Source organism: Methylobacterium sp. J-076, assembly GCF_022829405.1.
Taxonomy (GTDB): domain Bacteria; phylum Pseudomonadota; class Alphaproteobacteria; order Rhizobiales; family Beijerinckiaceae; genus Methylobacterium.
The window spans coordinates 165769-222079 of sequence record NZ_JAKSXW010000130.1 but is presented as its reverse complement, the minus strand read 5'-3'; the positions used below and the strand labels follow the sequence as shown (position 1 = coordinate 222079).

Here is a 56311-nt window from a genome sequence, read left to right as displayed (position 1 = left end):
GCTCGGCGAGGACCGTGACGCCCTGCGGGCCGATATCGGCGAAACCGCCGCGGACATAGATCCGCTTGCCCGTGCCCTGGCTCTCCGTGACGACGATGACGCCCACCCGCAGGGAGGTCAGGACCGGGGCGTGCCCGGCCATCACGGTCATCTCGCCCTCGATACCGGGCAGCTGAACGGCGTTCACTTCGCCGGAATACAGCGTCCGCTCGGGGCCGACGAAATCGAAGTGGAAGGTGGCCATCGGTCGAAGGTGTCCCGCATCCGGCTCGCGCGCTCCTCCCCCGCATGGGGAGGAGGTGGAGATGGTGACGGTTCAGGCGACACCGGATCGCCCGAACCGTCCCGAACCCCTCCCCGCGCGGGGGAGGGGAGGCTTCGGCTTACGCCGCCTTGAGCTTCTTGGCCTTCTCCTGGGCCTGCTCGATGGTGCCCACCATGTAGAAGGCGGCCTCAGGCAGGTCGTCGTAGTCGCCGTTCACGAGCCCCTTGAAGCCCTTGATCGTGTCTTCGAGGGCGACCTGGACGCCCGGCGAGCCGGTGAACACCTCGGCCACGGTGAAGGGCTGCGAGAAGAAGCGCTCGATCTTGCGGGCGCGGGCCACGGTGAGCTTATCGTCTTCCGAAAGCTCGTCCATGCCCAGGATCGCGATGATGTCCTGCAGGGCCTTGTAGCGCTGCAGGGTCTGCTGGACGCGGCGGGCCACGTCGTAATGCTCCTCGCCGAGGATGGTCGGCGACAGCATGCGCGAGGTGGAGTCCAGCGGGTCCACCGCCGGGTAGATGCCCTTCTCGGCGATCGAGCGGGACAGCACGGTCGTGGCATCCAAGTGGGCGAAGGAGGCGGCGGGCGCCGGATCGGTCAGATCGTCGGCCGGCACGTAGATCGCCTGCACCGAGGTGATCGAGCCCTTGTTCGTGGTGGTGATGCGCTCCTGCAGGGCGCCCATGTCGGTGGCGAGCGTCGGCTGGTAGCCCACCGCCGAGGGGATGCGGCCGAGCAGCGCCGACACCTCGGAGCCCGCCTGCGTGAAGCGGAAGATGTTGTCCACGAAGAACAGCACGTCCTGGCCCTCATCGCGGAACTGCTCCGCGATGGTCAGGCCGGTCAGCGCCACGCGGGAGCGGGCGCCGGGGGACTCGTTCATCTGGCCGTAGACCAGGGCGCACTTCGAGCCCTCGGCCGACCCGCCATGCTCCTTCGGGTCCACGTTCACCTTGGACTCGATCATCTCGTGGTAGAGGTCGTTGCCCTCGCGGGTCCGCTCACCGACGCCGGCGAACACGGAATAGCCCGAGTGCACCTTGGCGATGTTGTTGATCAGCTCCATGATCAGCACGGTCTTGCCGACGCCGGCGCCGCCGAACAGGCCGACCTTGCCGCCCTTGGAGTAGGGGGCCAGCAGGTCCACCACCTTGATGCCGGTGACGAGGATCTGCGCCTCGGTCGACTGGTCGGCGTAGGAGGGGGCCGGCTGGTGGATGGCGCGGTAGGTGTCGCACACCACCGGGCCGAGCTCGTCGATCGGCTCGCCGATGACGTTCATGATCCGGCCCAGGGTGTTCATGCCCACCGGCACCTTGATCGGCTCGCCGGTATCCGTGCACTCCTGGCCGCGGGTCAGGCCCTCGGACGTGTCCATGGCGATGCAGCGGACGGTGCTCTCACCGAGCTGCTGCGCGACCTCGAGGACGAGGCGGGCGCCGTTGTTCTTGGTCTCCAGGGCGTTCAGGATCTCGGGCAGGTGGCCCTCGAACTGCACGTCGACCACGGGGCCGATGACCTGGGTGATCTTGCCGACCTTGTTGGAGCCGGCGCCGGGGAGTGCGGTGTTCGCCATTGTCTGCCTACCCTTCAATTCGTGCGGACGGTGCGGATGACCTCAGAGGGCCTCAGCGCCGGAGATGATTTCGATGAGCTCCTTGGTGATCATCGCCTGACGGGTCCGGTTGTAGACCAGCGTCTGCTTCTTGATCATCTCGCCCGCGTTGCGGGTGGCGGAATCCATCGCGCTCATGCGCGCGCCCTGTTCGGAGGCGGCGTTCTCGAGGAGCGCCCGGTACACCTGCACCGCGAGATTCTGCGGGAGAAGCGTCTCCAGGATCGCCTCCTCGGAGGGCTCGAACTCCAGCGCCGCCCTGCCGCCGGCCGGAGCGGCGCTCTCGGTGGTCGCCGGCAGCTCCGCCGGGATCAGGCGCTGCGCCGTCGGGATCTGCGAGATCACGGAGCGGAATTCGGCGAAGAACAGCGTCGCCACGTCGAACTCGCCCGCCTCGAACCGGCGGACGATCTTGTCGGCGATCTCCGCGGCGAACGCGTAATCGACCGGCCTGTTGCCGCGGATGTCCATGCTCTCCACGATCTGGTCGCGGTAGACGCGGCGGAGCTGGTCATGCCCCTTCTTGCCGACGGTCATGAACTTGACCGTCTTGCCCGCCGCCTGGAGCTTCGTGGCGTGCTCGCGCAGGGCGAGGCGGACGATCGAGGAGTTGAACGCGCCGCACAGGCCACGGTCGCCGGTGCAGACCACCAGGAGATGGACCTGGTCGGCGCCGGTGCCCGAGAGCAGCTTCGGGGCGCCGACGCCGCCGATGAGGTTGCCCGCGAGGTTGCCGAGCACGCCCGCCATCTTCTCGGCATAGGGACGGCCCGCCTCGGCGGCCATCTGGGCCCGGCGCAGCTTGGCCGCGGCGACCATCTGCATGGCCTTGGTGATCTTCTGCGTCGCCTTCACCGAGGTGATGCGGTTCCGCAGGTCCTTCAAACTCGCCATCTGCTGCCTTTCCAGGCCGTTCGATTTCGGGCGCGGACCGCTCCTCCCCCTCGTGGGGAAGAACGGGGAGGCGGGGGCGGCACGGGAGGCGCCTCAGCGCCTCGACCGGGACCACCCCCACCTCCGGTCCCCTCCCCGCGGAGGGGAGGGGCGTGTGCTCAGACCAGCGGTCAGGCGATCGACTTGGCGACGCCCTCGACGATGCCCTTCAGCTTGCCGGCGTTCTCGTCCGACAGGTCCTTCGAGGCGGCGATCGAGTCCAGCAGGTCCTTGTGCTTGGTGCGCAGGGTGCTCAGGAGCTGGTCCTCGAACGGGCGCACCTTCGCGAGCGGCAGCTTGTCGAGGTAGCCGTTCACGCCGGCATAGATCACCGCGACCTGCTCTTCCATCTTCAGCGGTGAGAACTGCGGCTGCTTCAGAAGCTCGGTCAGGCGCGAGCCGCGGTTCAGCAGCTGCTGGGTCGAGGCGTCGAGATCCGAGCCGAACTGGGCGAAGGCCGCCATCTCGCGGTACTGCGCCAGCTCGCCCTTGATCTTGCCGGCGACCTTTTTCATCGCCTTGGTCTGGGCCGAGGAGCCCACCCGCGACACCGAGAGGCCGACGTTCACCGCCGGGCGGATGCCCTGGTAGAACAGGTCGGTCTCGAGGAAGATCTGGCCGTCGGTGATCGAGATCACGTTGGTCGGGATGTAGGCCGACACGTCGTTGGCCTGGGTCTCGATGACCGGCAGGGCGGTCAGCGAGCCGTTGCCGGCCGCATCGCCCATCTTGGCGGCGCGCTCGAGCAGGCGGCTGTGGAGGTAGAACACGTCGCCCGGATAGGCCTCGCGGCCAGGCGGGCGGCGCAGCAGCAGGGACATCTGGCGGTAGGCGACGGCCTGCTTCGACAGATCGTCATACACGATCACGGCGTGCATGCCGTTGTCGCGGAAATACTCGCCCATGGCGCAGCCGGCGAAGGGCGCGATGAACTGCATCGGCGCCGCGTCCGAGGCGGTGGCGGCGATGACGATCGAGTATTCCAGGGCGCCCTGGTCCTCGAGGACCTTCACGAACTGGGCCACCGTCGAGCGCTTCTGGCCGATGGCGACGTAGATGCAGAACAGCTTGGACTTCTCGTCGCCGCCCGCGGCGTGGCCCGGCTTCTGGTTCAGGATCGTGTCGAGGGCGATGGCGGTCTTGCCGGTCTGCCGGTCGCCGATGATCAGCTCGCGCTGGCCGCGGCCGACCGGGATCAGCGCGTCGATGGCCTTCAGGCCCGTGGCCATCGGCTCGTGCACCGACTTGCGCGGGATGATGCCCGGCGCCTTCACGTCGACGCGGCGGCGCTCGGTCGAGACGATCGGGCCCTTGCCGTCGATCGGGTTGCCGAGCGCGTCCACGACGCGGCCGAGCAGGCCCTTGCCGACCGGCACGTCCACGATGGCGCCGGTGCGCTTGACGGTCTGGCCTTCCTTGATCTCACGGTCGGAGCCGAAGATCACGATGCCGACGTTGTCCTGCTCGAGGTTCAGGGCCATGCCCCGCACGCCCGACTCGAACTCGACCATCTCACCGGCCTGGACGTTGTCGAGGCCGTAGGCGCGGGCGATGCCGTCGCCGACGGAGAGAACCTGACCGACTTCGGAGACTTCGGCTTCCTCGCCGAAGTTCTTGATCTGGTCCTTGAGGATCGCGGAGATCTCGGCGGCGCGGATGTCCATGCTCGTGCCCCTGTGGCTTTGCGTCTGGTCGAATTACGGGTCGCGGGGTGGTGGCGCGCTTAGCGCGCAGCCCTCATCGCGAGGCGGATACCGTTCAGCTTGGTCTTCAGCGAGGCATCGACCATGCGGGAGCCCATCTTCACGATGAGGCCGCCGATCAGGCTCGGGTCGATGACGAGATCGAGGTCGATCTCGGCCTTGGCGATGTCCTTCAGGGACGCCTTGATCTCCTCGACCAGGGCATCGGACGGGCGCTCGGCCACCCGCACCTCGGCGCGGACGATCCCCCGCGATTCCTGGACCAGGGCGCGGAAGGCGCTGATCATGCCCGGCAGGGCGAAGAGGCGGCGGTTCGCGGCGGAGAGGCGGATGAACTTGTCGGCGAGACCGGTGATGCCGGCCTTCTCGAGGATGGCGCCGATGGCGGCTTCCTGTTCCTCGGCGCTGAAGACCGGGCTGCGCACGAGGCGGCGAAGGTCCGCGCTCTCCTTGAGGAGGGCGTCGAACCGCTCGAGGCCCTCGGCGACCTCATCGACCTGCCGCTCGTCCCGCGCGAGCTCGAAAAGGGCGGAAGCGTACCGGCCCGACACGCCTGAGATCAGGGGACCAGCCTCGGAACCGTTCTGCGCCACCCGTCGCTCTCTTCTCTCGTTGCCCGCCCGTCCGAAGCCCCGAAGGAGCCGTCCGGGCGCTGCGCAAGACCTCGCGGCCCTGGGCAATGGTTTTTGGATCGCGCCGGGAACGGACAGGGCGGCTCTCGCCCCCGTCCGGCGCGGCGACCGCCTAGCATGGCTGAGCGGATGCACGCAAGGCGAGCCCGCGGCCAGCGCGACAGGGCGGCAGAAGTGTGACGGGCGTTTTCCCGGCGAAAACGACGGGTCCGCCAGGGCCGAAGCGGCGCTCAGCAGGCCAGCCGGTCGCAACGGCGCATGCTGGAGATCATCTTGGCCATCGCGTTCGCGCCGGGATGGCCGAGGATCCCCGCATTGCCGAGGACGTAGGACGGCGTCGCGTAGAGGCCGAGGTCGGCGGCCATCCGCATGTGGCTCTTGAGGGCGAGGCGGACCTCGTCGCTGTCGGCGATCTCCTCGACCTCCGCCTGCGGCACGCCCAGGGTGGCCGCCGCGGCGAGGGCGCCGGGGCCGTCGATGCGGCCGGGCCGCGACAGGAGCGTGCGGTAGAACCCGAAGGCGGCCGCCGACCCGAGCTTGCGCTGGACCGCGAGCATCACCTTGGCCGCCTGCGCGGATTCCGGCGACAGGATCGGGTTTTCCACGAGGCCGATCCGGAGGGACGGGTCCGATTCGTGGAGGGCCACGACATCCGCCGCCGCCTTCCGGCACCAGGGACAATTGAAGTCGAAGAACTCGTAGAGCACCGTCTCCGCGTCCTTCGGGCCGGCATAGGTCACGCCGCGGAGGGCGGGGATCTGGCCGGTGATCTCGCCGGGGAGAACGGAATTGGCCACCGCCTTGCCGTCGTCGCCCGTCACGGCGACGCGTTGGCCGTAGGACTGGGCGGCGGCGGGCCCGGCGAGGGCGAGGCCGGCGGAGGCCGCAAGGAGGCGGCGGCGGGTGAGGATCATGGGGCGGAACCGTCCAGGGCAGGAAGGGCGCCTTTCGCCCCGCCCCCCGGCGCATTTATGGCCGCGGCGCGGCTCGCGTCACCTCAAGCCCGGCGGCCGGTCGCCGCTCGCCCAGGCGATCGCCTGTTCGAGCCGGTCGTTGCCCCAGAACAGCTCGCCGTCGTCGGTGAGGAAGGTCGGCGCGCCGAAGATGCCCCGGGACCGGGCCTCCTCCACGCTCACCCGCAGCTTCGTTTTGTTGGCGTCGGCGGCGGCCGCACGCAGCACCTGCGTGCCGTCGAGGCCAAGCGAATCGAGGATGGCCACCACGGCGGCGGGTTCGGCGATGGACTGGCCCTTCGCGTAGCTCGCCGAGAACACCGCCTTGGAGAACGGCACGAGCCAGTCCTGGTCCTGGCCGAACACGGCCACCCGCACGGCGTTCAGGCTGTTCTGTGGGAACGGGTCCGGCCGGGTGATCGGCGGCAGGCCGTAGGCGGCGGCCATCCGCTCCAAGTCGCGCCACATGGCCCGGCCCTTCGCCGGGAACAGGTTGAAGGGCGACGTCGTCCAGCCCTGCGAGGCGAAGAGCGGCCCCAGCAGGAACGGTCGCCAGCGCACGCTCACCCCCGCCTCCTCCGCCGCCGCCTCGATGCGCTGCGCCGCCAGGTGGGAATAGGTCGACGCAAATTCGTACCAGAACTCCAACGTGGGCTGGCGCGCCATCTGTTCGGCCTCTCGGTGCTTGTCTCACGGGAACGCTTTGTCGGAGTTGGGCCGGGTGCGCCAGGGCTCAAGGCGCTCCGGAGACCGATTCGATCCAAGGCTCCGCGGGGCATACGCTCAAGACGGCATGCCGGTTGCAGGACCGTGTTGCAGGTCGGGGTCGCCCGCGATAAGCCGCCGCGACCGAGGCCCTCCCGTTTCCGGACGTCGCATGACCGATCCCGCCAAGCCCGCCGTGAAGAAGGTCGTGCTCGCCTATTCCGGCGGCCTCGACACCTCCATCATCCTGAAGTGGCTGCAGACCACCTATGGCTGCGAGGTGGTGACCTTCACCGCCGATCTCGGCCAGGGCGAGGAATTGGAGCCGGCCCGCCGCAAGGCCGAACTGCTCGGCATCAAGCCGGAGAACATCTACATCGAGGACCTCCGCGAGGAGTTCGTCCGCGACTACGTGTTCCCGATGTTCCGGGCGAACGCCGTCTACGAAGGCATCTACCTCCTCGGCACATCCATCGCGCGCCCGCTCATCGCCAAGAAGCAGATCGAGATCGCCGAGGCGGTCGGGGCCGACGCCGTGTGCCATGGCGCCACCGGCAAGGGCAACGATCAGGTCCGGTTCGAACTCGGCTACTACGCCCTCAAGCCCGACGTGACGGTGATCGCCCCCTGGCGGGAGTGGGACCTGCGCTCGCGCGAGCAGCTCATCGCCTTCGCCGAGCAGCACCAGATCCCGATCGCCAAGGACAAGCGCGGCGAGAGCCCGTTCTCGGTGGATGCCAACCTCCTGCACGCCTCCTCCGAGGGCAAGGTGCTGGAGGATCCGGCCGTCGAGGTGCCGGACTACGTCTACTCGCGCACCCTCTCCCCCGAGGAGGCGCCCGACCAGCCCACCGTCGTGACCATCGGCTTCGAGCGGGGCGATGCGGTCTCCATCGACGGCGAGGCGATGTCGCCCGCGACGCTGCTCGCCAAGCTGAACGAGCTGGGCCGGGCCAACGGCATCGGCCGCCTGGACCTCGTCGAGAACCGCTTCGTCGGCATGAAGAGCCGCGGCATGTACGAGACGCCCGGCGGCACCATCCTCCTGCCGGCCCACCGGGCCATCGAATCGATCACGCTCGACCGAGGCGCCGCGCACCTCAAGGACCAGCTGATGCCGCAATATGCGGAGCTGATCTACAACGGCTTCTGGTTCTCGCCGGAGCGCGAGATGCTCCAGGCGCTGATCGACCGGAGCCAGGAGAAGGTCACCGGCACCGTGCGGCTGAAGCTCTACAAGGGCGGCGTGCACGTCATCGGCCGGGAGAGCCCGCACTCCCTCTACGATCAGGACCTCGTCACCTTCGAGGAGGGCGCGGTGGCCTACGACCACCGCGACGCGGCGGGCTTCATCAAGCTCAACGCCCTGCGCCTGCGGACGCTGGCCCAGCGCAAGAAGCGCGAGGGCTGATCACCGCCTGAGGCATCCGGCGAGCCCCTCCGTCCGCCCCATCATCCCCTGGATCTGCGCCGCCCGCCGGCGCACGCCGGGGGAGGGGCGGCCGGCGCTGCGCAGGATGGGGTTCGGCAGGACGGCGGCGAGGAGGGCGGCTTCGCCCCGGGTGAGGTCGGCGGCGTCCTTGCGGAACCAGTGCCGGCTGGCGGCCTGGGCGCCGTAGATGCCGTCGCCCCACTCGGCGACATTGAGGTAGATCTCCATCATCCGGCGCTTGCCCCACAGGGTGTCGAGGGCGAGCGCCAGGGGGATCTCGATGGCCTTGCGCAGGTAGGAGCGCCCCGGCCACAGGAACACGTTCTTCACCGTCTGCATCGCGATGGTCGAGGCGCCCCGCGAGGGGGAATCCTCGTCGTCCACCGCATCGCGCAGGGCGCCGAAATCGACGCCGTGGTCGAGGCAGAACCGTTGGTCCTCCGAGGTCAGGACCGCCAGCGGCAGGGATGGCGCCATCCGCGCCAGCGGCACGGCCTGCCGCTCCACCGGCTGCAGCGTCAACCACCTTCCGAGCATCAGGGTCGACGGCGGCGTCACCGCGCTATAGACGAGCGCCAGCGTGAGCATGAGGACGACGACGATGGCGGGGAGGAGCAGCACCAGCCCGACCGCCCGGCGGAACGGGGCCGGCCGCCGCGGCCGGGCGAGCGGACGCGGCCGCCCCGCCCCCTCGGAAGGGGTGTCGGCCGTGCCGGCTCTGATCTCATCCTCCCCCACGCCGATGCTCAACTCACCCCGCACGGCCTAATCCGGACGCAGCGCCCGATGAACTCGAAACCCTCAACGCAGTCGGAAGGCCGCCCGGTCAAGGTGGATCCGTCCGCCCCCGACTTTTCCCACAGGCTCGCGCAGGTTGCGCAGCAGGTCGAGACCTTCCTCGTCGGCCGCCTCGGCGCCGAGGTGGGTCCCGGCGAGATCGTCCGGCCGCCCCGGCTGATGGAGGCGATGCGGCACGCGGTGCTCGGCGGCGGCAAGCGGCTGCGCCCGTTCCTGGCCATCGAGACGGCGCGGATGCTGGGCGGCACCGAGGCGGCCGCCCTGGCGGCCGGGGCCGGCGTCGAGCTGGTGCATTGCTACTCCCTGGTCCACGACGACCTGCCGGCGATGGACGACGACGACATGCGCCGCGGGAAGCCGACGGTGCACAAGGCCTACGACGAGGCCACCGCGATCCTCGTGGGCGATGCCCTCCAGACCCTGGCCTTCGAGGTCGTCGCCGACCCCACATGGCAGCCCGACCCGGCGATCCGCGCCGACCTCGTGCTGGGCCTCGCCCGGGCCTCCGGCCTCGGCGGCATGGTCGGCGGGCAGCTGCTGGACCTCACCGCCGAGGGGCGGTTCGGCGCGGTGGACCTCGACGTGGACGACACCCTGCGGATGCAGGCGATGAAGACCGGCGCGATCCTGGCCTTCTCGGTGGAGGCGGGCGCCCTGGTCGGCGGCGCCGACGCGGGGGAGCGCGCGGCGCTGCTCCGCTACGGCCACGCCCTCGGCCAGGCCTTCCAGATCGCCGACGACATCCTCGACCGGGAGGCGTCACCGGAGGCGATGGGCAAGGCGACCGGCAAGGACAAGGACGCCGGCAAGGCGACCCTGGTCGACCGCCTCGGCCTCGACGGCGCCCGCGCCGAATGCGACCGCCTCGTCGCGGCCTGCGAGGATGCGGTGTCCCAGTGGGGCGAGAAGGCCCGCGTCCTGCGCGACGCCGCCCGCTTCACCGTCGCTCGCAAGACCTGAGGGGCGCGGGGCCGGTCCATCGACCGGCCCCGCCCGCCGACCCCGTCATCGCGAGCGGCGCGAAGCGAGCCGGGGACGCGCCCCATTCGGCGGCGGCCCACTGACCTGGGTCGCTCCGCTGCGCCCGCGATGACCGCGAGGGTGGCGGGACCGTCCGTTCATCCCCGGCCGACATACGGCATCTTGGTGGCCATCACGGTCATGAACTGGACGTTGGCCTCGATCGGCAGGTTGGCCATCATCAGGATCGCGTCGCCCACATGGGCCGGGTCCATCACCGCCTCGGCCCGGACGCTGCCATCGGCCTGGGGGACGCCCTCCTTCATCCGGCCGCCCATCGGCGTGTCGGCGTTGCCGATGTCGATCTGTCCGCAGGCGATGTCGTAGGCCCTGCCATCGAGGGAGGTCGATTTGGTGATGCCCGTCACCGCGTGCTTCGTGGCCGTGTAGGCGATGGAGTTCGGACGCGGGGCGTAGGCCGAGATCGAGCCGTTGTTGATGATGCGGCCCCCGCGCGGGGTCTGGTCGCGCATGATCCGGAAGGCGTGCTGGGTGCACAGGAAGATCGCGGTCAGGTTCGTGTCCACCACCTGCCGCCACGTCTCCAGCGGCAGGTCCTCCAGGGGGACGGCCGGCGCGCCGATCCCGGCATTGTTGAACAGCAGGTCGAGGCGGCCGAACCGGGCGAGGGTGGCCTCGAACAGGGCGCGAATGGAGTCCGGATCGGTCACGTCGGTGGGGACGACGAGGGCGTTGTCGGCCCCGAGTTGCGCGGCGACCTCCTCCAGGGGCTCCCGGCGGCGCCCGGAGAGGACGACCTTCCAGCCCGCCCCGGCGAGGGCGCCGGCGGCGGCCTTGCCGACGCCGGTGCCGGCCCCCGTCACGATCGCGATCCTGTCCGTTCCGCTCATCTCGTCCTCCCGGTTCTCGTTGCCGACAGCCTGTAGTGCGGGGGCCGAGCGGCTTGCAATCGCCCCCCGGCGATTCCCGGCCGGGATTGTCTCGCCCTGGCGCGGGGGAACGGTTTCCGGGCCGGGGCGTCGGAGCAGGTGATGAGCCCGCAGCCCTCCTTCGCCGACCTCGGCCCGCTCCCCGACGGCCTGACCTTCCGCCGCGTCGATCTCGGCGCAGTCAGCCTGCATGTGGCCGAGGCGGGGCCGGCGGACGGCCCCGTCGTGATGCTGCTGCACGGCTTCCCGGAAAGCTGGGCCGGCTGGCGGCGGCAGATCGGCCCCCTGGCGAAGGCCGGCTGGCGGGTGATCGTGCCCGATCAGCGCGGCTACGGGCGCAGCGACCGTCCGGAGGGGATCGCCGCCTACCACCTCGACCGGCTCGCGGGGGATGTCGTCGCCCTGGTGACCGCCTGCGGCGTCACGCGGTTCCACCTCGTGGGGCACGATTGGGGTGGGCTCGTCGCGTGGTGGACGGCGAGCCTCCATCCGGACCGGATCGCCCGGCTGGCGATCCTCAACGCCCCCCATCCCGGCATCGTGGGCGGTTACATGCGCCGCCACCCCGGCCAGTGGCTGCGCAGCTATTATGTGGCCGCCTTCCAGATCCCCGGCCTGCCGGAACGCCTGCTCGTCGCCGACGACGCCCGCGCCCTGCGCCGGGCGCTCGCCACCACCAGCCGGCCCGGGACGTTCTCCGGGGCGGAGCTCGCCGCCTATGCGGCGGACTGGACGGCGCCGGGGGCGATGATGGCGATGCTCGCATGGTACCGCGCCCTCGTGCGCCTGCCCCGGCGCGACCCGCCGCGGGTGCGGATGCCGACACTCGTCCTATGGGGCGCGAGGGACCATGCCCTCCAGCCCGGTCTCGCGGAGGCGAGCCTCCGCCTCTGCGACGACGGCCGGATCCACTGGTTCCCCGAGGCCACGCACTGGCTCCAGCACGAGGAGGCCGGCGCCGTGGGCGACGCCCTCAATGCCTTCTTCCGCGGGGAGCCGACGCCGACGGGCCGATGATCCCGTCCGCCCATCGTTCTCCGGGCGCACATAATCCTCCCGCACTGCCTCCGTTCGCAGGAATATTTTCGACCCGTCGGGTGGAACTTCACGCGTCCCCAAACCCTTACGCCGGCGCCTGACATCTTTCGTCTGGAGGAACCGCGTGATCACTTTCCGTACTTCCCTCGCCGCCGGCCTCGTGCTCGGCGCGCTGTTCGCCGGTTCGGCCCAGGCCGCCCCGGCCCCCGTCCAGCCGGGCCTCGGCCAGAACGGTCTCCTGGAGACCGTGGCCATGCGCCACCATCACCACCACCGGATGCACCGCCACCACTCGACCCGCCACGAGCGTCGGATGCGCCGGATGAACACCATGCGCCACGGCAACCCGAACGCGCGCAACCCGAGCCAGCCGGGCGCCGCGCAGCAGCTCGGCAACACCACCGGCGGCCCGCGCTACTGATCGGTTCCGTCCTTCGGCAGGCCCGGCGCGCGCCCGCGCCGGGCCACGACGTCCCCAGCCAAGCGTCGCGACGGGCCTGATTCGGCGGCGGGGCTCTGGTAAGACCGCGGCATGGGCCGCTCACCTCGTTCTCTCCCACCGCCGCAAGAAGCCGGCGGGCTCGACCCGGTCGGCGCCACGCCGATGATGGCGCAGTACATCGAGATCAAGGCGGCCAACCCCGATTGCCTCCTGTTCTACCGGATGGGAGACTTCTACGAGCTGTTCTTCGCGGACGCGGAAATCGCGTCGCGGGCGCTCGGCATCGTCCTCACCAAGCGCGGGAAGCATGGGGGGTCGGAGATCCCGATGTGCGGCGTGCCCGTGGAAAGGGCGGACGACTATCTCAGCCGCCTGATCGGCCTCGGGCACCGCGTCGCCGTCTGCGAGCAGACGGAGGACCCCGCGGAGGCCAAGCGCCGCGGGCCGAAATCCGTCGTCCGGCGGGAGGTTGTGCGCCTCGTCACGCCGGGCACGATCACCGAAGACCGGCTCCTCGACCCGGCCAGCGCGAACCTGCTGCTCGCCATCGGCCGGCAGAAGGCGTCGGAGAGCGGCTTCGTCTACGGGCTCGCGGCCATCGACATCTCAACCGGACGCTTCTCCCTCAGCGAGGTGCCGGCGGGTGAATTGTCCGGCGCCATCGCCCGGCACGACCCGCGGGAGATCGTCCTCTCCGAGGCGATCCACGCCGACCCGTCCCTGTCCCGCCTGTGGCAGGATTCGAAGGCCGCCATCGTGCCCCTGGCGCAGGCGGAGCTGGAGCCGTCCGCCGCCGAACGGCGAATCCGCGAGCAATACGGCGTCTCGACTCTCGACGGGTTCGGCCGGTTCAGCCGCGCCGAGATCGCGGCGGCCGGCACCGGCCTCCTCTACATCGCCCGGACGCAGCTCGCCGCCCGGGCTCCGCTCGCCGTGCCGAGCCGGGAGGAGACCGGCGCGACGCTCTCCATCGACGCGGCCACCCGCGCGAACCTCGAACTCACCCGCACCCTGTCGGGCGAGCGGACCGGGAGCCTGCTCGCCACCATCGACCGCACGGTGACTTCCAACGGGGCGCGGCTGCTGGCCGAGCACCTCGCGGGCCCCCTCTCCGACCTCGCCCGGATCACCCGGCGCCAGGAGGCCGTGGCCCGGCTGGCGGAGGATGCGGCCCTGCGCGAGGCCTGCCGGGGAACCCTGGCCGCCGCCCCCGACCTGCCCCGCGCCCTGTCGCGCATCGGCCTCGGCCGGGCAGGCCCACGCGACCTCGCCGCCATTCGCGACAGCCTCGCGGCGGCGGTGCGCCTCGCGCAGACCCTGGCCGCCGCGCCGAACCTTCCGGCGGCGCTGACCGAGATCGGCCGGGCGCTCGCGGGCGTCGATCCCGAGCTCGCGGCAGCCCTGAGCGCGGCGCTCGCCGACGAGCTGCCCCTCTCCCGCCGGGACGGGGGCTTCGTCCGGCCGGGCTTCCATCCGGAGATCGACGAGGCCCGCCTGCTGGGGCAGGATTCGCGCAAGGTCGTGGCCGCCCTTCAGGCCCGCTATGCCGAGGAGACGGGCTGTCGCACCCTGCGGATCAAGCACAACAACCTGCTCGGCTATTTCATCGAGGTGCCGCAATCGGTCGGCGAGGCCTGCCTGAAGGGGCTCCAGAAGGAGTTCGTCCACCGGCAGACGATGGTCGATGCCATGCGCTTCACCAGCGTGGAGCTGGGCGAGCTGGAACGGAAGATCTCCGGGGCGTCCGACCGGGCGCTCGTCCTCGAAGGTGAGGTGTTCGACGACCTCGCGGGGGGCGTGGTCTCCGCCGTGGCGGGCCTCGGCGCGGTGGCGGACGCGCTGGCCTCCCTCGACGTGGCGGCGAGCCACGCGGAGCTGGCGGTGGAGGGCGACTGGCGCCGTCCCGTCGTGGACGATTCCCTGGCCTTCGCCATCGTCGGCGGCCGCCACCCGGTGGTGGAGGCGGCCCTGCGCCGGACGGGCGAGCCGTTCATCGCCAACGATTGCGACCTGTCGGGGGAGGGGCGGGGCCGCATCCGCCTCATCACCGGGCCGAACATGGGCGGCAAGTCGACCTTCCTGCGCCAGAACGCGCTGATCGTCGTGCTGGCGCAGATGGGGGCCTTCGTGCCCGCGGCCTCGGCGCATATCGGGCGGGTCGACCGGCTGTTCTCCCGGGTTGGCGCCGCCGACGACCTCGCCCGGGGGCAATCGACCTTCATGGTCGAGATGGTGGAGACCGCAGCGATCCTCAATCAGGCGACCCGGCGCTCGCTGGTGATCCTCGATGAGATCGGCCGCGGCACCGCGACCTTCGACGGCCTGTCCATCGCCTGGGCATGCCTGGAGCACCTCCACGAATCGAACGCCTGCCGGGCGCTGTTCGCCACCCATTTCCACGAGCTGACGGCCCTGGGCGACCGGATGGCGCGGATCGACAACGCGACCCTGAAGGTCGCGGAGCACCGGGGCGGCGTCGTGTTCCTGCACGAGGTGGTGCCCGGCATCGCCGAGCGCAGCTACGGATTGCAGGTCGCGCGCTTGGCCGGCTTGCCGTCGGGCGTGGTGGCGCGGGCGGGGGCGATCCTCAAGAGCCTGGAGAAGTCGCAGGGCGGCCGCTCGGCCCGGGCGCGGATCGACGACCTTCCCCTGTTCGCCACCCTCTCGCCGCCGCCCCCACCGGAGCCGCCGGCCGAGTTGCTTGAAGAGGGGCTGGCGCTGCTGCTCGACACCATCGACCCCGACGCGCTGACGCCGCGCGAGGCGCTCGACGCCCTCTATCGCCTCAAGCGCGAGCGCGAGGAACGTCGCGTTCCGGGCTGAGGCGGGCTTAGTGAAGAGGAGATAGGCGCAGGCCCTCCGGCACCCGGGCGGTATCGTTGCGGCCGGAGCGCCTGTCCGCCACGAAGTCGAGGGCGTTGGCGACGATGCGCTGGGAGTAGGGCTTGGCGATCACCCCGAAGGCACCGGCGAAATCGTCCGGGATGCGCTTGGCGTTGGCGGTCATGAACACCACCGTGATGCGCGGATCGAGGGCGAGGGCGCGCGCTACCTCCACGCCGGTCGGCCCGTCCACGAGGTGGACATCGACCAGCGCCAGATCCGGCGTCATGGAGTGGCCGAGGGCGATCGCCTCCCGGGACGTGGCCGCGATCCCCACGGTGACATGGCCGAGGTCTTCCAGCAGGCACTCGAGCTCGAGGGCGATCAGCGCCTCGTCCTCCACCACGAGGATTCGCAGGGCAAGGAACCCCTCGGCAGCGTGTAACGTCATCCAGGGTTCCTCGGCCGGCCACGGAAGATGAAAGGGGCCGGAGGGACCACGCGTTCCATCGCTAAGGTTTACGAAGTCGAGCGCAGGGGGATCGCGATCTCCACCCGGGTGCCCGGAGCGGTGTCGGCCCAGCGGACGGAGCCGCGCAGCTGCCGCGTCACCATCTCCACGAGGCCGCGGCCGAAGCCCGCCTCGTTCGGAGGGCACTGCGCGATGCCGATACCGGTATCCCTGACCTCGACGCCCATGCCCGTCTCGGTCCGCCAAGCGGTCACCGACACGCGGCCCGCCCGGCCGCCGGGGAACGCGTGGCGCAGGGCGTTGGAGACCAGTTCGTGGATCATCAGCGCCAGCGGTGCCGCCATGGAGGCGGGGAGCTTGAGCGGATCGACGCGGGTCTCGATCCCGACCCGGTCGTCGGCCATGCCGGTGTCGATGTCCGAGAGCAGCTCGCCCACGAACTCGGTGAGCGCGAAATGCGTGCTGTCCTCTTCCGAGTACAGCAGCCGGTGGGCGATGGAGAGGGCGCCGATCCGCTCGGCCATGCCTTCCAGGGCATCGCGCGCCTCGCCCTCGGGGGTGCGCCGGGCCTTCAGCAGCATCAGCGACGAGATGACCTGCAGGTTGTTCTTCACCCGGTGGTCGATCTCGTGAAGCAACGCCGTCTTCTGTTCGAGGGCGTGGCTCAGGTCGCGCGTCCGTTCGGCCACCTGCCGCTCCAGCTCGTCCCGGCTGTTGCGCATTGCCAGCTGGACCTGGTGGACATGCGTCGTGTCCATCTGGGCGGCGAAGAAGAAGGCGAGCCCCCGCTCGTCGTGGACGGGGGTCACTGTCATGGCGTTCCAGAACGCCGTGCCGTCCTTGCGGTAATTCAGGAGTTCGCTGGTGACGGGCCGGCCGGTCGTGACGGCGTCCCGGAGGCGGGCCACCTCGGCGGCGTCGGTGCCGGGCCCCTGCAGCATCCGGCAGTTGCGCCCCTGGACTTCGTCGAGGCCGTAGCCGGTATGCGCCAGGAACGCCGCGTTGGCCCAGACGATGGGATGGTCGGGCGCGCGGGCATCCGTGACGAGCATCGGCGAGGGCGACGTCGCGAAGGCATTCGCCAGGGTAATGGCGGCAGGAGCACCCTCGGACCCGTTACTCAACGCCTCATCCATTCTGCCCCGTCGTCCGGTCATGGCGCCCCGGAGTAAAAGGCCCGTTAAGCGGACGTTGACCATAAAGGGGAGGTCGGCCCGCGCGGCAAGACATGCGCGGCGTGAGGTCGCCATGATTCTGCCTGATAAGACCGAGCTGGTCGAGGAGTTCCCACGAATGCCCGTCGCCGCTCAAAAGCATCCGCGTCGTTTTCGGCTGCGGGACATCGTGGAGGATAAGCGCATCGTGCTGATGCTGGCCCTCGGCTTCTCGTCGGGGCTGCCGCTTCTGCTGGTGCTCGGCACATTTACGCTGCGGCTCGCCTTCTCGGATATCGATGTCAGGACCATCGGGCTGTTCAGCTACGTCGCGCTGCCCTACTCGCTGAAGTTCCTGTGGGCGCCGATGATCGACCGGCTCGACGTGCCGCTGCTGTCGCGGGCGCTCGGTCGCCGCCGGTCCTGGATGGTGGCGGCGCAGGTCGCCACCGCCGCGAGCCTGTTCCTGATGGCCTTCGCCGACCCGAAGACCGACCTCGCCCTGTTGGGCCTCGGCGCCTTCCTGGTGGCCTTCTGCGCCGCCAGCCAGGACGTGGTGATCGACGGGTGGCGCATCGATGCGGCCGGCAGCGACATGCAGGGCATCCTCGCCGCCACCTCGAACCTCGGCTACCGCCTCGGCCTCATCACCGCCGGCGCCGGCGCCCTGTTCATCGCCGCCTCGGGCGGGTGGAAGGTGGCGTATCTCTGCATGAGCGCCTTCATGCTCGTCGGGCTCGTGGCGGCCCTCTTCGCCCCCGCCTACGACCGCAGGGTGGCCGCCGCCGCGGAGGCCGTGCCGCAATCGCGCCTCTGGTCGGCCCGCCGCGCCCTCGCCGAACCGCTGACCGAGCTGCATTCCCGCTTCGGCCCGGCCCTCTACGCCATCCTGCTCCTCGTGGCCCTCTACCGCCTGCCGGACTTCCTCTCCGGCGTGATGGCGAGCCCCCTCTACCGGACCCTGGGCTTCGACCTGAAGGAGATCGCCACCGTCACCAAGCTCTATGGCGTGTGGGTCGGCATCGCCGGGGGCTTCGTCGGCGGCTGGGCGCTGGCCCGGCTCGGCCTGTTCCCGACCCTGGTGCTCGGCGCCTTCCTGGCGGCGTCCTCGCACCTGGCCTTCGCGTGGCTCTCGGCGGGCGCGCCCGAGATCTGGCGGCTCACCGTCGCCATCTCCGTCGAGAACTTCTGCGGCTCCTTCGCCGGGATCGTGCTCATCGCCTACATGTCGAGCCTGACGAGCCCGGCCTTCGCGGCGACGCAGTACGCCCTGTTCTCCTCGCTCTATGCCCTGCCCGGCAAGCTCATCGCCGGCTCGGCGGGGTTCATCGTCGCCTCGGTGGGCTACCCCGCCTTCTTCGTCTTCACCTCGTTGATCGGATTGCCGGTCCTCGCGTTGTGCATTGCGGTCGGACGACGGACAGGCGCGGAGGCGGCCCCGAAAGAGGGGGGCGGGGACGGGAACTCCCCGAGCGTCTCCCCGCTTCCTTCCCCCGCAAGGGCGTCGGCGGGGGAACCCGAAACGGCGTAGGGTCCTGTACGAAGGGCGTGGGCTGGAGCGGTGGTGTGATGAGCAGCGGCGATGTGATCCTCTCCGGTGAGATCCTTCCGGCCGCCGATCCGGCGGCTCCCCCCTTCAGCGAGGCGGATGTCGCCGCCCTGCGCCGGGCGGTGCAGGCCCTCGAACGGCCCGGCCTGGCCGCCCGCCTCTCGGCGGCGGCCGGCACGCCCATCGAGATGCTCGGCCGTTCCCTCCCGACCCCGGTGATGGATGCGGTCGCCAAGGGGACGGAGGCGGCCCTGCGCACGGCGATCCGCGTCGCCCTCGCGACGCTGCCCAAGGGAGAGGCCGTCGCGACCGCCGCCGGCCTGCCCGCGCCGCCGGCCGCCGCCGCCGAGGGGCGGTTCTCGCGCCTCTTCGGATCGGGCGAGGGCAGGCACCGGGCGATGGCCGCGGTGTCCGGGGCGCTCGGGGGGGCATTCGGCCTCGCGACGATCGCCGTGGAGCTCCCCGTCTCCACGACCCTCATGCTTCGCTCCATCGCCGAGATCGCCCGAGAGGAGGGCGAGGATATCGCCACGCCGGAGGGCGCCCTGGCCTGCATCCAGGTCTTCGCCCTCGGCGGCGGCAAGCTCGCGGCCTCCGCGGAGACGGGCTCGACCCTGACCGAGAGCGGCTACTTCGCCGTCCGTGCGGCACTGGCCAAGACCATGGCCGAGGCGGCGAAATATGCCGGCACCATCGCCCTGGCGGACCAGTCCGGCCCGGCGCTGATGCGCTTCGCAGCCCAGGTCGCCGCGCGGTTCGGCATCGTCGTGTCGGAGAAGGTCGCCGCCCAGGCGGTGCCGATCCTCGGCGCGGTGGGCGGCGCGGCGGTGAACACCGTGTTCATGAGCCACTTCCAGGCGACGGCACGGGCGCATTTCACGATCCGCCGCCTGGAGCGGACCTATGGCGGCGCGGCGGTCCGGGCGGCCTACGAGGTCGAGAAGGCGGCCCTCGGCCCGGCCTGACCGGACGATGGCGCAGCGGCGAGAAGGAGGACGGTCCTGATCGGCAACGGGGAGATGATCGCACGGCTGGCGGTCGCCGCCCTGTGCGGCAGCATCGTTGGGCTGGAGCGCGAGCGCCTGCTCTGGGCGGCGGGCCTGCGCACGCACATGCTGGTCTGCACCGGCTCGTGCCTCATCATGCTCGTCTCGGCCTTCGGCTTCGCCGACGCGCTCGGGGCGCACAACGTGGTGCTCGACCCCTCGCGCATCGCGGCGCAGGTGGTCTCGGGCATCGGCTTCCTCGGGGCGGGCACGATCCTGCTGAAGGGTGAAGTGGTGAAGGGCCTCACCACCGCGGCGAGCCTCTGGGCCGTGGCGGCGGTCGGGCTCGCCGTGGGGGCGGGGCTCTACGTCCCGGCGGTGGCGGCCACGACCATCGTGGTCGCCATCCTGGCGGGGGTGAAGCCCTTCGAGGAACGCTGGCGCGACCGGATGCGCGGCCACGGCCTGCGGGTGACGGTGCGCCGGGGGGCGCTCTCCGTCGATACCCTCCACGGTCTGCTCGGCGGCTACGCCTCCCGGATCCGCCAGTTCGTCCTGGCGCCCGACGAGGATCCGGACCGCGAGGTGGCGACGGTCCTGTTCTCCCGCTTGCCCCCCGCCGCCCTCCAGACCATCGAGCGCACGCTGCGCGAGGCACCGGACGTGATCTCCGTCGAGCCCCTCGACGGGTGATCGAAACGCGCCGCCCACCCCTCCGCGGGGGGAGGGATCGGCGGGGCCCGGAGCGCCTTACGCCCCCCCGTCGAGGAACAGCCGATAGGCGGGATTGTCGGTCTCGTCCGTGGCCGGGTACCCCAGGGCTTCGATGGCGTCGTCGAAGCGCGCGCGCTCGCCCGGCGGCACGGCGATGCCGGCCAGCACCCGCCCGTAATCGGCACCGTGGTTGCGGTAGTGGAACAGGGTGATGTCGAAGCCCGGCCCGAGGGCATCGAGAAACTTCATCAGCGCCCCCGGCCGCTCGGGAAACTGGAAGCGGAACAGCCGCTCGTGCCCCGGGCCGCTGCTGCGGCCGCCGACCATGTAGCGCACATGGACCTTGGCCATCTCGTTGTCGCTGAGATCGGCCACGGCGTAGCCGGCCCCGCGCAGGGCACCGATCAGTTCGAGCTTCTCGCGCTTGCCGCCGCCGAGGTTGATGCCGACGAAGATCTGCGCGGCCGAGCCCGGCGCCTGCCGGTAGTTGAACTCGGTGATGGCCCGAGGGCCCAGGGCGTTGATGAAGTCCCGGTAGGCGCCGGGCCTCTCGGGGATCGTCACCCCGAACAGGACCTCCCGCTGCTCGCCGATCTCGGCCCGCTCGGCGATGTGCCGGAGCCGGTCGAAGTTGAGGTTCGCGCCGGAGGAGACGGCGATGAGGGTTCCCGTCCCCCCCTCCCGCTCGGCGTAGAGCTTGGCCCCGGCGAGGCTCAGCGCTCCCGAGGGCTCCGACACCGCGCGGGTGTCATCGAAGATGTCCTTCACCGCGGCGCACATCGCATCGGTGTCGACGGTGATGACCCCGTCGAGGTATTCCCGGCACAGGCGGAACGTCTCCTCGCCCGCCCGCTTCACGGCGACGCCGTCGGCGAACAGGCCGACCGAGGGCAGATCGACCAGGGCGCCGGCCTCCAGCGCCGCCTTCATGCAGGCCGCGTCCTCGGGCTCCACGCCGATGACCTTCGTCTCCGGGCGCAGGTACTTCACGAAGGTGGCGATTCCCGCGGCCAGTCCACCGCCGCCCACGGGCACGAAGATCGCCTCGATGGGACCGGTATGCTGCTGCAGGATCTCCTTGCCGATCGTCCCCTGGCCGGCGATCACGTCCGGGTCGTCGAAGGGGTGGAGGAAGGTCAGGCCGTCCGCGTGCTCCCGGCGGCGGGCCTCGGCCAGGGCCTCATCGAAGGCGTCTCCGTGCAGGATCACCTCGGCGCCCCTTGCCCGGCAGGCATCGACCTTGATCGAAGGGGTGGTGCGCGGCATCACGATCACCGCCCGGGCACCGAGCTTGGCCGCCGCCAGGGCGACGCCCTGGGCATGGTTGCCGGCCGACGCGCAGACGACGCCCCGGGCGACCTGTTCCGCATCCAGGCCGGACAGCTTGTTGTAGGCCCCGCGCAGCTTGAACGAGAAGACCGGCTGCAGGTCCTCGCGCTTCAGCAGGACCGGCCGTTCCAGCCGGCCCGACAGGCGCGGCATCGGATCGAGCGGGCTCTCGATCGCCACGTCGTAGACGCGGGCGGTGAGGATCTTCTTGATGTAATCGGTCATGGGGGCGGGTTCGGGCATGGGCCCCGCGCCATAGACCCTTCCGCCCCCCGATGCGAGGGCGAAGGGCGCAACCCCGGATCGCGTCGCTCCGTGCGAAGACGGCGGGTGGATCTAGGACGCCGCCCCGCCGGGCACCGACCGGCTGATCCACTTCGCCAGCAGCGGCCCGGTCAGGAGCACCACGAACAGCCGGAGGGTCTGCACCGCCAGGACGAAGGAGACGTCCGCCTGCGAGCCCACGGCGATGATCGCCACCGAATCCAGGCCGCCGGGGCTCGTCGCCAGGATGGCGGTGAGCAGGTCGATGGGCAGGAGCAGCGTCAGCAGGAACCCCCATCCCGCGCACAGGGCGATCACCGCGAAGGTCGCGGTCAGGATGCCGGGCAGGGCGGTGACCGTCAGGCGCAGGGTCTCGCGGGTGAAGCGCAGGCCGACGTACCAGCCGATGCACGCATAGGCGAGTTCGAGGATCGTCACCGGCAGCGCCATCCGCACCAGCCCGGTGGCGTGCAGCACGGAGCCCAGCACCATGGGCCCGATCTGCGCCCCGGCCGGCACCCGCAGCTTCAGGGCGACCACGGCGCCCACGACGGCCACCAGCAGGGTCGCGACCACGGAGCTCGCCGCCGAGGCATCGCCCGCGCCGGCTCCGGCGCCAGGGGGCGCCGCGCTCATCAGGAAGCGGGCCGCAAGCGAGGCGGAAAAGACGACCGCCGCCACCCGGACGTATTGCATGAAGGCCACGAGACGCGGGTCCGCCCCGAAATCCTCGGCCATGGCGACCATCGCCGACGCGCCGCCGGGGGAGGACCCCCAGGCGGCTGTCGTGCCCGGCAGGATCCGCAGGCGCGTCAGCATCCAGCCGACGAGCCCGGAGACCGCGACCGTCACCAGTACCACCGCGACGATCAACGGCCCGTCCTCGAACAGGGTCTGGGCGATCTGTCCCGTGACGGCATGGGCTACGAGGCAACCGATCATCGCCTGGGCGGCGAGGAAGGCGGGCCGGGGCACCGTGAGGTGCGAGCCGCCGACCCCGAAGGCGATGGCCGCGATCATCGGTCCGAGGAGCAGGGCCGCGGGGAACTGGGCCGCCGTCAGGCCGAAGGCGACGGCGGCCGAGGCCGCGACGAGCGCGAGCCAGAGGCCGATGGTGCGGAGCGGGGGCACGGCGATCGATCGGGAAGGACGGTCCCGCCGGGCGTGACGGGGCGCCCCGCCCGCTACACCCCTAAGGCCGCGCTGTCACCGCCCAATCGACGTCAAGGTGAAGCGGCCAGGGCGGCGAACGCCCGGTCAAGGCCGGCGCGGGCGGCGGCGATCCCCTCCCGCTTCGCCGCGTGCCACGCGCGGTCGTCCGCGAGCTTGTCCCGGGCCGCGCCCAGCATCCGCGTCACTTCCGCCTCCTGAGGCCCGCCGAGGCCCTTGGCCGCCGCGATCATGCCGGTGGCCGAGAGGGCTTCGCGGAAGCGCGCCTCGGTCAGGGGCAGCGCCTTCGGCATGTCCTGCGGCAGGCCCGGCGCGGCCGCAGCCTCCGCGTAGATCCGCTTCACCTCGTCGAAGGGCAGGTCGGCCGGGCGCAGGTCATGGCTCCGGCCGTAGGTGACGAGCTCGGAGGCGAAGTGGTGGCCGAGGCGGAACGGCACGTCGGCCTCGCGCTGGAGCGTGTCCGCCAGCTCCGTCGTGGTCGAGTAATCCGCCGCGACCTCGTCGGCGGCGCGGGCTCGGTCCACCACGAGCCCGTCGAGCACGGCCTTCCAGCGCTTGCACATCTCGGTGGCCGCCGCGAGGGTCTGCGCGGGCGGGATCATCTGGTTGCGCTTGTAGTCCGGCATCCCGGAATCGACGTTGTGCGCCATCACCGTGAAGGCCATCGCGCCGCCCACCACGTCGCTCGCCCTCATCCGCAGGCTGTAGAGCGCCACGGGGTTGCGCTTCTGGGGCATGATGCTGCTCGGGCCGGTCAGCGCCCCCTCCCGCAGCAGGATCCACGGGCGGGTCTGGTGGTACTGGGCGTAGAGATCCTGCGCGAAGCTGCCCGCCGTCGTCGCGAGGTTGGCGGCGGCCCCGGTCAGTTCGAGGCCGAGGTCCATCGGGGCGAGCTGGCCCGCATCGTAGCTGTTCTCCACGGGCGCATCGAAGCCGAGGAGGGCGGCGAGGCGCCTGCGGTCGACGGGGAAGCTCGACGTGCCGAGCGCGGCGGCGCCGAGCGGCGACAGGTTGGTCCGCGCCCAAACCTCGTGCAGGCGGTCGGAGGCGCGGGCCATCGCGGCGGCGTAGCCCAGGAGATAGTGGCCGAGCGTCGTCGGCTGCGCCTGGACACCGTTGGTGTAGGCCGGGATCACCGTCCGCGCCTCCCGCGCGGCGACGTCGAGCAGGCTCGCCCGGGCGGCATCGAGGGCGGCGGCCAGGGCGAGGAGGCGGTCCCGCTCCTCCAGCTTCAGGACGGTGGGGATGATGTCCTGTCGGCTGCGGCCGGCATGCATCCGGCTCGCATCGGGGCCGGCGATGGCCGTGATCAGCGGCTCGATCTTCAGGTAGTCGTCGGGCCGCGCCGCGCCGGGCTGGGCCGCATCGACGGCGACCTGATCGAGGGCCTTCGCGATGGCCCGGCCCAGGGCCGGCGGGACGATTCCCGTCTCCACCGTCATCACCAGGGAGGCGCGGTCGATCTCGTCGATCCGCGCGAACACGTCGCGGGGCCGCTCGTCCCCGGCCGCCAGGGCGGGCATCGCCGACACCAGCACCGCCAGAACGGCCTGCATCACCGGGCGCATCGACACCTCCATCCGCTCGTCGGGGCGATCGCCTGATAGAGCCTCGGAGCGCGGTTGCCCACCGGCAGAGCCTCACCCGGCGGTATCCCGGCAGGCGGCCGTGCCGGGCGGGGCATGCGCCCGGAAGAAGGCCGCGAGGTGCGCCAGCCCCGCCGCCCGTGGGTCGCTCGCCCGCCATGCCAGGGCGATCGTCCGGCCCGGCCCATCCACGTCGAAGTCGCGGATCACCGTCAGGCCGTTGGGGTCTGGCCCGGTCGGCACCGCCAGCGCGGGCAGCAACGTGTAGCCGGCGCCCGCGGCCACCATCGAGCGCAGGGTCTCCAGGCTCGTGGCGTGGCGCCCGACCGAGGATCCCGCGCCGCAGGCGGCGATCGCTTGGTCGCGCAGGCAGTTGCCCTCGTCGAGGAGGAGTAGATCCGGCCCCGCGATGGCGCCGGCCGAGAGCGCGCCGCCCTGCGCCAGGGCATGTTCCGCCGGGCAGACCAGCAGGAACGGCTCGATGAACAGGGGCGAGAGCGACAGGGTCCCCGGCCCCAGGGGCAGGGAGACCAGGGCGGCGTCGATCCGCCCCTCGCGCAAGCCCTCCACGATGTCGGCCGTGCGCGATTCGGACAGCGACAGGCTCAACAGCGGAAACGCCTCGCGCAGCGGGCGCAGGACCAGCGGGAAGAAGTACGGCCCCAGCGTCTGGATCGCCGCCAGGGAGAGCCGGCCGGTGAGGGGCGCCCCCCGGCCCTCGGTGGCCATGGCGAGGAGCCGCTGCGCCTCGGCCAGCACCGTCCGGGCCTGCCGCACGATGGCCTGCCCCGCCTCCGTCAGCAGCACGCGGCGGTTCGACCGTTCGAAGAGCGTGAGGCCCAGGGCCGCTTCGAGCTTGCGCACCTGCACGCTGAGCGTCGGCTGGCTGACGTTGCAGCGATCGGCCGCGCGCCCGAAGTGCCCCTCGTCGGCGACGGCGACCACATATTCCAGATCCCGCAGGGACAGTCCTGAAAGGTTCATAGACGCCGTCTATCACATCCTTTGTGACGATGCATTTGTCATGCATGCCCGGCGGGTCCATAAGGATGCCAGAACGGTTCCAGTCTGGACACGCCGTCCCTGCAACGGGCCGAAGGCCCGAGGAAAGACGAGACGCATGAGCGATCAACGCCCGATCCTGACCACCCGGCAGGGCCACCCGGTCCGCGACAACCAGAGCACCCGCACCGTGGGTGAGCGTGGCCCGGCGACCCTCGAGAACTACCAGTTCATCGAGAAGATCACCCATTTCGACCGGGAGCGGATTCCCGAGCGCGTCGTTCACGCCCGCGGCGCCGGCGCCCACGGCTACTTCGAGGCCTACGGCAAGATCGGCAACGAGCCGGCCGCCAAGTACACCCGCGCCCGGGTGCTGACCGAGACCGGCGTGAAGACCCCGATGTTCGTGCGCTTCTCCACCGTCGCCGGTGCGAAGGAGTCGCCGGAGACCGAGCGTGACCCGCGCGGCTTCGCGGTCAAGTTCAAGACCGTCGACGGCAACTGGGACCTCGTGGGTAACAACCTCAAGGTGTTCTTCATCCGCGACGCGATCAAGTTCCCGGACATGATCCACGCCTTCAAGCCCGATCCGGTGACCAACCGGCAGGAGGCTTGGCGCTTCTTCGACTTCGTGGCCCAGCACCCTGAGGCCATCCACATGGTGACGCACCTGAAGTCGCCGTGGGGCATCCCCGCGAACTACCGCGAGATGGAAGGCTCGGGCGTCAACACCTACAAGCTGGTCAACGACCAGGGCGAGGCCGTGCTCTGCAAGTTCCACTGGGAGCCGAAGCAGGGCATCCGTAACCTGACCTCGCAGCAGGCCTCCGAGATCCAGGCCAAGGACGTCGGCCACGCCACCCGCGACCTGTACGACAACATCAAGGCCGGCAACTTCCCCGAGTGGGAATTCTGCGTGCAGATCATGCCGGACGGCCCGAACGACCACCTGTCGTTCGATCCGCTGGACGACACGAAGCTGTGGCCGGTGGACCAGTTCCCGCTGCTCCCCTGCGGCCGGATGGTGCTCGACCGGGTGCCGGACAACTTCTTCGCGGAAGTCGAGCAGTCGGCCTTCGGCACGGGCGTGCTGGTGGACGGCATCGACTTCTCGGACGACAAGATGCTCCAGGGGCGGACGCTGTCCTACTCGGATACGCAGCGCTACCGCGTCGGCGCCAACTACCTCCAGCTGCCGATCAACGCGCCGCAGCCCGGCGTGAAGGTGTACTCGAACCAGCGCGATGGCCAGATGACCTACGCGGTCGATGGCACCGGCCCGAACCGGCACATCAACTACGAGCCCTCGACGCTGGCCGAGGGCCTCGCCGAGGCGCCGAAGCCGGCCAAGGACTACCACCAGCCGGTGGAGGGCCGCCTCGGCCGCTTCCAGACCTCGCGCACCGAGGACGACTACACCCAGGCCGGCGTCCGCTACCGCTCGTTCCAGGATTGGGAGCGTGACGACCTGATCGCCAACCTCGTCGGCGACATGAAGCAGTGCCCGGAGCCGATCCAGCTGCGGATGGTCTGGCACTTCTGGCATGCGGACGAGGATTACGGCCGCCGCGTCGCCGAAGGCGCCGGGATCGATCTGGAGAAGGCCAAGGCCCTGCCGCCGCTGCCGGGCCGTGCCGCCCCGGGCAAGCGCCTGCCGGCCGAGACCTACACCGAGTCGGCCCAGCGGGTCGCCGCGGAGTAAGAACGCGAAGGGGTCCGGTTCGCCGGGCCCCCATGGAAAAACCCCGCGCGGTGCGACCGCGCGGGGTTTTTATATTTTCGGACCAAGAGATCAGCACGCCGCCGTCTTCGTGGGGGATGCGGACCGACCCAGGCCGGCGCCACGTCGGACGACGCGGCGTGCCTCGATCACCCCACCTCCGCCCGTGACAACGGAGGCGGGGTCGAACCATTACGGGCAGGAGTGCCGGACGTAGCCCCGGCCGACATAGGTCTGGCTCTGCGGATCGTAGGTCTTGAACCGGGCCGCGCAGGCCGCGATCGCCGCCTCGTCGCCACCCGTCGCCTCGGTCTCGACCGGGGCGTAACCGACGGTGCCGTAACCCGCCGGGGCATAGGCCGGGCCATACTCGGTGCCGTAATAGCCGTCATCGTAGCCGTAGCCCGCCGGGTAGCCATACCCGCCGTAGCCGCCGTATCCCCCGTAGAGGCTGCCAGCCGCGAGGCCGAGACCGAGCCCGCCGAGACCGGCGGCGAGGCCGTAGCCACTGTAGCCGCCCCGGCCATAGCCGCGCCCGTAGGCACCGCGGTTGAACCCGCCACCCCGGTTGAACCCGGCGCCCTGGTTGAAGCCGACGCCGCGGTTGAAACCACCGCCGCCGACATGGCCACCGCCGAAGCCCCCACGGCCGCCCGCGAATCCGCCGCCGACATGGCCGCCACCGAAGCCGCCGCCATGGCCGAAGCCGCCGCCGGGGTTACCGACCGACACGCCGCCGCCCGACAGGGCATTGCCGCGACCCTGGGCGTCAGCGCCCGCGGGGATCATCGCGAGGCTGAGCGCCGCCGCCGAAAGAAGAGCGAAGCCGTAAGTTTTGCGCGTCATTCCTGTCACCATCGAGCCGTGTATCGTGATGGGTGAACGCGCGACTGCGCCGTTTGATCGCCCGTTCGCCTGAGAAAGCGACAGGACAGATCGATTTAAGGCAGACCGCTCCGTATTCGCCGCCGGGGACGACGGCGGATGCCACGATCAGGTCGTGGCCGGGGCGAGCGCGGCGACGGTGCGGGCACGCCCCGCGGGCAGGCCGGCGACGATCGCCACCACGGTGATCGCGGCGAAGAGCGACCCGGCGAGACCCCAGCCATCCGTCGCCTCGTGGGCGAGGCCGAAAGCCAGGGGGCCGAGGGCGGCGAAGACGTAGCCGATGCCCTGCGCCATGGCGGAGAGCCCCGCGGCGCTCGCCGCATCGGCGGCGCGCAGGATGATGAGCGTCAGCGCCAGACCGAAGCAGCCGCCGATGCCGAACCCCAGCGCGCAGGCGGCTGGCACGCGCAGGCCCTCGGCCCCGAAGGCGAGGGCGAGGAAGGAGACCGCCGTGAGCGCCGGGATGCCGACGATCCACCCACGCTGGTCGGCGGCGCGGGCGGCCAGGGTGGCGGTGATGAGGGCGCCCGGCGCCTGGTTCAGGGTGGTCAGCGAGGCGAAGAGGCCGGCATGGAGTGGGTCGAGCCCACGACCCTGCAGCAGGAGGGGGAGCCAGCCGAACAGGATGTAGGCCAGCGAGGATTGCAGGCCCATGAAGGCGGTGACCCGCCAGGCCAGGGGATCGCGCAGCAGCCGTCCCGCCTGGGGCGGGCGGGCGGGTCCGCTGCGCCGGGCGAAGGGAAGCCACGCCAGGAAGGCCACCACCGCCGGCAGGGCCCAGACGGCGAGGGCCACGGGCCACCCCTCCAGCGCCCGCTCCACCGGCACCGCCGCGCCCGCGCCCGCCGCCGCCCCGAGGCAGAGGGTCATGGTGTAGAGGCCGGTCATCGGTCCGCCCCGGGTGGCGAAGTCGCGCTTGACCAGGGCGGGCAGCAGCACGTTGGCGAAGCCGATCCCCGTGGCGGCGATGGCGGTGCCGAGGAACAGGAAGAGCAGAGTGCCGACCCCGCGCAGGGCGAGGCCGGCGGCGACGAGGGCCATGCCCGCCAGCACGCCGAGATCCGGCCCCATCCGGCGGATCACCGGCGCGGCCAGCGCGCAGGCGAGGCCGAGGCACAGCACCGGCAGGGTGGTGAGAGTGGCCGCCCCCGCCGCTGTCAGCCCCGTCGTCTCGCGGATCTGGCCGAGGAGCGGCCCGACGGTGCTGAGGGCCGGCCGCAGGTTGAACGCGACGAGCATCATCGCGAGGCCCAGCACCCACCCGCCCATGGCTGCCCTCGGCTTCGTCACGCCGTCTTCCGCCCCGTCAGGGCGCCGCCCGCGCAGACGATGAGCATGACGGCGAAGAGCAGGTCACCGAAGCGGGCGTAGAGCGTCCCGCCGATGATCCGTGCCGGGAGGTCGGCATCCAGCACGGTCTCCACGTCGATGGGGGTCTCTGCGGTGATGCGGCCGTGGGGATCGACCACGGCCGAGATGCCGGTGTTGGCGTCCCGCACCAGGGGCAACCCCTCCTCGACGGCCCGGAGCCGGGCCTGGGCGAGGTGCTGGCGTGGCCCCGGCGTGTCGCCGAACCAGCCATCGTTGGTCACGTTCAGGATCAGCCCCGGCGGCCGGGTGGAATCGATGGGCTGGCCCACCGGGCGGATCGCCCCGGAGAAGATCGCCTCGTAGCAGATCGTCCCCACCACGGGGGGGAGGCCCGGTACGGTGAGGATGCGCTGCATCGCCGGGGTGCCCGCCGTGAAGCCGCCGGGGATCGCCACGAACTGTCGCAGCCCCACGGCGCGCAGCGCCCGGTCGAGGAAGCCCGGCAGGTACTCGCCGAAGGGCACGAGATGCACCTTGTCGTAGGTGTCGGTGATGGTGCCGTCGGCCTCGATCACCATGATGGCGTTGAAGATCCGCGGGCGCTCGCCGGGCAGCGGTTCGTCGGCGCGGGCGGCGCCGGTCATCAGCACGCGCCCCGGCGTGAGGCCGGCGGCGATCTTCGCCCGGGCGTCGGCGTCACGCTGGATCAGGAACGGGAAGGCCGATTCCGGCCAGACCACATGCGTCGGCGCCGCCCCGCCCGCCTCGGGGGGGCGCCGGCTGAGTTCGACGTAGCGGTCGACGATATCGTCCCGGTTCTCGGGCCGGAATTTGGCATCCTGCTGCAGGTTGGGTTGGACGAGGCGCAGCCTCACCCCGGTCACGGCCGGGTCGGCGGGGCCGAGCCGGTCCGCGCCAGCAAGGGCGAGGGCGGCGAGGAGGATCGCCGCCGCCGCCGAGGGCCCGAACCGGCCCCGGGGCGGCGCCCGGTCGAACAGCGTCGCGGGGGCGGCGCAGATCAGGACGGCGAGCAGGGTCAGCCCGTACAGGCCGATCACCGCGGCGGCCTGCATCAGCCAGAGGTTCTGGCCGGGCGCCATGCCGAGGACGTTCCACGGGAACCCGGTGAGCACGTGCCCGCGCAGCCATTCGGCGCCGCCGAGCCCGAAGGCCAGGGCGGCGATCCGCGCCGGCCCCAGGCTCCACAGGAGCCCGGCGGCGGCAAAGCCCGCGCCGTAGAACAGGCCGAGCCCGAAGGGCAGGCCGATGACGCCGAGGGGCAGGGCCCAGAGGAACTCGTCCGCCTCGACCAGGAAGGCCGAGCCCAGCCACCACAGGCCGGCGGTGAGGAAGCCGAACCCCCAGGCCCAGCCGATGAGGAAGGCCGCGCCCGCCCGGCCGGGGGCCCGGCGGCCCGCCAGCGCCCCGTCCATGAGCCAGACGGCGAGGCAGAGCGAGACGGCGAGGGCGGGCAGGGCACCGTAGGGCGGCATGGCGAGCGCCCCGAAGGCCCCCGCGACCCAGGCCCCACCGAGCCGCCGCCAGCCGCGCAGAAAGGCGACGCGGCGGGCGAGGCCCCCGGAGCGGCCGGTGCCCGCACCCCCGTGGCGAAGGCCGGCGTCGCGGTACGAGGTCCCGGTCCGCACCGTCACGGGTGCGGCGTCTCGGCGGCCGGCGGAGGGGAGGGCGGCGGCAGGGCGAGGGGCACCACCGCCGCGATGCGGGCGGGCCCCCGTTGGAAGCGCAGGCGCTTGAGCCGGCGCGGATCGGCGTCGAGCACCTCGAACTCGAGGTCGCCGGGGCCGGTGATCAGCTCGCCCCGCGAGGGCACCCGACCCGCCAGGGTGACGATCATCCCGCCGATCGTGTCGATCTCCTCGGCCATGTCGCCCACCGCCGCGATGAGGTCGATGCCGGTCGCCTCGGAGACGTCGGCCAGCGGCGTGCGGGCATCGGCCACGAACACGTCGCCCTCACCCTCCACGCGCTGGACCCGCTTGGCCTCGGCCACGTCGTGTTCGTCCTCGATGTCGCCGACCACGACCTCGATCAGGTCCTCGATGGAGATCAGCCCGTCGGTGCCGCCGTATTCGTCGATGACGAGGGCCATGTGGGTGCGAGTAGCCTGCATCCGCACCAGCAGGTCGATGGCCGGCATGGACGGCGGCACGAACAGGACCGGACGCTGGATCCGGGCGGCGGCGAGCGTCGTCCCGAGGTCGACCTTGCCGAGATCGAGGCTGCGGGGCAGCCGCACGGCCGGGCGGCGGGGGCGCGGCGCGGGGCTCGGCTCCTCGCCCCCGGCGACGGCCTCGCCGGGCGTGGCGACGGTGCGGGCCGCGGGCGGGCGTCGGCTCGAGGGCTCGGCCTTGGCGGCGATGAAGTCCACGAGGTCGCGGATGTGGACCATGCCGCGGGGGTCGTCCAGCGTCTCGCCGTAGACCGGCAGCCGGGAATGGCCCGCCGTGCGGAACAGCTTGAGCAGATCGCCGAGGTTGGTCTCGTTCGAGACGGCGACGATGTCCGCCCGGGGGATCATCACGTCGTCCACCCGCACCTTGTGCAGGCCGAGGACGTTCTTGAGCATCGCCCGTTCGAGGGGCGACAGCCCGGTCTCGCTCTCGTCCGGCTCGGACAGGGCCTCTTCCAGGCCTTCGCGGAGCGTCTCCCGCGGCTTCAGGTGGAGCGCCTGGAGCAGGCGGTCGTACCAAGGCTCACGCTGCGGGGCGTCGGCCTCGGACACATTCGGCGCGGCCAGGGCCGCGCCGCGACTTCGATCGTTGCTCATGTCTCTCGGATCAAGGAAGGGACGGTGGTAGCCCGCTCAGTCGGCATAGGGATCCGGGATACCCAGGGTCGCGAGGGCCGCGACTTCGAGGGCTTCCATCGCCTCGGCCTCGGCCTCGCCGAGTTCGTGGTCCTGTCCGACAAGGTGCAAGGTCCCATGGACGAGGAGGTGGGCGAGGTGATTCTGGAGCGGCTTTCTCTGCTCGGCACTTTCGCGCACCATCGTCTCGTAGGCAAGGACCACATCGCCCAGCGGCGTCGCGGCCTCCGCATGGCGGGGCTGCGGCGCGGCCGGAAACGACAGCACGTTCGTGGGCTTGTCCTTGCCGCGCCATGTGCGGTTGAGGTCCTGCACGGTCCCGTCGTCGGCCAGCAGCACGCTCACCTCCACGGGGCCGTCCGGCCGCGCGGGGGCGATGGCGAGCCCGGCCTCGACCGCCCGGATCACCAGCGATTCGAGGTCGGGGACGGCTCCCGTCCACCGCTCGTCCTCGACGGCGATGTCGATGTCATGCGCGCCCATCACGCCAGCGGCCGCCGCCGCGGGTTGGGATTACGGTCTGCCTCGCTGCCGCCGTGGAACGCGCTCTCGTAGGCGGTGACGATCCGGCGGACGAGGTCGTGGCGCACCACGTCCACGTCCTTGAAGGTCACCCGGCCGATTCCCTCCACCCCGTCGAGCACCTGCACGGCCTCCACGAGGCCGGACTTCTGGCCGGGCGGCAGGTCGATCTGGCTCGGATCGCCGGTCACGATCATCCGCGAACCCTCGCCGAGGCGGGTGAGGAACATCTTCATCTGCATGGAGGTCGTGTTCTGCGCCTCGTCGAGGAGCACCACGGCGTTGGTCAGGGTGCGCCCGCGCATGAAGGCCAGCGGCGCGATCTCGATCTGGCCGGTCTGCAGGCCCCGGTCGACGTGCCGGGCCTCCATGAAATCGTAGAGGGCGTCGTAGATCGGCCGAAGGTAGGGATCGACCTTCTCGCGCATGTCGCCGGGCAGGAAGCCCAGCCGCTCGCCGGCCTCGACGGCGGGGCGGGAGAGGACCAGCCGTTCGGCATGGCCCTGTTCGAGCAGGGAGACGGCATGGCCCACGGCGAGCCAAGTCTTGCCCGTGCCCGCCGGCCCCTCGGCGAAAACCAGTTCGTTGGTGCGGAGGGCCTTGATGTAGGCATCCTGCGCCGGGTTGCGGGCCCGCACGGCGCCCCGGCGGCGGGTGGCGATCTGATCGAAATGCGGCGTGTCCGCCTCGGAGGCGACCTCCGCCGCGGGGAACAGGGTCGCCTGGGCGGTGGATTCGCGGATCGCGCCATCCACGTCCCCAAGGCTCAGGGCGGTGCCGCCGCCGCGCACCCGGGCGTAGAGCTTCAGGAACACCCGCCGGGCCTTCTCGGCCGAATCCGCCGGGCCCTTGATGACGAGGTGGTTGCCCAGCGCCGTTGCCGTGATGCCGAGCCGCCGCTCGATATGGGCGACGTTCTGGTCGTATTGGCCGAAGACGAGGCTCGCGAGCCGGTTGTCGTCGAAGGTCAACGGCACCTCGACGGCTTCGTCGAGACCGGGCCTCCCGAATCCGGGGGGCCGCCCGCGCGGGGGTGCCCCCCCGCGTCCACCGTCCGTCGCAGTCAAGCGCGCTCTCTCACGTCTCTCGTCCTCACGCGGCGGCGGCCTCCGCAAGGCGCTCGCCGAACAGGCTGTTGGTGCCGGCCTCGGTGATCCGAACGGGCACGATCCGTCCGATATGGTCCTGCGGGGCGTCGAACTGCACTGCCAGGAGGTGCGGCGTCTTGCCGGCCACCTGGCCCGGACGCCGCCCGGCCTTCTCCACCAGCACGTCGAAGACCTGCCCCACCGCCTCCCGCTGGTAGGCGTAACGGCGGTCGTCGAGCAGCCGCTGCAGCTCGGCCAGCCGCCCGGCCATCACCGCTTCGGGCACCTGATCGGCCCGCTCCGCCGCCGGGGTGCCGGGGCGGGGGCTGTACTTGAAGGAGAAGGCGCTCTCGAAGCCGATGTCGCGCACCAGCGCGAGGGTGTCGGCGAAGTCCGCATCGGTCTCACCGGGGAAGCCGACGATGAAATCCGACGACAGGGCGATGTCCGGCCGGGCGGCGCGCACCCGGTCCACCAGCCGGCGATAGGCGTCGGCGGTATGCCTGCGGTTCATGGCCGCGAGCACCCGGTCCGAGCCCGATTGCACCGGCAGGTGCAGGTAGGGCATCAGCGCCGGCACCTCGGCATGGGCGCGCACGAGGTCGTCGGCGAAGTCGTTCGGGTGGCTGGTGGTGTAGCGGATCCGCGCGATGCCGGGGATGCGCGCCACCTCGCGCACCAGGGCGGCGAGGCCCACCGGCCCGCCATCCGCCCCGGCGCCGTGATAGGCGTTGACGTTCTGCCCGATCAGCGTGAGCTCGCGCACCCCTCCCGCCGCCAGCCGCCCGGCCTCGTCCAGCACGGCGGCCACGGGGCGGGACAGCTCGGCTCCGCGGGTATAGGGCACCACGCAGAAGGCGCAGAACTTGTCGCACCCCTCCTGCACCGTCAGGAAGGCCGACGACCCGGCGCTGCGCCGGGCGGGCAGGCTGCCGAACTTGTCCTCGATGGGGAATTCGGTGTCGACCACCCGGCCGCCGGCCGAGCGGGCGAGGAGGTCCGGCAGGCGGTGGTAGCTCTGCGGGCCAACCACCACGTCCACGGCCGGCTGGCGGGCCTGGATCTCCGCGCCCTCCGCCTGCGCGACGCAGCCGGCCACGACGATGCGCGTGTCGAGCCCGCGGCCCTGGCGCTCCTGCTTCAGGACGCGCAGGCGCCCGAGTTCGGAATAGACCTTCTCGGCCGCCTTCTCGCGGATGTGGCAGGTGTTGAGGATGACGACGTCCGCATCGTCCGCGCTGTCCGTGGCGGCGTAGCCCTCGGCGCCCAGCACGTCGGCCATGCGCGCCGCGTCGTAGGCGTTCATCTGGCAGCCGTAGGACTTGACGTAGGCTTTCTTCAACGGGCCGGATCCGGTTCGGGGCGTGCGGTGGAACGTCGTGATCTGCGCGGGGCTCTAGCACAGAATTCGTGCCCGGTCAGGCGGCGGACAGGCCTCCCATCGCGCCGAGATCCGCCGCCCGGGCGGGGGCGGGGGCGGGCTCCCGGCCCGGGCGCCCGGTGACGACGCCCTGGATCGCCCGGCGCACCTCCGCCTCGGCGGTGGCGGTGGCGACCTTCCGGTCGCTGTCGGCCTCGAACAGGATCGGATCCCCCCAGACGACGTGGACGTCGATGGGGCCGCCCTTCACGAAGGCGGCGAGGTGGGGGGCGAGTTCCATGTCGCCGTACCACGCGATCTCGGCGCGCTCGGCGCGCACCACCGGCAGGCCGTTGCGGCGGGGATAGGTGATGGCCAGCGGCTGCAACCGCACCCGGCCCCGGTCGCCCTCCGCCTGCAGCGCGGCCCGGGCGGCCCCGACCAGCGAGGAGCGGAACGGCAGCAGACGCGTGCCGTCGCCAGTCGTGCCCTCGGCGAACAGCACCACCAATTCGCCCCCCGCCAGCCGGTGCCCCATCTCGGCGCTGACGACGGCGGTGGCGCTCCGGCGGCCCCGGTCGATGAACAGGGTGCGCTGGAGGGCGGCGAGCTGGCCGATCACCGGCCAGCCGGCGATCTCGGACTTCGCCACGAAGCACAGCGGCCGGAGCGCGCCGATCACCACGATATCGAGCCAGGAGACGTGGTTCGCCAGGACGAGCGCCGCCTCGTCCGGCGCGGGCGGCGTGCCGCTCTGCGTCACCCGCACCGAGAAGAGGCGGAGGAAGGCGCGGTGGAACAGCACCGGGGCCCGGCCCGCGCCGCGCCCCTTCACCCGCATGGCGAGGAGGTGCAGCGGCCCGAGGACGGCGAAGGCGAGGGCCAGGGCCGCGACGCGCAGGGCGAGGCCGATACGGCTCACGCGGTCACAGCTCGGCCGACATCGTCAGCGCGGTCGCCCGGCTGCCGTCCGCCTTCAGGTAGTAGCCCGTCCGGGCGCCGACCTGCGTGAAGCCCATCCGCTTGTAGAGCTTCAGGGCCGGCATGTTGCCCTCGTCCACTTCGAGGTGGATGCGCCGCGTGCCGGCGAGGGCGAGGCCGTTCATGTGCTCCCGGAGCAGACCGCGGGCATGGCCGCCGCCGCGCAGGGCGGGGGCGATGACGACGGTGAGGATCTCGGCCTCATCCGCCGCCCGCCGCGACAGGACGAAGCCCTGGAGGGTCCCCGAACGCCACAGGCCGTGGGCGAAGCTGGAGCGCTCGCACAGGATGCGCTCGAATTCGTGCGGCTCCCACGGGCGGGCGAAGGCGGTGGCGTGGATCCGGGCGAGGGCGCCGGCCTGGGACGCGTCCGAAAGGAGCGAGACGCTCGGCGGGGGCGTCAGCGCCTCCCACCACGCCATCCACCATTCCATCGGCCAGAACGGGAAAGCGGGACGGTTCATTGCCGGGCGACCCGAGCGTGATTCTGCGGGCGCGCATCCGGCCCGCGGAGGTAGAGGGGCCGCGGCAGGGCATGGGTGGGGTCGGCCACCATCCCCAATTGCGCCACGGCGGCGATGTCCGGCCCGCCGATGCCGGCGAGGGTGGCGGCGATGCCGCGCTCGGCCAGGGCCGCCGCCAGCAGCGGCGCGCCCGATCCGGTCAGGGTCACGGGCCCGGGGCCGAGCCGCGCGGCCGCCTCCGCCACCGGGAGGTAGATGGGGGCCAGCCCCTCGCCGGAGGCCGTCGTCAGGGCCTGGACGTAGACCGCCCCGTGGCGCGCATCGATGGCGGCGGCGAGCGTCCCCTCGGTGGCGTCGGCCAGCAGGGGGGCGAGGAGGGCGGAGAGGGTGCCGACGCCGACCACCGGGCGGCCGGTGGCGAGGCCGATCGCCCGGGCGGCGGAGAGGCCGACCCGCAGGCCGGTATAGCTGCCGGGGCCGACCGTGACCGCGATGCGGTCCAACGCCTCGAACCCGCCCTCGACGCGGGCGATGACCCGTTCGATCAGCGGCAGCAGCGCCTCGGCGTGGCCGCGCGCCATGGGCAGGGACTCGGAGGCCAGAGGCTCGGCCTCGCTGCCCCTCATCACGCAGGCGGCGCAGAAATCCAGCGCCGTATCGATGGCCAGTACTCGCACGCCAACTCCCGTCGCGCCGTCGGACGCGAATGGTATGGCATAAAACAGATCCGCCGCACCGTCAGCGCCGTCCGGCGGCTCCATCCCCTGTCTCGTGAGCAGTGTTGCCGGCTTGCGCCGGCAACGGGCTCAGACCGCCTGGACTTCGCGCACGTCCGGGAGGAAGTGGCGGAACAGGTTCTGCACGCCGTGGCGCAGGGTCGCCGTGGAGGACGGGCAGCCCGAACAGGCCCCCTTCATCTCCAGGTAGACGATCCCGTCCTTGTAGCCGCGGAAGGTGATGTCGCCGCCGTCGCCGGCCACGGCCGGGCGGACCCGGGTCTCCAGCAGGTCCTTGATGGTCACCACGGTGTCGTGGTCGGCCTCGTCGTAGAATTCGTCGCCGGCCTCGTCGTGGTGCGCCCCGGCCGATTCATCCATCACCGGCGCGCCGGACTGGAAATGCTCCATGATCGCGCCGAGCACGGCGGGCTTCACCTGCGGCCACTCGGAGCCATCGTCGGCCTTCGTCACCGAGATGAAGTCGTGCCCGAAATAGACGCCGGTGACGCCCGGCACCGTGAACAGGGCGGAGGCCAGGGGCGAGCGGGTCGCCGCCTCGGCATCCCGGGCCTCGAAGGTCGAATCGGACAGCACCACCCGGCCGGGCAGGAACTTCAGGGTGGCGGGGTTCGGGGTGGCTTCGGTCTGGATGAACATGCTCGGGCTCCGCTGCACCGGTTCAAGGCCGGCGGGGGAAGGGGCGGTGCGCCGGGCCGGCGCGCCGCCCTTCATGTGGACCGCGCGGCGGATTTTCTCAACCGCGGCCCGGCACCGGCCGGGCCGACGGACTTAACCAACCTTTAACCAGCCGGATCGATCGTCGCCGACAGGGCGCTCTCCGGCGGGACCGACACCGATCCACCGGGAGAGAGTGCACGATCGTCCCATCGGGAGACCGCATATGCAGTTCAACGAGCAGGCCGTGCGCGAGCGCGCCTACTACATCTGGGAAGGCGAGGGCCGCACCCACGGCCGCGCGGAGATCCACTGGATGCGCGCCGAGGCCGAGCTGACGGTCGCCGAGCCCGCCAAGAAGCCGGCCCGCAAGGCCGCCGAGAAGCCCGCCGTGAAGGCCGAGGCGGTCGCCAAGCCCGCCAAGCCCGCCGCGGCCAAGCCCGCCGCAGCGAAGACCGCCGCAGCGAAGGCCGTAGCAGCGAAGGCGAAGCCGGTCGCGGCCGTCGCCCCGGTGACCCCGGCCAAGCGGATCGCCAAGCCCAAGGCGACCGCGGGTGCCGCCGTCGCCGCAGCCGCGGTCGGCAAGGCCAAGCCGGCCCGCCCCGCCTCGCTGCACTGAACCACCCTCGCTCCCCGAGCCGGTGCCGAAGGCCCGCCCCACCGATGGGGCGGGCCTTCGCCGTTTCGGGGGCCGGAACGGAGCCGTCCCCGTGCGGTTGTCCGCCGAGAACGCCTTCCCGCCGGCCCTGCCGGCGCACAGGATCGGGCGCCGGAGTGGAGTGGGGCGCATGCGGGCGGTGATCTTCGATATCGACGGGACGCTTTTGGACAGCGTCGATCTCCATGCCCGGGCCTGGGTCGAGGCCTTCCGCCACTTCGGCGTGGAGACGGAGGAGGCCGAGGTCCGCCGGCAGATCGGCAAGGGCGGCGACCAGCTGATGCCGGTCTTCCTCTCGGAGGAGCGCGTCGCCCGGGATGGCGAGGAGATCGAAACCTACCGCTCCGACCTGTTCAAGCGCGCCTACCTCGACAAGGTCCGCCCGTTCCCCGCGGTGCGCCCGCTGTTCGAGCGGGCACGGAAGGCCGGGCTGACCATCGCCCTTGCCTCGTCGGGCAAGAAGGACGAGGTCGCGCACTATCAGGAGCTTCTGGGGATCGGCGATCTGGTGGACGTCGCCACGAGTTCGGACGACGCCGAGCGCTCGAAGCCGCATCCCGACATCTTACAGGCCGCCATGGACAAGTTGGAGGGCATCGCGCCGGCCGACATGATCGTGATCGGGGACACGCCCTACGACGCGGAGGCCGCCCGCAAGGCCGGGCTGAGGACGATCGGCTTCCTGTGTGGCGGCTTTCCCGAGGCCGACCTCTCCGGGTCCGGGTGTGTCGCGATCTACCACGACCCTCAGGACCTTCTCGACGGGTTCGATTCGTCGCCGCTCGCAAACCAGTAGTGCACAATTCGCGCCTTTGTCCTGCGTCCCATGCAGGCAAAGGCCGGTGGATGACGGCGTCCGACGGGTGGTGGCCCAGGTGGGCTAAAGACGTTCAAGGCCCTGACAACGCAGCCTTATCCGGCGAGCAGGCGGCTTTGCTGCGGCCGTGCCCGGGGCGACCGGAGTGCACCCCAGCCCCTGTGGCTTCCCGGCGACTCTCTTCGATGCCGGCTATGGAAAGCCCTGGGACGGGCTGGCGCTGAGCCAGCGAAAGGTTTAGCGACCCGCCCGCCCCTGGAATCCTTCAAAGGACCTGCCGCGCATGCTTCAGACCCGCGACGTCGCGAGCAAGCCATGCTTCAGCCCCCGTGGACACAACCTGGCGGAACAGATCGCCGAGGCCGTCCGCAGCCGGGCGACACCCCTCAGCCAGCTCCTGCGGCTGATGTCGGCGGTCGATGCACAGGGCGGCGATGACCGCCTGAAGCAGATTTTGCGCAGCCGGATCGGCGCTCCGCTCGACGCGTGACCGCCGGAGCGGCGCCGTCACCGGGCGTGGTGACGGCGGCTGCGCGGACGCGGGGCCTTCGCCTTGGGGGCGATCCGGTCCATGCAGGCGAAATAGATCCCCTTGCCCAATTCCTCGAGGGGGAGGTTGCGCGGGTTCGGCGCGCCGAAGACCCGGCCCTTCGCCTCGGCGCGGCAGGCCGCGTCTTCCGGGCTGCGGATCGGCGGCTCCGCGCGGGCGGAGGCGAGGCCGAATGCGGCGAAGGCCGCGAACCCCAACGACAGACGTAGACCCTGCTTGTACCGCTGCATCGTCACTGCTGATTGCTCCCCACCGGGGTGAAGATAGTTCGGCGGTCGGAACGGTGAAGCTTTGTCGCGGGAAAATTCCTGCGTGGACGCGGGGCTCTGCGCCGAATGTCACCGGACAAAAGAAAACCGCCCGCGAGGCGGGCGGCGTTCTGAGGTCCGGCGGACCGGTCGGCGGCTGGCCGCGCCCGTATGACCGGGCTTGGCGTCAGCGCTTGATCTTGGCTTTCGCCTTGCGGGCCGCGTAGCGCGCATCGCGCAGGGCCTTCTTGGCTTCGAGCTCGGCGGATTTCCGCTCCTGCGCGGCGGCGAGTTCCGCAGCCTCGCGGGCGAGCCTCGTGGCGAGTTCCGTTTCCTCGCGGATGCGCTTTTCCTCGGCGGCCTTGCGCTCGGCTTCGATCCGGGCGGCCTCACGCTCGCGGATACGCTCGTCGCGGGCGCGGGCGACTTCGGCTCGGGCCTGGGCGCGGGCCTGGACCTCGGGGTCATCCGAAGGGGGACGGGACTTGAACTTCGCCAGCAGGGCAGCCTTGGCGGCGGCGGAATTCTCGCGTCGGTCGTTGAAGTTCCTGTAGTCGAATGCGCTCATTTGACCTTTCTCGTAAGTGCGTCACGCGTCTTGCGGGGACGGCCGGCACGATGACCGGTCAGCGATGCTGATGACTGACCCTCACGCCGTCCCCGGGGCGCAGGATCCTCTCGAACCATCGGAGGGTGATGGTTCGACCCGAACGCTCGCGCCGCCGTCGAGCGCTCGGGTCGAACCATGGTGGGAAACGAGCCAGCCCTTGCCACGCCCCTCTCCGGTAACGCAACCGCAGGCGCAGGCCTCTGGCGTTCACTTCGGCACAAATGCCGTGAATTCAACGAAAGTTTCGCCCTGAGATGCGGAAAAGCCTCAGGCTCCCCCGGTGGAGCGCCCCTGAACCTGCGCACCGCAACGTTCAGCAACAACGCTGTCTGTAGCCAAGAAATGGGGCAGCACCCGCCCGAGGACAAGCCAGGGCGAACGTCCCCGGCGATGCGGGACGCACTAACGCCGCAGCAACGCTGACGGGCTGTGCGAAACGTTACACCAGAGCGCCGGGCGCCAACAGCATTCGCGCGGCGTCTCGATTCGCAATGCCTGTCATCGGGGCGCGGCCCGCTCGCCCACCGCCCGCTGCCGTGCCCTGTCCTTTGGCACGACGACGGCGTGCCTAAACGTTGGGCACTTGCTGCAGTGCAGCGCAGCGACACGCGGGACCGCCGGGGCCGGGGTCGGCGGCCCGGACGGCTGCATTCACTATCCACCCGGTTGGCCGCGGGCTTGCATCAAGGGTTTCCCGACCGGGCGTGACAGGCCTGGGCTCAGGAGTGAACCCGTATCCCCATGTCCGTCGTCATCCAGAGAATCGGCGCCCGTGCGGCGCTGGCCGGCGCGCTGCTGCTGGCCGCCTCCTCCGCATCCCTCGCCCAGGGCACCCTGCGGATCGGCATGACCGCCTCCGACATCCCCCTCACCACCGGCCAGACCGACAACGGCGGCGAGGGCATGCGCTTCATGGGCTACACGGTCTATGACGGGCTCATCAATTGGGACCTGTCCAGCGCCGAGCTGGCCTCCGACCTCGTCCCCGGCCTCGCCGAAAGCTATGCCGTCGATCCCACCGACAAGACGAAGTGGGTCTTCAAGCTCCGCCCCGGCGTGACATTCCACGATGGGTCCGCGTTCACCGCCGACGCGGTGGTCTGGAACCTCGACAAGCTTCTGAAGTCCGATTCGCCTCAGTACGATCCGCGCCAGTCCGCCCAGGGCAAGACCCGCATCCCCTCCGTGGCGAGCTACAGGGCGGTGGATCCGCTGACCGTCGAGATCGTCACCAAGGCCCCCGACGCGACGCTGCCCTACCAGATCGCCTGGGTGATGATGTCCTCCCCCGCCCAGTGGGAGAAGCTCGGGAAGTCCTGGGACGAGTTCGCCAAGCATCCCTCCGGCACCGGCCCGTGGAAGCTGACCCTGTTCGCCCCCCGCGAACGCGCCGAGATGGTGCCGAACCCGGCCTACTGGGACACGAAGCGCATCCCCAAGCTCGACAAGCTCGTCCTCGTGCCCCTCCCGGAGGCCAACGCCCGCGTCGCGGCGCTTCGCTCCGGCCAGGTCGATTGGATCGAGGCCCCGGCGCCGGACGCCGTCGCCTCCCTGAAGGGGGCGGGCTTCACCATCGTCACCAACGCCTACCCGCACAACTGGACATGGCACCTCTCCCGGGTCGAGGGCTCGCCCTGGAACGATGTCCGCGTCCGCAAGGCGGTCAACCTCGCCATCGACCGGGAGGGGCTGAAGGAGCTGCTCGGGGGCCTCGCGATCCCGGCCAAGGGCTTCATGCCGCCGAACCACCAATGGTTCGGCCACCCGACCTTCGTTGTGAAGTACGATCCGGAGGCCGCTAAGAAGCTCCTGGCGGAGGCGGGCTACAGCAAGGCGAAGCCGCTGAAGCTGAAGGTCGCCATCTCTGCTTCGGGCTCCGGACAGATGCAGCCGCTGCCGATGAACGAGTTCGTGCAGCAGAACCTCGCCGATGTCGGCGTCGAGGTCGACTATCAGGTCGTGGAGTGGAACACCCTCATCAACATCTGGCGGGCCGGGGCGAAGGCCGACATCTCGCGGGGCGTCACGGCGATCAACTACTCGTACTTCATCCAGGACCCCTTCACCGGCTTCATCCGCCACCTCCAGTGCAATCTGGCGCCGCCGAACGGCACCAACTGGGGGTATTACTGTGATCCCGAGATGGACAAGCTGTTCGACCAAGTCCGCAATACCTTCGACAAGGGCGAGCAGCTGAAGGTGCTGCAGAAGGTCCACGAGAAGTACGTAGATGACGCGGTGTTCGTGATGATCACCCACGACGTGAACCCCCGGGCGATGAGCCCGAAGGTGAAGGGCTTCGTCCAGGCGCAGAACTGGTTCCAGGACTTCTCGACGATCACCATGGCACCGGCTGGCCGCTAGGGCAGTGACGCACTCACTCCGTTCATGCGTCTCTGCCCTAGCTTTTTGTTCTTGCATCAATTTTTCCAGACACGGCTGACGCCTTCGTCTGGATCGATGCACAAGCGACACACCTCCGCCACCGTCTTTGCGAGCAACGCGAAGCAATCCAGGGATCCGCCACGGTTTCGAACCGTCCCGCTGCCCTGGATTGCTTCGCTGACACTCGCAAAGACGGCGAGGAGGCGGAAGTGGAACGCGACATGTTCACGCAATCGAGAAGCACATGCTCCTCTACATCCTGAAACGCCTCGTCACCGTCACCCCCGTCGCGTTCGGGGTCAGCGTCGTGTGCTTCCTGCTGGTCCACCTCGCGCCGGGCGATCCGCTGAGCGCCGTGCTGCCGGCGGATGCCACGCAGGCCACGATCGACGAGATGCGCGCGTCCTACGGGTTCGATAAGCCCCTGCCGGTCCAGTACGCGATCTGGCTGTGGCACGTGCTTCACGGCGATCTCGGCGTGTCCATCGCCACGGGCAGGCCCGTGGCGCAGGAGGTCGGCCGGGCGGTCGTCAACTCGCTGATCCTCGCCAGCGTGGCGACGCTGATCGGCTTCACCTTCGGCGTGCTGTTCGGCTTCGTCGCCGGCTACCACCGCAACTCGATCCTGGACCGGGTGGCCTCGGCCCTCTCGGTCTTCGGTGTCAGCGTGCCGCATTACTGGCTCGGCATGGTGCTGGTCATCGTGTTCTCGGCCACCCTCGGCTGGCTCCCGCCGACGGGGGCGGGGCCGGACGGCTCGGGCAACTGGCGGCCGGACTTCGAACACCTGCGCTACATCATCCTGCCCGCCGTCACGATGGCGGTGATCCCCATGGGCATCATCGCCCGCACGGTGCGGGCGCTCGTCGCCGACATCCTCGGCCAGGACTTCGTGGAAGCCCTGCGCGCCAAGGGCATGAGCGAGTTCGGGGTGTTCAAGCATGTCGTGCGCAACGCCGCCCCCACGGCACTCGCCATCATGGGCCTGCAGCTCGGCTACCTGCTCGGCGGCTCGATCCTGATCGAGACGGTGTTCGCGTGGCCCGGCACGGGCTTCCTCCTCAACGCGGCGATCTTCCAGCGCGACCTTCCGCTCCTGCAGGGCTCGATCCTCGTGCTGGCGATGTTCTTCGTCGCCCTCAACCTCATCGTGGACGTGATGCAGACCGCCCTCGACCCGCGCATCGAGCGCGGCTGATTCAAGGAGGATCGGCCATGACTGCCCCCCTTACCGCCGCCTCCGTCGCCCTCGACGGAACTCTCGCCGCCGGTCCCGACGCGCCGGAAGCCTTCGTGGCCTCCCGGGGCTTCTGGGGCCATGTCGGCCATCGCCTCGTCCGCGATCCGGTGGCGATGGCCGCCGGGGCGGTCATCGTGATCGTCATCGCCATCGCGATCCTGTCGCCGTGGATCACGCCGATGGACCCCTACAAGGGCTCGATGCTGCGCCGGCTGAAGCCGGTGGGCGATGCCACCTACTGGCTCGGCTCCGACGAACTCGGGCGGGACATGATCAGCCGGCTGATGCTCGGCTCGCGCCTGTCGCTGTTCATGGGCGTGACGCCGGTGCTGATCGCCTTCGTGCTCGGCTCCGGCATCGGCATCCTCGCCGGCTACGTCGGCGGCTGGACCAACACGATCCTGATGCGCACCATCGACGTGTTCTTCGCCTTCCCGTCGGTGCTGCTGGCCATCGCCCTGTCCGGGGCGCTGGGGGCGGGCATCTTCAACTCCATCGTGTCGTTGACCTGCGTGTTCGTTCCGCAGATCGCCCGCGTCGCCGAGAGCGTCACCACCGGGATCCGGCGGCGGGACTACATCGACGCCGCCAAGCTCTCCGGCGCCTCTGCGCTGACGATCATGCGGGTGCAGGTGCTCGGCAACGTGATCGGGCCGATCTTCGTGTACTCGACCGGCCTGATCTCGGTCTCGATGATCCTCGCCTCGGGCCTGTCCTTCCTCGGCCTCGGCGTGCGCCCGCCGGAGCCGGAATGGGGCCTGATGCTCAACACCCTGCGGACGGCGATCTACGTGAACCCGCTTGTCGCGGCGCTGCCGGGGCTGGCGATCTTCCTCGTCTCGATCTCGTTCAACCTGTTCTCGGACGGGCTGCGCAGCGCCATGGAGATCCGCCAGTGAGCGTCATCCCGAACGGGGCCGATCCCTTCGCCGCGGACCGGGGCGGCCCGGCCCAGCCGCTCCTCTCGGTCTCCGGCCTCGTGAAGCACTTCCCCATCCGCAAGGGCACCGGCCCGAAGAAGGTCGTGCGCGCCGTGGACGGGGTCGATCTCTCCGTGCTCAAGGGCGAGACCCTCGGCATCGTCGGCGAGTCCGGTTGCGGCAAGTCCACCACCGCCAAGCTCATCATGGGGCTGATCGAGCGCGACACCGGCGAGATGCTGTTCGACGGGCAGGCCATCGGCGAGCGGGCCATGCCCTGGCGGAGCTACCGCCGCCAGGCGCAGATGGTCTTCCAGGACAGCTACGCCTCCCTCAACCCGCGGATGACGGTGGAGCAATCCATCGCCTTCGGGCCGAAGGTGAACGGCGTGCCCGGCCGGCAGGCGGTGGAGCGCGCCCGCGCCCTGCTCGCCCGCGTCGGGCTGGAGCCGAAGCGCTTCGCCGGCCGCTACCCGCACGAGATCTCCGGCGGCCAGCGGCAGCGGGTGAACATCGCCCGGGCGCTCGCCCTGGAGCCGCGCCTCGTGCTGCTGGACGAGGCGGTCTCGGCCCTGGACAAGTCCGTGGAGGCGCAGGTGCTGAACCTGCTGCTCGACCTGAAGGCCGAGTTCGGGCTCACTTACATCTTCATCAGCCACGACCTGAACGTGGTGCGCTTCATCTCCGACCGGGTGATGGTGATGTATCTCGGCCGCGTCGCCGAGATCGGCCCCTCGGATTCGGTGCTGGCGGCCCCCGCCCATCCCTACACCCAGGCGCTCCTCGCCTCGATGCCCTCCCTCGATCCCGACAACCGGACGCAGGAGGCCCTGCTGGCCGGGGATCCGCCGAACCCCATCGACCCGCCCAGCGGATGCCGCTTCCACCCGCGATGCACCCTCGCGGAGGGTGTGTGCGCCGAGGTCGAGCCGCCGCTCGATCCGGTGCGGCCCCTGCACAGGGTGGCCTGCCTCGCCCGCCAGCCGGGCTCCGGCCATTCGGCGGCCCCCACCGAGGTGCTGGCAGCATGAGCGCGACCGACATTCCCCCCGGCGCGGCGGTGGCGCTGTCCGGCCTGCGCGTCGCCTTCGGCAAGACGCAGGTGGTCGATGGCGTCGACCTGACGCTGGAGCGCGGGCAGGCCCTGGCCCTGATCGGCGAATCGGGGTCGGGCAAGAGCGTGACGCTCCGCGCCATCCTGCGGCTGTTCCCGGCCGGACGAAGCCGTATCGAGGGGACGATCTCGGCCGCCGGCAAGGACGTGCTCGCCCTCGACCCGCGGGCGCTGGCCGATTTCCGCGGCGGCGACGTCTCGATGATCTTCCAGGAACCGCTGCTCGCCTTCGACCCGGTCTACACGGTGGGCCGGCAGATCACCGAGTCGATCCGGCGCCACGAGACGATCTCGGCGCAGGATGCGAGGGCGCGGGCGCTCGCCCTGTTCGAGCGGGTCCGCATCCCGAGCCCCGAGCGGCGGCTCGACAACTACCCGCACGAGATGTCCGGGGGCATGCGCCAGCGGGCGATGATCGCCCTCGCCCTGGCCTGCCGGCCGCAGGTGCTGCTGGCCGACGAGCCGACCACGGCGCTGGACGCCACGGTGCAGATCCAGGTCCTTCTCCTGCTGCGTGAGCTGCAGCGGGATCTCGGCCTGTCGATCATCATCGTGACGCACGACCTCGGCGCGGCGGTGGAGGTCGCCGACCGGATCGCGGTGATGTACGCGGGCAAGATCGTGGAGGTGGGGACGGCCCGGCAGGTGGTGCGGGATCCGCACCATCCCTACACGATCGGCCTCCTGCGCAGCCGGGCCGAGGGTGCCCTGGACAAGGGCAGCCGCCTGGAGACCATCCCCGGCAGCCCGCCCGACCTCGCCAACCGCCCGCCGGGTTGCCCCTTCGCGCCGCGCTGCTTCCTCGCGGCGGACCGCTGCCACCGGGAGATGCCGCCGGTCGGGACGATCTCCCCTGGCCACGACGTCGCCTGCTGGCGGACGGACGAGGCCTCCGCCGCCTACCGCGCCGGGCCGCAGCCGGTGGCGGCGGTGGAGATGGCCTGAGCGCCGCTTGTCCCTCTTCCCCCGCGGGGGGAGGGGATGCAGCGAGCGCGACGGGAGCTATACCGGAACCATGTCAGCGACTCAGTCCGCCCCTCGCCTGAACGCGTTCGGCCAACCGATCGGCCCGGCCCTGCCGGACTGGGCGCCCCGTCCGCTTCCGCCGCGCACGCCGATGGCCGGACGCACCTGCCGCGTCGTGCCCCTCGACCCGGCCGCCCATGCGGCAGCGCTCTACGCCCTCTACGCGGCGGCCCCGGACCGGAGCGGCTGGACCTATCTGTTCGATGAGATGCCGGAGACCGAGGCCGCCTATCGGGAGCGCCTCGACCGGCAGGCGGCCGGGCAGGATCCCCTCTTCCACACGATCCTTGATGCCGGGACCGGCGCGCCCCTCGGGCTCGCCTCGTACATGCGGATCGAACCGACCCACGGGGTGATCGAGGTGGGGAACATCCATTACGGCCCCGGCCTCCGGCGCAGCGCGACGGCCACGGAGGCGATGGCGCTGATGATGGCCCGGGTCTTCGATGAGCTGGGCTACCGCCGCTACGAGTGGAAGTGCGACAGCCTCAACGCCCCCTCCCGCGCCGCCGCCCTGCGCTACGGCTTCACCTTCGAGGGAATCTTCCGCAACGCGGTGGTGGTGAAGGGCCGGTCCCGGGACACCGCCTGGTACGCCGTCACCGACACGGAATGGCCGCGCCTGCGCGACGCCTTCGCGGCCTGGCTCGACCCGGCGAATTTCGACACCGATGGCCGGCAGCGTCGCGGTCTCGCCGAAATCCGGGACGCCGCCTGACCCTCCACCGATTGTGCGGGCAGAGCGACGCCGCTCAGGGGACCGGAGGCGGCCTCAAACGATGTCGCTCAGTCCGAGGGTGTTCGGAAGTATCCGGCGCGCGACACCCGACGCGCTCTCCTCCCCCCTGTGGGGAGGGGACCCGCACACCACCGCGTGCGCACGGAAGGTGACGTTCTCGTCGGCCCCCCACGCCAGGGCGGGGAGCGGGCGCCTCGCCGAACCGAGCGCGGCTTACCGTCCCTCGGCCAGGAACCGATCCACCGTGCGCAGCGCCAGCGCCATGATCGTCAGGGCCGGGTTCGCGGCTAGCGAACTCGGGAAAGTCGAGCCGTCGCTGATCCACAGATTGTCGATCTCGAAGCTCTTCCCGAACGGATCGACGACCGCGGTGTCGCCATCCCGGCCCATCCGGCAGGTGCCGATGGTGTGGGCGACGCGCTCCATCACCCAGATATCGTCGGCGCCGGCCGCCTCCCAGATGTTGCGCATCACTTTGGTGGCGTGGGCGTTCAGGCGCTCCTCGTTGTCGCTGTAGCCGAAATCGATGCGTGCCTTGCGGATCCCGCGGGCATCGACCTCGTCGGACAGGGTGAGGACGTTGTCATCCCGGGGCAGCGTCTCGCCGTTGATGCCGATCCCCGCGAGGTGATTGTAGCGGCCGAGATAGTCGAGCAGGGGTTGCCCCCACAGCCCGCGGCCCCGGGCTACGGCGTTGCCGAAGGTCACCGGCACCACGCCGAGGCTCTGGATGAGGTAGCCGCCGGCGAAATCCGCGTCCTTCGGCCGGATGAAATCCTCGGTGATGAGCGAGGAGGGGTAGCCGCGGTTCATCCGCACCTCGTGGTCGAAGGTGCCCCAGACCTGCGTCGCCACATGGCCCATGTAGTTGCGGCCGACCTGCCCGCTGCCGTTGGCGAGGCCGAGATGCAGCAGGAGGCGCGGGGTTTCCACCGCGCCGGCGCAGAGGAACACCGCCCGGCAGCGCTGGCGCCTCTCGCGGCCCCCGTGGGAATACACCACCGCCGCGATGCGCCCGTCACCGCCACGCTCCAGGCCATGGACGAAACTCTCGGCCCGGATCTCGGCCCCGTGCGAGACCGCGAGCGGAAGGTAGGTGACGTCCATGCTGGTCTTGGCGCCGTTCCGGCAGCCCTGGTGGCAGAAGCCGCAATTAATGCAGCCGTGCCGGAGGGGGCCGCCCTCGGAGGTGTAGTCCCGGGAGACCACCGCGGCCGGCGCGTCCGCCGCGCGGATCCCCAGGCGGTCGCAGGCATCCGCCATCAGGTCGGCCGGGCCGTTGCGCAGCACGGGGGGGAGGGGATAGCGGCGGGTCTCGTCCCAGGGATAGCGCCCGGGGCCGGAGACGCCGATGTAGCCCTCGACCTGCGCGTAGTACGGCACGAGTTCGTCATGGCTCAGGGGCCAGTCCGCGCCCTGGCCGGTCTCGGTGTGCAGGCGCATGTCCCGGGCGTCGGCCCGGGGAACGAAGGCGCCCCAATGGAGGGTCGAACCGCCGACGCCGGTGCCGCTGTTGTTGGCGCCGAAGGCCTCCAGGGTGGAGCCGCCGCTCAGCCGCTCCTCGGTCCAATAGATCTCGTCGGCCAGCGTCTCGTCGAAGGCGAAGCGCGACGGGGTGAAGTTCGGCCCGGCTTCGAGGGCCACCACCCGGAGGCCGGCGGCGGCGAGGCGGGCCAGCAGGGGCGCGCCCCCGGCGCCGGTGCCGACCACCACCGCATCGACGGTGTCGTCCTCGGAATACGTCCGCATCGCGTCGAGGTTCATCGTGCGGATTCCCCGGTGCGGGGCTCCCAAGGTTCGGGTGAATCGAGGCCGGTCTTCACGAAGCCCGGCAATCCGCTGGCGATGGGCGCGGCGCTGTCGCCGCCCGCGCCGATCCCCGAAAAACCGATCCGGGCCAGCCCTGCCGGATGGGCGAGGTGGAGGCGGATCGCGTCGCCGCGCACATCCTCGAACCAGAACTTCATCTGCCCGGCATCGAGGCGCCCGCCGAGGGCGGCCGGCACCGTCAGCTCGCCGTCCTGCGCCAGCGTCAGCAACGCGTCCTGCTCCGCGGCGCCGAGGGCGAGGAACGGACGTTCCTGCGCGGCCCGGGCCGCCGCATCCAGGGTGCGCAGGGCCGCGCGGTAGGCGTCCCGGTCCGGCGGCAGGGCGACGAAGCGCCATCCATCGCCCTGGCCGGCGGCGAGGCGCGCATCGACCCGGGCGGCGAAATCGAGGCCGGGCGCCGGTAGCACCCTGGCGAAGACCGCCCGCAGGATCGCCAGTTCCACGGCGTCGAGGGCCGCGGGTGCGTAGGCGGGATCGTCCGGCTCGGCGCGCTCGGCCAGGGCGTGGCGCAGGCGGGAATTCACCCGGTCGGACGCGATGAGGTCCGCATAGGCCGGCGGGACGGGAAGCCCGGCGGGGGCGTCCGCCCGCATTTCCGCGGATTCGGCGATGAGGCGGGCCAGCTCCTCCGGCTTTTCGAGGGGCAGAAGGTGCGCCACCCCCTCGACGGTGACGAGACGGCCGTTGGCGAGGTGGGGCATCGTCAGCGCGGCCTGCGCGTCGGGGCCGAGATCGGCATCCTCCGCGCCCGCGATGACCAGGGCGGGGAGCCGCAGCACTCCGACATGCCGGGCCCGGTCCTCCGCCGCGCCCGATTCGAGCCATGCGCGCCAGGCCGCAGGTTCGGCCCGCAGCACGTCCGCCACGGCCGTCTCCTCCAGCGCCTGCGGAAGGTCGGCGGCGGCGTTCGCCCGCACGAAGGCCCTGGCCTCGCGCCGCCGGGTTTCGGGGTCGGCCCCGATCCACGCGAGCATGTGGCTGCGGCGGTCCTCGGGGATCGGCTCGGGGCTCGGCGGCGAGCCGGAGACCAGCACCACGCCGCTCAGCCCCTTCAGGCGCGCATCGCCGTCCTCGGCGCGGCGGGCGAGGGTGAGGGCGACCTTCGCCCCCATGCTGTGCCCGACGAGGCGGAACGGGCCGGGCGAGTCCGCCGCGATGGCGGCGCTCACCCGGTCGGCCATGGCATCGACGGAATAGCCCGTGTCGCCCTTCGCGTCCCCGAAGCCCGGCAGGTCGAGGGGCACGATGCGCACCGCCCCGCCGAGGGCCGGGACGAGGGCGTCCCAGGTACGGGCGCTGCCGCCCAGGAAATGGAGGCAGAACAGAGTTTCAGGGGGATGGCCGGTCATCGGCCGGACATCGCGCGAACTTGACACAGTTCAAGCCGGTGCGACATCGCAGGGCGTCGATGCGGAGCGGCCGTTGAGCACCGGAGATGCCCTAAACTGGCAGGTCGAAGAGGCCTGCCTCAATGCGTGGCCGAGCCCGCGCCACGTCCTCGTCCACGGCTACCTGCTCCGTGCGGCGGGCGGCCCGTCGAAGCGCATCAACTCCTGCAACCCCATGCGCGGCGCGGGCGACCCCGAGGCCGCGATCCCCGCCTGCGAGGCGATCTATGCCACGCTCGGGCAGCGGCCGATCTTCCGGGTACCCGACATCGCGGCGCAGATGCGCGAAGGTCTCGAACGGCGGGGCTACCGGGCCATCGGCGAGACGCGCACCCTGTACCGCCCCTTCGATGGCCTGCAGGTGACGGAGGATGCGGAGGTGACCGTCGCGGAGACACCCTCCACGGACTGGCTCGCCCTGCGCGACGCCGTCAGCGGCCACGACCCGGCCACCGCCCGGGCCTTCCGCACGGTGACGGGGGCGATCGCGCTGCCCTGCGCCTACGCCTCGGTCTCCGTCCCGGGCGGCCTCGGCGCCATCGCCTTCGGCGTGCGGGACGGGGGCCTCCTCGTCATCGAATCGGTGGCGGTGCCCGCGCCCCTGCGCGGCCGGGGTCTCGCCCGCCGGGCGGTCACGGCCCTGATGGGCTGGGGCGCGGCAACGGGGGCGAGGGGCGTCTGCCTGCAGGTCGAGGCCGGCAATTCCCCCGCCATCGCCCTCTACGCCCGCCTCGGCTTCGCGCGGGAGCTGTACCGGTACCATTACCGCGTGCGGGACGAGGCCTCCCCCGCTCCGGGCGCTTACTGAACCGCCGCCGCCCCCGTGGGCGAGCGACGCGCTCCAGGGGTGCGGGACGCCACCGGATCGCCTCGTCCGGCGCGCGGTGACGGCGTGAGGGCCGCCCCTAGGAGTCGAACAGGGTCTTCTCCGGCAGGGGCGCCGCCTTGGCACGGGGGCGCTTCACCGGCCGGTCCCCCTTCACGGGCAAAGCCTCCACAGTCCCGTCGGCGAATTGCAGGCTGAGGCGGGCGGCGCCCTCGGCCTCCTCGGCCCGGCGCAGGGGGCGGCCGTCGCCGTCGCGGACCAGGGCGAAGCCCCGGTCCAGCACGGCCCGGTAGCTGAGGCTGCCGAGCAGGCCGGCGAGGGCCTGCAGCCGGTCGTGGCGGCGCTCGATGCCGCGCGTGCCCGCCTGGGCGAGCCGGGAGGTGAGGGCGGCGAGGCGGTCGCGGCGCCGGGCCTCGACGGCGCGGGCGCGCTCCAGCCCGGCGCCCTTCGCGAGCACGAGACGCCGGCCGAGTTCCCCGACGTGATCCTGCCTCCGGCGCAGATCGACGGCGAGCGCCCGGGCGGCGCGGTCGTCGATCCGGTCGAGCCGGGCCCGGGCGTTGGCGAGGGCGAGCTCCGGCGAGCGCCGCACGAGCCGGTCGAGGAGGGATTGCAGCCGCACCCGGTGGCGGGCCGCCCCCGCGGCCAAGGCCGGGGCGAGCCGCGCCTCCGCGAGGTCGAGCCGTTGGCGCTTGGCCGCCAGCAGCATGTCGGGGCCGGGCATGGCGCGGACGAGGCCGCGCAGGTCGGCCCGGTCGCGCTCGACCCGGCGGCGGACGGCGCCGCCGCCCCGGGCGGCCAGCTCGGCCACGGTGGCGATCAGGTCGGCGCGCACCGGCACGGCCATCTCGGCGGCGCCGGTCGGCGTCGGCGCCCGGCGGTCGGAGACGTGGTCGATCAGCGTCGTGTCGGTCTCGTGGCCCACGGCCGAGATCAGCGGGATGGCGCTCTCGAAGGCGGCGCGGACGACGCATTCCTCGTTGAACGCCCACAGGTCCTCGATCGACCCGCCGCCGCGGGCGACGATCAGCAGGTCGGGGCGGGGGATCGGGCCGCCGGGCGCGAGGGCGTTGAAGCCGCGGATGGCGGCGGCGACCTCCTCGGCGGCGCCGTCGCCCTGCACCCGCACCGGCCACACCAGGACCGGCCGGGGGAACCTGTCCTGCAGCCGGTGCAGGATGTCGCGGATCACCGCGCCGGTCGGCGAGGTGACGACCCCGACGACCCGCGGCAGGAACGGGATCGGCTTGCGGTGCTCGGGGAGGAACAGGCCCTCGGCGGCGAGCTGCTTCCGGCGCTCCTCCAGCAGCGCCATCCAGGCGCCGATGCCGGCGGGCTCCAGGCTGTCGATGACGATCTGGTAGGAGGACTTGCCGGCGAAGGTCGTGATCCGCCCGGTGGCGATGACCTCCAGCCCCTCCTGCGGCTTCTGCCGCAGCCGTCCGTAGACGCCCTTCCACACCACCGCGTCAATGCGCGCCTGCCCGTCCTTCAACGAGAAATAGGCGTGCCCGGAGCCGTGGACGCCCCGGAAGCCGGAGATCTCGCCCCGCAGGCGGACATGGCCGAACCGCTCTTCGAGGGTCTGCTTCAGGGCCGCGGCGAGGTCGCCCACCGACCATTCGGGCTGGTTGCCGGCGAGCACGGCGGCGGGCGGGACGTCGGTCGAAGGGGGGGGCGCTTTGGCGCGGGGAGGGGGGACCAGGGGCATCGGCGCGACGCTAGGCGGCCCGTGGGCCCCGGTAAAGTGCGGCGAGGCGGCCGGGGCTGAAACCGGGGGCGGCATCGCCGCGTACTCACCGCAACGAGAGGAACGGGAGGATACGCCGTGAACGTCTTTATCGCCGTGGTTCTGGTCTGCGCGAACACCGTCGCCCAGGAGGCCTGCACCGATACCGAGGCCCTGGAAGTCCGCAAGGTCCGCGTCGCCAACGAACTCGGCTGCGCCACCGGATGGCAGGAGATCATCGCCCGCACCGACCTGCGCGAGGATATCGGCAAGTCCGCCTACCTGAAGACGGAATGCCGCCGGGTGAAGCAGCCGGACTGAGCCGCTCCGCCCTCGCCATGGCACGCGCAGCGCGTGAAGGCAGCGCGGCGCTTCCGAACGTCCCGCCCCCAGCGTTCCTCCGGTCGCGATGGCGGCGAGGCTATGCCAGCTCCCTCGCCCGATCCCGCAACACGAACTTCTGGATCTTGCCCGTCGAGGTCTTCGGCAGGGGGCCGCACACGACGGTCTTGGGCACCTTGAAGCGGGCCATGTGCTCCCGGCAGAAGGCGATGACCTCGTCCTGGCTCGGCACGTCCGCCCCCGGCTTCGTCTCGAGGAAGGCGCAGGGCGTCTCGCCCCAGGTGGCGTCGGGGCGGGAGACCACCGCGGCGAACATCACCGCGGGGTGGCGCATCAGCACCTCCTCCACCTCCAGGCTGGAGATGTTCTCGCCGCCGGAGATGATGATGTCCTTCGACCGATCCTTGATCTCCACCGCGCCGTCCGGGTGCCAGACGCCGAGGTCGCCCGTGGCGTACCATCCGTCGGCCAAGGTCCGCCCGGTGGCGTCCGGGTTGCCGAGATACCCCTTCATGATCGTGTTGCCCCGCAGGCGGATCTCGCCGATCCGGCTGCCGTCCTGCGGCACGGGCTCGCCGGTCTCCGGGTCGGTGACGGTCACCGCGTCCAGGGTCGCCAGGGCCACGCCCTGGCGGGCCATGCGCTGGTAGCGTGCCTCGTCGCTCAGCGCGGCCCAGTCCGGCTGGGCGAGGCAGGCGGTGGCCGGGCCGTAGCTCTCCGTCGCGCCGTAGAGATGGGTGATGCGGAAGCCCATCTCCTCCATGGTGCGGATGATCGTGGAGGAGGGCGCCGCGCCGCCGACCGCCACGCGCACGGCCTGCGGGAAGCTCCGGCGCTCCTGGGGGGCCGCGTGGGCGATCATCGACAGCACGATGGGCGCGCCGCACAGATGCGTCACCCGGTGCTCGGCGATCAGCCGGAAGATCTCCCCCGGCTCGACCTTGCGCAGGCAGACCTGCGTCGCCCCCGCCGCCACGCAGGCCCAGGGGTAGGACCAGCCGCTGCAATGGAACATCGGCAGGGTCCAGAGATACGCGCTCTCCCCCGACAGGCCGAAGGTCACCGCATTGCCCAGGGCCTGCAGGTAGGCGCCCCGGTGGCTGTAGACCGCCCCCTTCGGATCCCCGGTGGTCCCCGAGGTGTAGAGCAGGCACAGCGACTGCCACTCGTCCCCGGGGCCGGTCCAGGCATGGGCCGGATCGCCGTCCGCGATCAGCCCCTCGTAGGGGAGGGACCCGGCGATGCCGCCGTCGCCGATGGCGACCACGAGGGGCGGCTCGGCCATCTCCCCGAGGGCGCGGGCGGCGAGGCCGGCATGGGCCGCCTCCACGATCAGCACCTGCGCGCCGCCGTGGCGCAGGGAGAAGGCGATGGTGGCGGGGTCGAGGCGGGTGTTCAGCGGGTTGAGGACGGCGCCGAGCATCGGCACGGCGAAATGCGCCTCCACCATCTCGGGACTGTTCGAGGCCAGGATGGCCACCGTGTCGAGGCGCCCGACACCGCGGGCGGAGAGGGAGGAGGCGACGCGGCGGCAGCGGTCGTAGAGGGAGGCGTAGGTGATGCGGCGCTCGCCGTCGATCACCGCGATCCGGGCGCCGAAGGCCGACGCCCCCCGGGCGAGGAAGCTCACCGGCGTCAGCGGCACGTAGTTCGCCGCGCGCTTCTCGAGCCCGGCCTCGAAGCGATGCGCGGCGCCGCCCTCGGGCGGGGTCTCGGTGTCCGGCATGGCGGGCCCTCTCGGTCAGGCGGTGGGCGTGGCGTTCGCCCCTGTCGATCATGATTTCCCGGCGCGCGGCGCTGTCAATCGCCGGAGGCTGACACTTCGGCGCCGCTGCCGCCCGGTGACGAAGCCCGACCTC

Annotated in this window: 52 protein-coding genes (1 of these 52 cut by a window edge); 20 read left to right on the top strand and 32 right to left on the bottom strand. The window is 71.4% G+C overall.

The features are described from left to right. The 7 genes from MKK53_RS15085 to MKK53_RS15055 form a co-directional block, all read right to left on the bottom strand. A protein-coding gene (locus MKK53_RS15085; protein WP_243929505.1) for a F0F1 ATP synthase subunit epsilon crosses the window boundary here: on the bottom strand, positions 1-244 show its 5' portion. The gene continues 158 nt to the left of window position 1, outside the view; only the first 244 of its 402 coding nucleotides appear in the window; it begins with the start codon at positions 242-244; its stop codon lies beyond the left edge, outside the window. Between the two features lie 139 nt (positions 245-383). Beyond that, entirely contained in the window at positions 384-1841 is a 1458-nt protein-coding gene (gene atpD / locus MKK53_RS15080; RefSeq protein ID WP_243929504.1) for a F0F1 ATP synthase subunit beta, read from the bottom strand. A gap of 42 nt (positions 1842-1883) precedes the next feature. Further along, positions 1884-2774 (bottom strand): F0F1 ATP synthase subunit gamma, encoded by an 891-nt coding sequence (locus MKK53_RS15075; RefSeq protein WP_243929503.1) that lies wholly within the window; start codon positions 2772-2774, stop codon positions 1884-1886. A 170-nt stretch (positions 2775-2944) separates the two neighbouring features. Next, positions 2945-4477, bottom strand: a complete 1533-nt coding sequence (gene atpA / locus MKK53_RS15070; protein WP_243929502.1) for a F0F1 ATP synthase subunit alpha — start codon at positions 4475-4477, stop codon at positions 2945-2947. Positions 4478-4536: 59 nt separating this feature from the next. Then, a complete protein-coding gene (locus tag MKK53_RS15065; protein ID WP_243929501.1) occupies positions 4537-5109 on the bottom strand; it encodes a F0F1 ATP synthase subunit delta in 573 nt (190 codons plus the stop codon). A gap of 269 nt (positions 5110-5378) precedes the next feature. After that, the gene (locus tag MKK53_RS15060; protein WP_243929500.1) at positions 5379-6062 is read right to left on the bottom strand and encodes a DsbA family protein; all 684 of its coding nucleotides are present in this window, start codon (positions 6060-6062) and stop codon (positions 5379-5381) included. Positions 6063-6140: 78 nt separating this feature from the next. Beyond that, positions 6141-6767 carry a 2-hydroxychromene-2-carboxylate isomerase gene (locus MKK53_RS15055; RefSeq protein WP_243929499.1) on the bottom strand — a complete coding sequence of 209 codons (627 nt, stop codon included), beginning with the start codon at positions 6765-6767 and terminating at the stop codon, positions 6141-6143. A 211-nt stretch (positions 6768-6978) separates the two neighbouring features. On the opposite strand from MKK53_RS15055, the gene MKK53_RS15050 reads away from it, so the two are divergent. Next, on the top strand, positions 6979-8217 hold the full coding sequence (locus MKK53_RS15050) for an argininosuccinate synthase (protein WP_243929498.1): 1239 nt from the start codon (positions 6979-6981) through the stop codon (positions 8215-8217). Here the strand turns inward: MKK53_RS15050 and mtgA are convergent, their stop codons facing one another. Further along, the gene (gene mtgA / locus MKK53_RS15045) at positions 8218-9000 is read right to left on the bottom strand and encodes a monofunctional biosynthetic peptidoglycan transglycosylase (protein WP_243929497.1); all 783 of its coding nucleotides are present in this window, start codon (positions 8998-9000) and stop codon (positions 8218-8220) included. A gap of 24 nt (positions 9001-9024) precedes the next feature. Here mtgA and MKK53_RS15040 point away from each other — a divergent pair, with 24 nt between their 5' ends. Continuing rightward, a complete protein-coding gene (locus tag MKK53_RS15040; protein ID WP_243929496.1) occupies positions 9025-9996 on the top strand; it encodes a polyprenyl synthetase family protein in 972 nt (323 codons plus the stop codon). A 158-nt stretch (positions 9997-10154) separates the two neighbouring features. Here MKK53_RS15040 and MKK53_RS15035 read toward each other — a convergent pair whose 3' ends face one another. After that, positions 10155-10907, bottom strand: coding sequence for an SDR family oxidoreductase (locus MKK53_RS15035; protein ID WP_243929495.1), 753 nt, complete (start codon positions 10905-10907; stop codon positions 10155-10157). A 141-nt stretch (positions 10908-11048) separates the two neighbouring features. On the opposite strand from MKK53_RS15035, the gene MKK53_RS15030 reads away from it, so the two are divergent. The 3 genes from MKK53_RS15030 to mutS all read left to right on the top strand — a co-directional run bounded on the left by MKK53_RS15030 (position 11049) and on the right by mutS (position 15249). Then, a complete protein-coding gene (locus tag MKK53_RS15030) occupies positions 11049-11963 on the top strand; it encodes an alpha/beta fold hydrolase (protein WP_243929494.1) in 915 nt (304 codons plus the stop codon). A gap of 148 nt (positions 11964-12111) precedes the next feature. Beyond that, the gene (locus tag MKK53_RS15025) at positions 12112-12405 is read left to right on the top strand and encodes a hypothetical protein (protein WP_243929538.1); all 294 of its coding nucleotides are present in this window, start codon (positions 12112-12114) and stop codon (positions 12403-12405) included. Positions 12406-12516: 111 nt separating this feature from the next. Continuing rightward, complete coding sequence (gene mutS / locus MKK53_RS15020) at positions 12517-15249, top strand: DNA mismatch repair protein MutS (RefSeq protein ID WP_243929493.1); 2733 nt, start codon at positions 12517-12519, stop codon at positions 15247-15249. 7 nt (positions 15250-15256) lie between these two features. Here mutS and MKK53_RS15015 read toward each other — a convergent pair whose 3' ends face one another. Then, positions 15257-15700 carry a response regulator gene (locus MKK53_RS15015; RefSeq protein ID WP_243929492.1) on the bottom strand — a complete coding sequence of 148 codons (444 nt, stop codon included), beginning with the start codon at positions 15698-15700 and terminating at the stop codon, positions 15257-15259. A gap of 68 nt (positions 15701-15768) precedes the next feature. Next, the gene (locus tag MKK53_RS15010) at positions 15769-16845 is read right to left on the bottom strand and encodes a histidine kinase dimerization/phosphoacceptor domain -containing protein (protein WP_243929491.1); all 1077 of its coding nucleotides are present in this window, start codon (positions 16843-16845) and stop codon (positions 15769-15771) included. Positions 16846-17014: 169 nt separating this feature from the next. Between MKK53_RS15010 and MKK53_RS15005 the strand changes: the two genes are divergently transcribed. Genes MKK53_RS15005 through MKK53_RS14995 form a run of 3 tightly spaced genes read left to right on the top strand, consistent with a single transcriptional unit; the run spans position 17015 to position 20103 of the window. Then, positions 17015-18406: an AmpG family muropeptide MFS transporter gene (locus MKK53_RS15005; RefSeq protein ID WP_243929537.1), complete on the top strand. Its 1392-nt coding sequence runs from the start codon at positions 17015-17017 to the stop codon at positions 18404-18406. Positions 18407-18444: 38 nt separating this feature from the next. Further along, positions 18445-19389 carry an EcsC family protein gene (locus MKK53_RS15000; protein ID WP_243929490.1) on the top strand — a complete coding sequence of 315 codons (945 nt, stop codon included), beginning with the start codon at positions 18445-18447 and terminating at the stop codon, positions 19387-19389. Between the two features lie 54 nt (positions 19390-19443). After that, the gene (locus MKK53_RS14995; RefSeq protein WP_243929489.1) at positions 19444-20103 is read left to right on the top strand and encodes an MgtC/SapB family protein; all 660 of its coding nucleotides are present in this window, start codon (positions 19444-19446) and stop codon (positions 20101-20103) included. 57 nt (positions 20104-20160) lie between these two features. Here MKK53_RS14995 and ilvA read toward each other — a convergent pair whose 3' ends face one another. From ilvA to MKK53_RS14975, 4 genes are all read right to left on the bottom strand, one after another. Further along, complete coding sequence (ilvA, locus tag MKK53_RS14990) at positions 20161-21678, bottom strand: threonine ammonia-lyase, biosynthetic (protein WP_243929488.1); 1518 nt, start codon at positions 21676-21678, stop codon at positions 20161-20163. Between the two features lie 111 nt (positions 21679-21789). Further along, positions 21790-22848, bottom strand: coding sequence for an AbrB family transcriptional regulator (locus MKK53_RS14985; protein WP_243929487.1), 1059 nt, complete (start codon positions 22846-22848; stop codon positions 21790-21792). A gap of 92 nt (positions 22849-22940) precedes the next feature. Further along, on the bottom strand, positions 22941-24455 hold the full coding sequence (locus MKK53_RS14980) for a lyase family protein (RefSeq protein WP_243929536.1): 1515 nt from the start codon (positions 24453-24455) through the stop codon (positions 22941-22943). A gap of 72 nt (positions 24456-24527) precedes the next feature. Next, entirely contained in the window at positions 24528-25457 is a 930-nt protein-coding gene (locus MKK53_RS14975; RefSeq protein ID WP_243929486.1) for a LysR substrate-binding domain-containing protein, read from the bottom strand. Positions 25458-25593: 136 nt separating this feature from the next. On the opposite strand from MKK53_RS14975, the gene MKK53_RS14970 reads away from it, so the two are divergent. Beyond that, positions 25594-27177, top strand: coding sequence for a catalase (locus MKK53_RS14970; protein ID WP_243929485.1), 1584 nt, complete (start codon positions 25594-25596; stop codon positions 27175-27177). Positions 27178-27387: 210 nt separating this feature from the next. On the opposite strand, the gene MKK53_RS14965 is transcribed toward MKK53_RS14970, so the two are convergent. The 11 genes from MKK53_RS14965 to MKK53_RS14915 form a co-directional block, all read right to left on the bottom strand. After that, a complete protein-coding gene (locus MKK53_RS14965; RefSeq protein WP_243929484.1) occupies positions 27388-28041 on the bottom strand; it encodes a BA14K family protein in 654 nt (217 codons plus the stop codon). A 147-nt stretch (positions 28042-28188) separates the two neighbouring features. Further along, positions 28189-29352: an MFS transporter gene (locus tag MKK53_RS14960; RefSeq protein ID WP_279599058.1), complete on the bottom strand. Its 1164-nt coding sequence runs from the start codon at positions 29350-29352 to the stop codon at positions 28189-28191. Positions 29353-29369: 17 nt separating this feature from the next. Continuing rightward, entirely contained in the window at positions 29370-31040 is a 1671-nt protein-coding gene (lnt, locus tag MKK53_RS14955) for an apolipoprotein N-acyltransferase (protein WP_409564343.1), read from the bottom strand. Between the two features lie 2 nt (positions 31041-31042). After that, positions 31043-32182 (bottom strand): hemolysin family protein, encoded by a 1140-nt coding sequence (locus MKK53_RS14950; RefSeq protein ID WP_243929482.1) that lies wholly within the window; start codon positions 32180-32182, stop codon positions 31043-31045. Between the two features lie 36 nt (positions 32183-32218). Continuing rightward, positions 32219-32704 carry an rRNA maturation RNase YbeY gene (gene ybeY / locus MKK53_RS14945; protein WP_243929481.1) on the bottom strand — a complete coding sequence of 162 codons (486 nt, stop codon included), beginning with the start codon at positions 32702-32704 and terminating at the stop codon, positions 32219-32221. Beyond that, positions 32704-33810 (bottom strand): PhoH family protein, encoded by a 1107-nt coding sequence (locus MKK53_RS14940; protein ID WP_409564339.1) that lies wholly within the window; start codon positions 33808-33810, stop codon positions 32704-32706. The genes ybeY and MKK53_RS14940 overlap by 1 nt, the downstream gene beginning before the upstream one ends. A gap of 25 nt (positions 33811-33835) precedes the next feature. Next, on the bottom strand, positions 33836-35173 hold the full coding sequence (miaB, locus tag MKK53_RS14935) for a tRNA (N6-isopentenyl adenosine(37)-C2)-methylthiotransferase MiaB (protein ID WP_243929479.1): 1338 nt from the start codon (positions 35171-35173) through the stop codon (positions 33836-33838). A 76-nt stretch (positions 35174-35249) separates the two neighbouring features. Continuing rightward, positions 35250-36113 carry a lysophospholipid acyltransferase family protein gene (locus MKK53_RS14930; RefSeq protein ID WP_243929478.1) on the bottom strand — a complete coding sequence of 288 codons (864 nt, stop codon included), beginning with the start codon at positions 36111-36113 and terminating at the stop codon, positions 35250-35252. 4 nt (positions 36114-36117) lie between these two features. Continuing rightward, positions 36118-36636, bottom strand: a complete 519-nt coding sequence (locus MKK53_RS14925) for a GNAT family N-acetyltransferase (RefSeq protein WP_243929477.1) — start codon at positions 36634-36636, stop codon at positions 36118-36120. Next, entirely contained in the window at positions 36633-37313 is a 681-nt protein-coding gene (tsaB, locus tag MKK53_RS14920) for a tRNA (adenosine(37)-N6)-threonylcarbamoyltransferase complex dimerization subunit type 1 TsaB (RefSeq protein ID WP_243929476.1), read from the bottom strand. Before tsaB ends, MKK53_RS14925 begins: the two co-directional genes overlap by 4 nt. Before the next feature lie 129 nt (positions 37314-37442). Then, positions 37443-38012 (bottom strand): NifU family protein, encoded by a 570-nt coding sequence (locus tag MKK53_RS14915; protein ID WP_243929475.1) that lies wholly within the window; start codon positions 38010-38012, stop codon positions 37443-37445. Between the two features lie 244 nt (positions 38013-38256). Here MKK53_RS14915 and MKK53_RS14910 point away from each other — a divergent pair, with 244 nt between their 5' ends. The 3 genes from MKK53_RS14910 (at position 38257) to MKK53_RS14900 (ending at position 39995) form a co-directional block, all read left to right on the top strand. Then, positions 38257-38649: a DUF2934 domain-containing protein gene (locus MKK53_RS14910; RefSeq protein ID WP_243929474.1), complete on the top strand. Its 393-nt coding sequence runs from the start codon at positions 38257-38259 to the stop codon at positions 38647-38649. 169 nt (positions 38650-38818) lie between these two features. Then, entirely contained in the window at positions 38819-39484 is a 666-nt protein-coding gene (locus MKK53_RS14905; RefSeq protein WP_243929534.1) for an HAD family hydrolase, read from the top strand. Between the two features lie 304 nt (positions 39485-39788). After that, positions 39789-39995, top strand: a complete 207-nt coding sequence (locus MKK53_RS14900) for a hypothetical protein (RefSeq protein ID WP_243929473.1) — start codon at positions 39789-39791, stop codon at positions 39993-39995. A 17-nt stretch (positions 39996-40012) separates the two neighbouring features. Here MKK53_RS14900 and MKK53_RS14895 read toward each other — a convergent pair whose 3' ends face one another. Further along, positions 40013-40285: a hypothetical protein gene (locus MKK53_RS14895; RefSeq protein ID WP_279599054.1), complete on the bottom strand. Its 273-nt coding sequence runs from the start codon at positions 40283-40285 to the stop codon at positions 40013-40015. 205 nt (positions 40286-40490) lie between these two features. Continuing rightward, positions 40491-40871: a DUF6481 family protein gene (locus MKK53_RS14890; protein ID WP_243929471.1), complete on the bottom strand. Its 381-nt coding sequence runs from the start codon at positions 40869-40871 to the stop codon at positions 40491-40493. Between the two features lie 783 nt (positions 40872-41654). Between MKK53_RS14890 and MKK53_RS14885 the strand changes: the two genes are divergently transcribed. The 6 genes from MKK53_RS14885 to MKK53_RS14860 all read left to right on the top strand — a co-directional run bounded on the left by MKK53_RS14885 (position 41655) and on the right by MKK53_RS14860 (position 48316). Beyond that, a complete protein-coding gene (locus tag MKK53_RS14885) occupies positions 41655-43277 on the top strand; it encodes an ABC transporter substrate-binding protein (protein WP_243929470.1) in 1623 nt (540 codons plus the stop codon). Between the two features lie 265 nt (positions 43278-43542). Then, positions 43543-44496, top strand: a complete 954-nt coding sequence (locus tag MKK53_RS14880) for an ABC transporter permease (protein WP_243929469.1) — start codon at positions 43543-43545, stop codon at positions 44494-44496. Positions 44497-44513: 17 nt separating this feature from the next. After that, positions 44514-45437, top strand: coding sequence for an ABC transporter permease (locus MKK53_RS14875; RefSeq protein WP_243929468.1), 924 nt, complete (start codon positions 44514-44516; stop codon positions 45435-45437). Then, positions 45434-46489: an ABC transporter ATP-binding protein gene (locus MKK53_RS14870; protein ID WP_243929467.1), complete on the top strand. Its 1056-nt coding sequence runs from the start codon at positions 45434-45436 to the stop codon at positions 46487-46489. Before MKK53_RS14875 ends, MKK53_RS14870 begins: the two co-directional genes overlap by 4 nt. Continuing rightward, positions 46486-47517, top strand: coding sequence for an ABC transporter ATP-binding protein (locus MKK53_RS14865; RefSeq protein ID WP_243929466.1), 1032 nt, complete (start codon positions 46486-46488; stop codon positions 47515-47517). The genes MKK53_RS14870 and MKK53_RS14865 overlap by 4 nt, the downstream gene beginning before the upstream one ends. Before the next feature lie 70 nt (positions 47518-47587). Further along, positions 47588-48316 carry a GNAT family N-acetyltransferase gene (locus MKK53_RS14860; protein WP_243929465.1) on the top strand — a complete coding sequence of 243 codons (729 nt, stop codon included), beginning with the start codon at positions 47588-47590 and terminating at the stop codon, positions 48314-48316. Positions 48317-48550: 234 nt separating this feature from the next. Here MKK53_RS14860 and MKK53_RS14855 read toward each other — a convergent pair whose 3' ends face one another. Together MKK53_RS14855 and MKK53_RS14850 are read right to left on the bottom strand one after the other, a co-directional pair. Continuing rightward, entirely contained in the window at positions 48551-50101 is a 1551-nt protein-coding gene (locus MKK53_RS14855) for a GMC family oxidoreductase (protein ID WP_243929464.1), read from the bottom strand. After that, a complete protein-coding gene (locus MKK53_RS14850) occupies positions 50098-51516 on the bottom strand; it encodes an alpha/beta hydrolase (RefSeq protein WP_243929463.1) in 1419 nt (472 codons plus the stop codon). The genes MKK53_RS14855 and MKK53_RS14850 overlap by 4 nt, the downstream gene beginning before the upstream one ends. Positions 51517-51589: 73 nt before the next feature. Here MKK53_RS14850 and MKK53_RS14845 point away from each other — a divergent pair, with 73 nt between their 5' ends. Beyond that, positions 51590-52363, top strand: a complete 774-nt coding sequence (locus tag MKK53_RS14845; RefSeq protein ID WP_243929462.1) for a GNAT family N-acetyltransferase — start codon at positions 51590-51592, stop codon at positions 52361-52363. Positions 52364-52460: 97 nt separating this feature from the next. Here the strand turns inward: MKK53_RS14845 and xseA are convergent, their stop codons facing one another. After that, positions 52461-54092, bottom strand: coding sequence for an exodeoxyribonuclease VII large subunit (gene xseA / locus MKK53_RS14840; protein WP_243929461.1), 1632 nt, complete (start codon positions 54090-54092; stop codon positions 52461-52463). Between the two features lie 117 nt (positions 54093-54209). Here xseA and MKK53_RS14835 point away from each other — a divergent pair, with 117 nt between their 5' ends. Beyond that, positions 54210-54431, top strand: coding sequence for a hypothetical protein (locus MKK53_RS14835; RefSeq protein ID WP_243929460.1), 222 nt, complete (start codon positions 54210-54212; stop codon positions 54429-54431). 100 nt (positions 54432-54531) lie between these two features. Here MKK53_RS14835 and MKK53_RS14830 read toward each other — a convergent pair whose 3' ends face one another. Next, positions 54532-56178, bottom strand: a complete 1647-nt coding sequence (locus MKK53_RS14830; protein ID WP_243929459.1) for an AMP-binding protein — start codon at positions 56176-56178, stop codon at positions 54532-54534. Positions 56179-56311 lie beyond the last annotated feature (133 nt).

What these genes read in the sequence shown, in the direction of transcription:
- atpD (WP_243929504.1), bottom strand. Translation starts at nt 1,841, where the DNA reads ATGGCGAACACCGCACTCCCCGGCGCCGGCTCCAACAAGGTCGGCAAG.
- MKK53_RS15075 (WP_243929503.1), bottom strand. Translation starts at nt 2,774, where the DNA reads ATGGCGAGTTTGAAGGACCTGCGGAACCGCATCACCTCGGTGAAGGCG.
- atpA (WP_243929502.1), bottom strand. Translation starts at nt 4,477, where the DNA reads ATGGACATCCGCGCCGCCGAGATCTCCGCGATCCTCAAGGACCAGATC.
- MKK53_RS15060 (WP_243929500.1), bottom strand. Translation starts at nt 6,062, where the DNA reads ATGATCCTCACCCGCCGCCGCCTCCTTGCGGCCTCCGCCGGCCTCGCC.
- MKK53_RS15055 (WP_243929499.1), bottom strand. Translation starts at nt 6,767, where the DNA reads ATGGCGCGCCAGCCCACGTTGGAGTTCTGGTACGAATTTGCGTCGACC.
- MKK53_RS15050 (WP_243929498.1), top strand. Translation starts at nt 6,979, where the DNA reads ATGACCGATCCCGCCAAGCCCGCCGTGAAGAAGGTCGTGCTCGCCTAT.
- MKK53_RS15040 (WP_243929496.1), top strand. Translation starts at nt 9,025, where the DNA reads ATGAACTCGAAACCCTCAACGCAGTCGGAAGGCCGCCCGGTCAAGGTG.
- MKK53_RS15035 (WP_243929495.1), bottom strand. Translation starts at nt 10,907, where the DNA reads ATGAGCGGAACGGACAGGATCGCGATCGTGACGGGGGCCGGCACCGGC.
- MKK53_RS15030 (WP_243929494.1), top strand. Translation starts at nt 11,049, where the DNA reads ATGAGCCCGCAGCCCTCCTTCGCCGACCTCGGCCCGCTCCCCGACGGC.
- mutS (WP_243929493.1), top strand. Translation starts at nt 12,517, where the DNA reads ATGGGCCGCTCACCTCGTTCTCTCCCACCGCCGCAAGAAGCCGGCGGG.
- MKK53_RS15015 (WP_243929492.1), bottom strand. Translation starts at nt 15,700, where the DNA reads ATGACGTTACACGCTGCCGAGGGGTTCCTTGCCCTGCGAATCCTCGTG.
- MKK53_RS15005 (WP_243929537.1), top strand. Translation starts at nt 17,015, where the DNA reads ATGCCCGTCGCCGCTCAAAAGCATCCGCGTCGTTTTCGGCTGCGGGAC.
- MKK53_RS15000 (WP_243929490.1), top strand. Translation starts at nt 18,445, where the DNA reads ATGAGCAGCGGCGATGTGATCCTCTCCGGTGAGATCCTTCCGGCCGCC.
- MKK53_RS14995 (WP_243929489.1), top strand. Translation starts at nt 19,444, where the DNA reads ATGATCGCACGGCTGGCGGTCGCCGCCCTGTGCGGCAGCATCGTTGGG.
- ilvA (WP_243929488.1), bottom strand. Translation starts at nt 21,678, where the DNA reads ATGACCGATTACATCAAGAAGATCCTCACCGCCCGCGTCTACGACGTG.
- MKK53_RS14980 (WP_243929536.1), bottom strand. Translation starts at nt 24,455, where the DNA reads ATGCGCCCGGTGATGCAGGCCGTTCTGGCGGTGCTGGTGTCGGCGATG.
- MKK53_RS14975 (WP_243929486.1), bottom strand. Translation starts at nt 25,457, where the DNA reads ATGAACCTTTCAGGACTGTCCCTGCGGGATCTGGAATATGTGGTCGCC.
- MKK53_RS14970 (WP_243929485.1), top strand. Translation starts at nt 25,594, where the DNA reads ATGAGCGATCAACGCCCGATCCTGACCACCCGGCAGGGCCACCCGGTC.
- MKK53_RS14965 (WP_243929484.1), bottom strand. Translation starts at nt 28,041, where the DNA reads ATGACGCGCAAAACTTACGGCTTCGCTCTTCTTTCGGCGGCGGCGCTC.
- MKK53_RS14960 (WP_279599058.1), bottom strand. Translation starts at nt 29,352, where the DNA reads ATGGGCGGGTGGGTGCTGGGCCTCGCGATGATGCTCGTCGCGTTCAAC.
- MKK53_RS14950 (WP_243929482.1), bottom strand. Translation starts at nt 32,182, where the DNA reads ATGAGCAACGATCGAAGTCGCGGCGCGGCCCTGGCCGCGCCGAATGTG.
- ybeY (WP_243929481.1), bottom strand. Translation starts at nt 32,704, where the DNA reads ATGGGCGCGCATGACATCGACATCGCCGTCGAGGACGAGCGGTGGACG.
- MKK53_RS14925 (WP_243929477.1), bottom strand. Translation starts at nt 36,636, where the DNA reads ATGAACCGTCCCGCTTTCCCGTTCTGGCCGATGGAATGGTGGATGGCG.
- MKK53_RS14915 (WP_243929475.1), bottom strand. Translation starts at nt 38,012, where the DNA reads ATGTTCATCCAGACCGAAGCCACCCCGAACCCCGCCACCCTGAAGTTC.
- MKK53_RS14910 (WP_243929474.1), top strand. Translation starts at nt 38,257, where the DNA reads ATGCAGTTCAACGAGCAGGCCGTGCGCGAGCGCGCCTACTACATCTGG.
- MKK53_RS14905 (WP_243929534.1), top strand. Translation starts at nt 38,819, where the DNA reads ATGCGGGCGGTGATCTTCGATATCGACGGGACGCTTTTGGACAGCGTC.
- MKK53_RS14900 (WP_243929473.1), top strand. Translation starts at nt 39,789, where the DNA reads ATGCTTCAGACCCGCGACGTCGCGAGCAAGCCATGCTTCAGCCCCCGT.
- MKK53_RS14895 (WP_279599054.1), bottom strand. Translation starts at nt 40,285, where the DNA reads ATGCAGCGGTACAAGCAGGGTCTACGTCTGTCGTTGGGGTTCGCGGCC.
- MKK53_RS14890 (WP_243929471.1), bottom strand. Translation starts at nt 40,871, where the DNA reads ATGAGCGCATTCGACTACAGGAACTTCAACGACCGACGCGAGAATTCC.
- MKK53_RS14885 (WP_243929470.1), top strand. Translation starts at nt 41,655, where the DNA reads ATGTCCGTCGTCATCCAGAGAATCGGCGCCCGTGCGGCGCTGGCCGGC.
- MKK53_RS14880 (WP_243929469.1), top strand. Translation starts at nt 43,543, where the DNA reads ATGCTCCTCTACATCCTGAAACGCCTCGTCACCGTCACCCCCGTCGCG.
- MKK53_RS14875 (WP_243929468.1), top strand. Translation starts at nt 44,514, where the DNA reads ATGACTGCCCCCCTTACCGCCGCCTCCGTCGCCCTCGACGGAACTCTC.
- MKK53_RS14865 (WP_243929466.1), top strand. Translation starts at nt 46,486, where the DNA reads ATGAGCGCGACCGACATTCCCCCCGGCGCGGCGGTGGCGCTGTCCGGC.
- MKK53_RS14860 (WP_243929465.1), top strand. Translation starts at nt 47,588, where the DNA reads ATGTCAGCGACTCAGTCCGCCCCTCGCCTGAACGCGTTCGGCCAACCG.
- MKK53_RS14855 (WP_243929464.1), bottom strand. Translation starts at nt 50,101, where the DNA reads ATGAACCTCGACGCGATGCGGACGTATTCCGAGGACGACACCGTCGAT.
- MKK53_RS14850 (WP_243929463.1), bottom strand. Translation starts at nt 51,516, where the DNA reads ATGACCGGCCATCCCCCTGAAACTCTGTTCTGCCTCCATTTCCTGGGC.
- xseA (WP_243929461.1), bottom strand. Translation starts at nt 54,092, where the DNA reads ATGCCCCTGGTCCCCCCTCCCCGCGCCAAAGCGCCCCCCCCTTCGACC.
- MKK53_RS14830 (WP_243929459.1), bottom strand. Translation starts at nt 56,178, where the DNA reads ATGCCGGACACCGAGACCCCGCCCGAGGGCGGCGCCGCGCATCGCTTC.